Raw genomic sequence first — 57671 nt, 5'->3', positions numbered from 1 at the left:
CAAAAAAAGAATTTGGATTGTTAATGTATTTTATCAGCAATGCCAACAAGGTGATCTCCAAAGTTGCGCTGGCTGAGCATATTTCAGGAGAGATGACTGCAGTCTTTGACAGCTATGATTTTGTATACGCTCACATTAAAAATTTAAAAAGAAAACTTACTGATGCCCAGTATGGAAATTATCTTAGAACAATATATGGAACTGGTTATAAATGGGAAATATGAGTAAACTGCTCAATTATTCGTTGAATAAAATTATCCTTTGTGCCGGGATTGTGCTGGTCTGCAGCATTCCTATTTATTATTTTGCACTTAGCCATCTTTGGCAATATGAGCTGGCTGAGCATCACGTAAGGGTTACACCCGAAGCCGACCGGGAAGACAGCTTTTTGATTATCGGAGCTGTAACATTGTTAAGCGCTTTTTTTTTCATTGTGCTCTTAGGCGCATTGATTCTTTTGAATAGGCGGCTATCCAGGCGTATGTGGCAACCATTTTATGAAAGCCTGGAACAAATAAAATCTTTTGATCTGGATAAGCACAGTAATACGACATTTCAGAGAACAGGGATCATGGAGTTCGATGAAATGAATGCCAGCCTGCAGAAACTGCTTTCCGCCAACCTGGCCGTTTATAATCAGCAAAAAGAGTTTGCAGATAATGCCTCCCATGAATTACAAACTCCCCTTGCTATTGTACAGTCAAAGCTGGATTTGCTATTGCAAAGCAAACAACTAAATGATGATCAGTTTCAATTGATCGAAGAGGCCCATGCAGCGCTATCAAGGGCCAACCGCATAAATAAAAACCTGTTGCTGCTCACCAAGATTGAAAATAGTCAGTTCTCCGAAAGGCAAACTATTGATTTGTCCGGAGTACTGGAAGACCTGCTGGTGCAGTTCGCACCATTCTTTGAGGAAAAGAAGCTGCAGGTGCACGCGGACATAAAAACACCGGTAACCATAGAAGGCAATAGGATTTTAATAGAAATATTATTGGGTAATTTATTGACAAATGTAGTCAGGCACAGTATTTCACCCGGAAAAATCATGGTATCCTTGTCGCAGGCACAATTCTCTATTGCTAATCCTGGAAAAGAATCGCTTCAGGCAGATCAGTTATTCAAGCGATTCGCTACCGCGTCTTCCGCAACCCCTGGTACTGGCCTGGGGCTGGCTTTGGTTAAGCAGATCAGCATTCGCTACCAATGGAAAGTACATTATCAATTCCAGGAGAATAGCCATATCTTTCAAATTCTCTTCTAACAAGAACAGCCCCTCTTTTATTCAGCTTGTACCATATTTATGAGATGATCGTCTCTCTGTTATTTTGAAACGGCTGCCAGTACTTCCCCCAAGCTGCGTATTTTATTCATTCAATCCGCTCTTTTTTGAGGGGATAAAAACTTTTTAGAAAAACCTCTATTGAGGTTTGGATTATTCAATGATTTAGTTTTATATTTACTATAGAAATTCAGAATAAATTCAGTTTTAATTCAGAGTTTCTTCAACATCTGATGCTTTTGGCATCCTTTGTTGGCCTTATCATAAATATTTTTGCCTGACTATTCAGGCAATTTTTTTTGCCAAAAAAGCCCCGGGCCGATTCATGTTTCTCTGCACCTGATAAAAGGTGGGATTTTTATTTTTGTTGCAATGCCTGATGAAATACAGCTCACGGCCATATATGTCGCGCCGGATACCCGGAAACACAGGCGATCCGGGTTGGATACAATTATGGGTGGCGTAATTGTGGCGGGAAGCCGTTGGTGCTATTGTTATTGAGTGAACTGCATTTCACTGAGATTTTTATACAGACCGTTATTTACATTTACCAGTTCCTTGTGCGTACCTTCTTCCACGATAGCGCCTTTATCGAGAACAATGATTTTATCTGCCTGACGGATGGTAGCGAGGCGATGCGCGATCACAATAGATGTACGTCCTTCCATGAGTTTGTTGAGGGCGTCCTGTACAAGTTTCTCTGATTCGGCGTMCAGTGCGGAAGTGGCTTCATCTAGGATGAGAATGCGGGGGGCTTTCAGTACAGCACGTGCGATGGCAATGCGTTGGCGTTGCCCACCGGAAAGCTGGATACCTCTTTCACCAACAATTGTTTGCAGGCCGAGCGGAAAGCGTTGAATAAATTCCCAGGCGTTCGCTTTTTTTGCGGCAGCGGTTAGTTCCTCTTCGGTGGTATCCGGGCGGCCGTAAGCGATATTCTCACCGATGGTACCGCCAAACAGAAACACGTCTTGTGGTACTACTGCCATTTGGGAGCGTAGTGCAGAAAGTGGGATAGACCTGTTTGCACGGTTGTCGAATATAATGTTGCCGCCTACCGGATCATAGAGACGGAGCAGGAGGGAAACGACTGTACTTTTACCTGCGCCACTGGGCCCTACCAGGGCTATTTTCTGGTTGGCCGCGATATCAAATGACATATCCTGAAGTACGGGGGAGTTTTCGCGGGAAGGGTAGTGGAAAGTAATATTTTCGAAGGAGATATTGCCATGCAGCAGATGCTCCGGTGCGATCACTTCAACCGGGCTAAGTGGTTCTGCCGGCTCATCAAGTATCTGCAACAGGTTTTCGGTGGCCCCCAGACTTTTTTGAAGCTGCGTATATATTTCAGCAAGTCCACCTATGGAGCTGCCGATGAGTACAGAGTATAATACAAAGGAGAAGAGTTTACCCGGGTCTACACCAATAGCAGCGCCTCTCCAGATGACGGCGATGAGAGCACCAAATATGCCCATGATGATAAAGGAGGAAAAAGCTGCTTTGTATTTACCGCTTTTCATGCCGATAGCTGCCGCTTCGTTGGTGCGATCCCGATAGCGTTTCATTTCAAAGAATTCGCTGGCAAAAGCTTTTACGCTGAAAATTCCCTGCAGCGTTTCTTCCACTACGGTATTGGAGGAGGCTATCTGATCCTGCACATCTTTAGCGAAGTGACGAATAAAGCGTCCGAAGATAACGGTGATAATCACCATAACAGGGAGAATCGCCAGCATAAATATGGTCAGCTGCACAGAGGTCGTCATCAGCAGGGTAAGCCCGCCAATAATAATGATCAACTGCCGTAAAAATTCAGCCAGGGTAGTTGTAAACGTTTCCTGGAGTAGTGTGATATCTGAAGATATCCTGCTGCTCAGTTCTCCTACACGCCTGGTGAGGAAGAAATTCATAGGGAGTTGGATCAGGTGATTATAAATGGTTTGCCGCAGTGTAGATAGTGTTTTTTCAGAAACGTTCACAAAAAGTACGGTTCGGAAGAAAGAAAATATTGCCTGCAATGTGAGGACACCTAATAACTGAAGTCCAATGGCATTGATCGCATTGATGAGATGACCTGTTTTGCTGATATCAATGAGGTTACCTAACATTTTGGGAATAGCAAGGCTGGCAACGCTCGATAGCAGCAGGAATAACATGCCGGTGCCGAATTCAAACCAGTGCGGACGGAGGTATTTAAGTAATCGTGATGCCTGTTTCATGGCAGATGGCTGCGCCTTTTTAGCAGAATTGCTTTGGTCGAGGGTTTTCATTTTTATGCTGGGAGTTTTTTCAACAATAAGGATTATCTGTTTATGGAGCGGGATCATTATATACTACCGGCCATTTTCCATTGCCCGTTTGAATGCTTCCCATGCTGGTGGTGTATTGGATTTTGCGGGTTTAAAATAAATTTGTGGTGTGTAATTCAACGTTATAAATCCAATATAGTTGTTGTAACATCCGGCTGGGTAATCAAAGGGTGCAGTGGCATCTAATGAAACAAATATATCGGATTTTGTTATTGGTTGTACGTTTTTTCCGATGAAGCGTGTTAACTTCTTATTAAGTGGTATATATATACGGTTGTTTTATGCAGTTGGGCGTATGGCCCTAAATGCTTGCTGGTAAAGCGTTTTATTTGTTGTTGTGTTATGGAAATCGAATGTATATATTGTCGTTCCATTTTTCTTACATGAGTATTTTATTTTGTTGAATTAAATTTTTCTACTAAATTCGACTAAGTGATAAGGCCAATAGAAGAAATAATTGTACGAAAAATGACAACCTTAGTGCTAATGAGCCCTCGAAAAATGATAACCCTGAGTTAACGATCCGCTCAAATTTGATAACTATGTAAAGTTACTATACCATCAGAAAAACTCTTACTACTACATTGAAGTAGTATTGTTAGCCAAATTTTCAATTCAGTCAGGTTAGGTAAGCTTTCAATTTAATTAATGTGGAATTTATGGAGCCACTTAAGCGACAGCTATATCTTTCCGGGAAAATTTATGCTACGTTGATATCCGCGAATCCAGCAATTGATAGGTAAAATAGAACCATGTCACGCTTGTAAATGAGCACTTCCATCATTGCTATGGATGATTTTTTATTTAGATCCTTAGAAAATCCTAAAAATGAGCGCTCTCATCACTGGTTGGTACGTCATATACACGAGACCACGACATGAAAAAAAAGTTGCACTTCAGTTATCCGATTTTAACATTGCATATGTTTTGCCGACTACAAGAATTTTACGTGTATGGAAAGACAGGAAAAAATATGTTGATGCACCACTTTTCCCCTCTTACGTATTTGTTTACCTGGAGGACTTAGAAACCTATTACAAGATATTGACACTTGAAGGCGTGTTGTATTATGTGAGAGCTGGGAAAGATGTCGCGAAAGTAAATGAGAATGTTATTCATAATATTTGTCTCATCACCAGGGAGGTGAGTGATACAGATATTGAAATATCAGACGACTATTTCCTTCCCGGCAAGCAAGTGATGATCAACGATGGTGTACTCTGTGGCCTGACAGGTGAAATAGTTGAAGTGCGGGGAGAACAGAAAATGTTGGTGAGAATGAGCATGCTCCAGAAGAACATACTTGTCACAATACCCTGTCAATACCTGGCTGGTATTTCAACCTGACAGATTTTTTGCCAGTGTTTTTAATTCAAACGATAGTAAATAAAGAAAATCCGAAATTAAATCTTTATGCCATTCGCATAAAGAAAATCCGGCATCATTCATTTCAATGCCGGGTAAATCAACCTGTAACATACTGAGTATTTTATGATAATGGCACAGCAAGAGAAAAGCTCTCGGTCTGGATGAAGCAACTTTTCATAAAGTACTGACTATTTACTACTCATTATTTACCGCCTGTGCGTAATAAATAATGTTAGCAGCGATAGCTTATTTGATACCGATATATATTATCCGGTACATGGGAAAGCAATTTTATATAGCACCGCGTATTGATGAATAAATGTTTTACTAATGGAGAAAATAAACCTTTTTTGTTTGCCATTTGCAGGTGGAAGCAGGTATTCATACAGGTTATATGAAGATAACATACCAGCTTTCATCAATATAGTTCCGTTGGAATACCCTGGCAGGGGAACAAGAATGAGAGAACCGCTGATGGAAGATATTGATGAATTATTACAGGACCTGTATATCCAGGTAAAAGATAAACTGGATCAGGCGGAATATGCTATTTATGGCCATAGCATGGGAGGACTTATGTCCTGTCTGCTCGCCAGAAGAGTTATAGAGAACGGGCGTAAGCCTCCGCTCCACCTGTTTGTAACTGGTACTACAGGACCATCTGCTGCTTCAAGGACAGCAAAAAAAAGACACCTGTTAGGCAAGGAAGCTTTTATAGAAGAAGTCAGAAATCTCAACGGCAGTCCGGATGAAATTTTACAAAACGATGAGCTGTTAAACTACATTGAACCAATTCTGAGAGCAGATTTCAAAGTAACAGAAAATTATATCTATGCCTCTGCCGATTCATTGGATATTCCAATTACAGTGATCACCGGCACCCGGGAAGACATGAAGCTGGAAGATATTCATTTGTGGCAGAAAGAAACCAGAGCAACCGTCGACTTCAGGCGTATGCCCGGACATCATTTCTTTATATATAAATACCCCTTCGAAATAATACAGATCATTGCTAAAAAATTACTTGTTCATTCCAAATCATAATCTTTATGAGTGACAAAAAAGTATATTTGAAACCTAACGTAGTATTGGAACCCTTATTTGACAGATGGTATGCATGGAGCCACCTGATTTCGCCGGCAACAGCGGCTATGAATACGGTAGGAAGACACCTTACCATCATGGATTCCTACCTGGATGATCCTAATATTCATGCAGAAGCAGTGCTCAATCCGAAAATGAAGGGAGGCCCGTTTATGGACCTTGGTGGCGGTCGTGTAGAAGAAGTGGAAACATTGAAAGCTACTATTCTGAAACGGCAGGAAAAGACCATACAGTTTGCAAAGGCTGTAAAGGAACTCGATAAAATACTGGTTGCCGAAGCCAAGGGTTTTGGGCTGGAAGGGCTGTATGATAAAGTGCCGGAGATCCTGAAGGGATACGTGGAACTCTATTATGACCGTAACAACAATGCAGACTTCCGCTTCTTTGAATCACTGTTGTATAAAAGTGACTTCTATAATGAAAGTGCACAAAGTGTGGCGCTGTGGCTTACCAACAATGATCATCGCCCATTCTGTCTCAGTACCCCACGCCTCGATGAGGCTGATGTGCTGCATCTGGCGCTCCCATTTGCCCACTCTGCTATTGATCACCTGTCTGCTATGAAGAGAAGGGCGCGTCCGCTGTCCGAAATAAAAAGTATCATGGGGATCACCGCAGATCAGGAAGCTTTATTCGAAACCTTTTTCACGGAAACACCACCGCCACCTTATAAAAAATATACCGGTGACAAGATACGCATGCGCTACTTTGGTCATGCCTGTATCCTCGTGGAAACAAAAGATGTAAGTATTCTTGTGGATCCGCTGATCAGTTATTATGGTTATGATACAGACATAGAACATTTCTCTGATGCAGATCTTCCGGATGTAATCGACTATGTGCTCATCACACATAACCACCAGGATCACATCCTGTTTGAGACCCTGCTGCCGTTGCGCCACAAGATCAGGAATCTGATCGTACCGCGTACCTGCAGTGGTAAAATGGAAGATCCGGATCTGAAACAGATGTTTAATAATATTGGCTTCCGTAATGTGTTTGCCATGGATGAAATGGAAACCATCGAATTTACTGACAGCACCATTACCGCGTTGCCATTTACCGGTGAACACAGTGATCTGAACATCCTTACAAAATCCTGTTACCTGGTGCAGATCAGTGGTTTCAAATTATTGTTCCTGGCAGATTCCCGGATTGTGGAGTCGGCATTGTACAAACATATTCATGCGCAAATTGGTGATGTGGATGTATTATTCCTTGGTATGGAATGCGATGGTGCACCACTTACATGGCTCTATGGCCCATTGATCACCAAAAAGCTTACCAGGGATCAGGATGGCAGCCGCAGGCTCGCCGGATCTGATTGTGCAAAAGGCATGGCGCTTATTAATATTTTTAATCCTAAGGAAGCATATGTGTATGCCATGGGCATGGAACCCTGGCTGGAATTCATCAGTAGCATCAAATATACAGATGAATCAAATCCTATTATTCAATCAAACAAACTGGTAGAACTCTGCCAGGCCAAAGGTATTATTGCTGAACGTCTCTACGGGGAGAAGGAACTGTTATACGACAGAAAAGAAGAACTTGTAGGCTAACAGCAATAGTTCCCGTTTTCCCCGATTGATTCTTCCTGACATTACTGACGCATTTTTCCGCCCGTGTATAAATGCGATAGACCTGTTCTGTATCCGATACCGGATACGGAATAGGCATCGTATTTTCTGAACCTCAACCTCCTCTAATACTAAATACAAACTGAAAATATGAGCAAGAAACGTATCCCTGAAACAGTAACGGAACTATTGGTAAGGCTAATGGATATAAAAGATAAAGGCGTTACTTTTATTACTTCCGGCAGCAGGGAGGAATTCCTCTCTTATCATGAACTCTATACTACTGCCATATGCTGGTTATCATATCTGCAGGAGAAAGGTGTGCAACCCGGTGATGAGCTTGTATTACAGGTAGAAGACAATAAAACCTTTCTCGGTATTTTCTGGGCTTGTATTTTGGGGGGCATTATACCAGTGCCTGTTGCGGTTAATTTTCAGGGAGAAAATGCACATAAGCTTTTTAAGATCAGGGAGTACCTGAACAATCCTTATTTGTTTATTGCCCGTAACCATTTTGATAAACTGACCGCTGACCCGGCGGGTAAGGAAAACAGTGAACGTTTCAACAAAGTGTTTTTTACAGAGGACCTGCAACTGGCAGGAGGTGAAGGAACATTGTTTCCTGCCACTCCCGATACCATTGCTTTTCTGCAATTTTCTTCCGGCTCCACCGGCGAACCCAAAGGGGTGGTACTTAAACACAGTAATCTCACAGATAATATTTTTTCGGCACTCTCAGCACATGGTGTAACTAATAAAGACAGCCACCTTAGCTGGATGCCGCTTACCCATGATATGGGTTTAATTGGTTTTCACCTGTATCCGTTGGGTGCCGGCGTGAACCATTTCATCATGCCAACAGACCTGTTTATCAGACATCCGTTGTTATGGTGGCAGAAGGTATCAGATCATCGTGTCACCATCACCTGCTCTCCTAATTTTGGCTACCGGTATTACCTCAACCAGTTTACACCAGATAAGGTGAAGGATTTTGATCTTTCACTTGTACGTGTGGTCTTTAATGGGGCAGAGCCTATATCTGCAGAGTTGTGCCGGGAATTCCTGACAACGTTGGCACCATATAAGCTGCACCCGGATGCGCTGCACCCGGTGTATGGCATGGCGGAGGCAACACTGGAAATCACCTTTCCCCGTTTCTCTCCCAGGGTGCAATCAGTAGGTATCCCCAGAAATTATCTGACTATCGGGCGTTGTGTTACGGCAAAGGGAGTAATACAGCCACGACAGGCTAAAGGCGTTGTGGAGGTAGTGAATGTAGGCACATTACTGGATGGCATGGAGATTAAGATCACCAATGAAAAGGGAACAGCCCTGCAGGGAGGATTTGTAGGCGTGATCTGGATCCGTGGTAAAAGTGTAACAGGCCGGTATTACAATAATGAAGCTGCTACGAGTGCCATCATCAAAAAGGATGGCTGGCTCAATACCGGGGATACCGGTTTTATGCTGGACAACTGTTTGTATGTAACAGGTAGGGTAAAGGATATCATTATCATAAATGGTATGAACATTTACCCGCATGATATTGAACAGTCGGTTGAAATCCTGGATGGCATTGAAACCGGTAAGGTAGTAGCATGTGGAATCCCGGATGAAGAGAATGGATCTGAATTTATTGTGATGTTTGTGCTGCACAAATCTTCCATCGAGAAGTTTCTACCACAGGCAAAAATGATCAAGCGTTTTGTTGCTTCCAATCTCGGCCTGGAGGTAAAACATGTACTACCTGTACGAAAGATACCTAAAACTACCAGTGGGAAAATAAAGCGTTACCTTTTTGTAGAGGACTATCGCAAAGGGCTATACGAAGACGCCATTGCAGAATTGGCCGCCGCGGAAGAAGCGGTGGTAGTGCAACCAACAGCTGAGTTATTGCCCGCCTCACCGGCGAAGGAAACAACTGTTCCGGCAGACGCACAGGTAGCAGCAGATATTCGTGCATGGTTGCAGCAATGGTTACAACGCCGTCTGCGGCTTACGTCTGAAGAACTGGCTACCGGCAGCACTTTCAGGGAATACGGACTTACTTCCATGCTGGCCGTTTCGCTGGCCAAGGACCTTGAAACATTTCTCGCTGTACCGGTAGACAATACAGTTGTTTTTAACTTCCCTACCATTGAAGCATTGGTGGCTCATTTTTCCGGAAGGGAAGGTGTAACGCCACAGCCTTACACCGCAGTTTACAGTGGCCCGCAACAGGGCAGCAAGCCGGTAGATAACCGCATCGCTATTGTGGGTATGGGATGCCGGTTCCCGGGAGGGGCAAATAATCCGGAAGCATTCTGGAAGCTGCTGGCAGCTGGTGGCAATGCCATCAGCATTGTGCCCGAAGACCGCTGGGATGCCAACGCGTATTATGACAGGGACGAAGATGCACCAGGAAAAATGTATACCCGTCACGGTGGTTTTATTGATCAGCCGGGGGCATTTGATCCGCTATTCTTCGGCATCTCACGGAAAGAAGCATGTGGAATGGATCCGCAGCAGCGTTTGCTGCTGGAAGTATGCTGGGAAGCTTTGGAACATTCGGGTATGCCGCCATCCGGATTAAGAGGCAGCAATACAGGTGTCTTTATTGGGATGGGTTCAGATGATTACCAGTATATTATCAATAAGCAACTGGACAACACTTATTTTGAAGATGCGCTTACGGGCCTGGGAGTGGAGCGGAGCATCGCCGCAGGCAGGATTGCCTACCTGCTGGATTTTCATGGCCCCGTGCTGCAAATGGATACCGCCTGCTCTTCTTCATTGCTGGGTGTACACCAGGCATGCGCCAGCCTGCTACAGGGAGAATGTTCTATGGCACTGGCAGGTGGTGTAAACCTGATGCTCTCTCCTGATACCACGGTTAAATTATGCCGGATCAAAGCACTATCACCTGATGGTCTTTGCAAAACATTTGATGATAACGCGAACGGCTATGTGAGAGGAGAAGGAGCAGGTATCATTGTACTGAAAAGACTGGCGGACGCCATCACAGACAATGATAATATTCTGGCTGTTATCAAAGGATCTGCAGTAAATCATGATGGCCTGAGCAACGGGCTTACGGCTCCTAACGGCCTGGCACAGCAACAGTTAATAAGCAAGGCGCTGCACCAGGCAGGTATTGCGCCAGCCTCTGTACAATACGTGGAAACACATGGAACAGGCACCCCGCTGGGTGACCCGGTGGAGGTACAGGCGCTGCATGCAGTGTATGGAAATGACAGGGAAGCCTCGCAACCGCTGATGATCGGTGCGGTGAAAACCAACATCGGCCACCTCGAAGCAGCTGCGGGCATCGCTGGCCTGATAAAAGCAGTACTCTGTCTGCAACATAAACAGATTCCTGCGAGTCTGCACTTTAATACGCCCAATCATCTCATCCCCTGGCAGGACATCCCCGTACAGGTAGTGAACAACCTTACTCCCTGGAATACGACAGGTGCCAGCAGGTATGCTGCTGTTAGTTCATTCGGCCTGAGTGGTACCAATGTACACATGATCCTGGAAGAACAGCCATCGTTTGTTCCGGTAGCCCGGGATACAACAGCGTTGCTGCCATCCTTCCCGGTATTGTTATCAGCCAAAACTTTGCCTGCGCTGAAGGCGGCGGCCATACAATATATTCAGCTGTTCCGTGAAACAAAGGCGTTGCTGCCGGATATAGCGTATAGTACCGCTATTTCACGTGATGCGTTACAACATCGTATAGCCTTTGCCGTAAGAACACCTGAGGAGGCGCTGCCCTTGTTGGAATCCTTCGTAAATGAAGGTGAAAGTGAAGGGCTGGTGCAGGGTAATAGCCGGCCGGAACCTGGGAGGATCGTATGGTTGTTTACAGGAGGCGGCTCTCAGTATTGGGGCATGGGCAGGGAATTATATGAACATAATCCGGTATTCCGCAGCGTGATCGATCATTGCGATGTTTTCCTGGAAAGCAAATGGGGCTTTAGTCTGACCCACCTGTTATACAGGATTGACCAGGAGGAGGGTAACAGGATATTACTGGAAATGACCTATTTCCAGCCGGCATTATTTGCCGTTTCCTGTGCATTGGCCGCTATGTGGAAATCGTGGGGTATCATACCGGATATTGTAGCCGGACATAGTGTAGGTGAATATGCGGCGGCTTGTGTGGCCGGTGTATTCAGCCTGGAGGACGGTCTTACACTGGTAACAGAAAGATCCCGTCTTATGCAGGCGGTGGAGGAACCTGGCGCTATGGCCACTGTATTCAGCACACCAGCTGTGGTAGCGGAAGCTATCCGGCCATATGGCAATGAGCTTTCTATTGCAGCCATCAATGGACCACTACTGACTGTTATCTCAGGCCGAAAAGAGGCCGTAAGAGCAGCACTCCGTGCATTGGAGCAGGATGGCATCGAGGGCAGGGAGCTGCACATCTCACATGCTTCCCACTCACCACTGATGCAACCGGTATTGCCTGTCTTCAGAAAAACGGCTGCAAACATTACCTATCATAAACCCTTACTACACCTGGTTTCCAACGTTACCGGCCAGGTGATCACAGACGAGATTACTCATGCCGATTACTGGTGTAACCACATCGTAATGCCGGTACAGTTTTCTGCCAGCCTGGAAACGATCCGCGCTATGGAGGGGAGCATTATAATGGAGCTGGGACCACAATCGCATCTCCTGTCGATGGTGCACCTCACCGAAGCATATGATGCACATGACCTGCTGCCGTCTATGCGTCGTGAACACAGCTCCTGGACCGTTACCCTGCAAAGCCTCATGGCGTTGCATGTAAAGGGTGTACCTGTAAAATGGGAAGCATTTTACGAACATCATGTTTATACACGCGTGGCATTGCCGCTTTATCCGTTCCAGCGTTCGCATTACTGGGTAGGTGCAGGTGCCCCGCTGCCATCGGTAACTGCAGTATCTCCTGATAACAAACCGGCGCCGGTGTCCCGTGCAGCCGGTGGTCATGCGGAGATACTGGCATTTCTCAGCAGTGCAGTGGCAAAGGCGCTGAAGATGCAACCTGCAGAGATAGACGTGCATACTAACCTGTTATTGCTGGGGGCAGACTCCCTGGTATTAAGCGGTATGTTACGTACCATAGAAAAGCACTATGGCCTTAAGCTCGCCATCAAGGAATTGTTTGGTAAACTATCCACCCTGTCACATGTAGCTGAATATATTGGCGCTCATGCAGTCAGCCTGCCACCGGCAATGCCTGTATCCATACATGATATTGCTATAGGGAAAATGCCACTGCAGGAACTCACCGATGCAACAGGTGGGGCTGCCGGTGCTGATGAGCTGGATCCTTTTCTCATCATGCAACGCCAGTTCGATATCATGGCGCAACAGTTCCAGTGGTTATCACAACATTACAGGAATGGCAGGGGAGGTACATTACCGGAAACACCATTGCCGCAAAAACAGGAACCTTTACATCCTGTGCCGCCAAAGGATCCGGTGTACCGTATACCAACCAACGGTCATACTGCAAATGCTGTCAGGGAAATAATGGCAACAGATACGCTGGCAGAGAAGCTGCCAGTATACAGCAATACGCCTCTTACCTTATCCTTCAGCCAGGAACGCCTCTGGCTCATAGACCAGCTGGAAGGCAGTGTGCAGTACAATGAACGCGCCGTTTACCGGCTGAAGGGCGCGCTGGATACCGCCGCTCTTTCTGCTACCCTGCAGCATATCGTAAACAGACATGAAGTGATCAGGACGGTGATAGAAGAGGTAGACGGAAAAGCATCTCCGCGTTTGCTGAAGAAAGACAGCTGGCAGCTGGATATCATTGAAGATTATTCCTTGCTGAGAGATACCGCTGCGCTGGAAACATGCATCTCCGGATTAATTCACCGGCCTTTTGACCTGTCTTCAGAACATCTGCTGCGGGCGCACGTGATACGGCTGTCTGCTACAGAACAGGTATTGGTGTTGATCATGCATCATATTGCCATGGATGGCTGGTCCGTTAATATTCTCTTCAATGAAATGATAGAAGGATATGCCGCCTTTACAGAGGGCCGCCGGCCACACCTTGCGCCATTGCCCATGCAATACCGCGATTATGCCCATTGGCAGCGTGAATACCTGGCAGGTCCGCTGCTTACACAGGAGTTGGATTATTGGAAAAACAGGCTTTCCGGCGCCATGCAGTTAAACCTTCCGGTGGATTTTGCACGCCCCGCTTTCCAGAGTACACGCGGTACCAAACAGCTTTTCCGTATTAATAAAGCGCTTACCGGCCAGTTGCGTCAGCTATCAGCACAACAGGGTGCTACGTTGTTCATGACGCTGGTGGCAGCCTTTAAAGTGCTATTATATCGTTATACCGGGCAGGAAGATATCAGTGTGGGTACTTCCATTGCCGGTAGAACAAGAGAGGATGTGGAAGGCCTCATAGGCCTGTTTATCAATACTCTGGTATTGCGCAGCAGCCTGGGCAGTGATCCCGCTTTCACCACCTTTCTGCAACAGGTGAAGCAAACCACGCTGGATGCTTATGATCACCAGGAAGTGCCGTTTGAAAAAGTGGTGGAAGCAGTGGAAAAAGAAAGGGATATCAGCCGTACACCAGTATTCCAGGCCATGTTTGAACTATTCAATACGGCTACACAGCCATGCCTGAGCTTTGGTGAGGTGGCCGTGGAAAGAAAAAATCCACCGCATCAGACCACCCTGTTTGATATCAGTTTCTGTTTCCGGGAAGATGAAGAAGGCCTGGATGGTTATGTGGAATATTGCACAGACCTCTTCAACGATGTTACCATCACCAGGATGATCAGCCATTACGAACAGCTGCTCCGGCTGATTACACAGGCGCCCGCTTCCAGGATCACGTCGCTGCGTATGTTACCCGCCGAAGAAGAACAACAATTGCTTTCAGCATTTAATAGTAACGTGGTCGCCTATCCGCATACCAGCAACCTGGTAGCGTTGTTCAGCGGTCATGCGGTAAAAACACCGGATGCCACCGCATTGGTATTTGAAAATACACGTATCACTTATCGCGAACTGGATCAACGTTCCAACCAGCTGGCTGCCTGGCTGCGCAGCAAAGGTGTTACCAGGGATACGTTGGTTCCCTTGTGTATAGAACGTTCTCCTGCAATGGTGATTGCCGTATTGGGTATTATGAAGGCAGGCGGTGCATACGTGCCGGTTGACCCGACCTACCCGGCAGAAAGGATCACCTACATGCTGCAGGATACCAGCGCCCAAATACTCGTAACCAGTGATGCCTGTCTGCAAAAGACAGGGAGGTTGCCAGGTATGGATATCATCTCACTGGATGGTGACAGCAGTATCATTGCCCGGCAGTCTGTAGCAGCAATAGATCAGGAGATAGCTCCGGGTGATCTTGCCTACGTGATCTATACTTCCGGTTCCACCGGCCAGCCAAAGGGAGTAATGATAGAACATGCCGGCATGCTCAATCATCTCTATGCTAAAATTAATGACTTACGTATCACCGATACTTCCGTGATTGCCTATACAGCTGCGTTTACCTTTGATATTTCTGTATGGCAGATGTTTGCGGCACTGTTATGCGGCGGTACTACCATCATCTATACGGATACGCTGATTTTAAACCCGGCGGCGCTGATGACAGACGTAGACAGGAGCGGAGTTACTATCCTTGAACTGGTGCCTTCCTACCTGGGAGTAGTATTACAGGAAAATGTACCGGTGGCGCTGACTTCGCTGGAGTTCCTGCTGGTAACAGGAGAAACTGTCAGCAGGCATTTGCTGGCACAGTGGTTTAAACGCTACGCTAATATTCCTGTTGTAAATGCTTACGGCCCCACAGAAGCATCTGATGATATCTGTCATTACATCATGCATGAAACACCGGCACATAATAGTGTGCCTCTTGGTTCGCCTGTGCAGAACCTGCAGTTGTATGTAGTGGACCAGCAGATGCAGCTATGCCCCGTGGGCGTGCCTGGTGAGATCTGTGTTTCTGGTATCGGGGTAGCCAGGGGATACCTTAACCGTGCTGCACTTACAGCAGAGAAATTTATCAATAACCCATTCCCTGCAGGTGGCCGTCTTTACAAAACCGGTGATCTTGGCAGGTGGCTTCCTGATGGTAACATAGAATACCTGGGACGTATAGACGAACAGGTGAAGATCCGTGGTTACCGTATAGAGTTGGGTGAAATAGAAAGTGCACTGCAGCAGTATGCCGGTGTAAGCCAGGCTGTAGTAGCTGTGAAAACAGATGATAATGGTAACAAGGTGCTCATCGGATATATTGTACCCGATGCAGCTTTCAATGAGGCGGGCGCACTTGTTTACCTGAAAGATATCCTTCCGGAATACATGGTGCCGGCATTGCTGATCACTATTCCGAATATTCCGCTGACAGCCAATGGCAAAATAGACCGGCGTGCCTTGCCCGATCCCGACACATCCGCACTCTCCACTACCGAATATGTGGCACCACGCAACGAAACAGAGTTGGTGCTGGCCGGTATGTGGCAGGAGTTGCTGGACATACCACGGGTAGGCATATACGATAATTTCTTCCGTTTGGGAGGGCATTCATTGCTCGGCATGCGTATGATTTCCGGTCTGCGTAAAAAGCTGGAGGTAGAAATTGTACTGAAGTCCGTGTTCCAATATCCAACGATTGCGGAACTCGCATTACACCTGCGTGAACAACAGCGTGGAGAACTGCTGCCGGCGGTAGAAGCGCTGGAAAGGCCGGCACGTATACCATTATCGTATAGCCAGGAACGTTTGTGGTTCATTGATCAGCTGGAAGGCAGTGTGCAATACCACATGCCAGGTGTATTCAAACTTACAGGTGTTCCTGATATCGTGTTGCTGGAACGTTGCCTGCAGGCAGTTATCAACCGCCATGAAGTACTGCGCTCTGTGATCCTGCAGGAGCAGGAACATCCTTACCAGGTAGTGCAGGAAAAGGATGGTTGGAAACTGACGGTGGTGGATGATGATACACTTAAAACAGATCCTGCTGCACTCGAAGCATTTATTACCTCGCTGGTGTTCAAACCCTTTGACCTGGCGAAGGATCATATGATCCGGGCCCAACTGATCCGGCTGGCAGACGATGAACATATCATTGTGTTCACGATCCACCATATTGTAGGAGACGCCTGGACATTACCCATTCTGATCAGGGAAATATCAGACCTCTACACCAGTGATATAGAAGCACGTATTGCGGCCATGCCGCCATTGCCTATCCAGTATGCGGACTACGCCATCTGGCAGCGTACCTATATTGCAGGTGCGGTATTGAACCGACACCTGTCTTACTGGGAAGAAAAATTATCGGGGCTGGAATCATTGAACCTGCCTACCGACTTTACGCGTCCGGCAATACAAAGTATTCGTGGCGCCAAGAAGACATTCCGCCTGAGCCGCCCGTTGCGCGACCAATGGCAGGTACTGGCAGATCAGCAGCAAACGACATTGTTCATGGCGCTGCTCTCTGCCTTTAAAGTATTACTATACCGTTACAGCAGGCAGGAAGATATTTGTGTGGGTACTTCCGTTGCGGGGAGAACACGGGAGGAAACAGAAGGCCTCATCGGCTTCTTTGTAAATACACTTGCGCTGCGCAGTGACCTCGGTAGTGCACCTTCCTTTATATCGCTGCTCCAGCAGGTAAAACAAACCACGCTGGATGCATATGAGCACCAGGAAGTTCCGTTTGAAAAAGTAGTGGAAGTGGTAGAGAAGGACAGGGATATGAGCCGCACCTCCATTTTCCAGGTGATGTTTGAACTGTTCAACACACCACAGGCGCCGGACCTCAGCCTTGCTAACCTGCATCTTTCCCAGCTTCCGGTAGAACATATCACTACCCTGTTTGACCTTAGCTTTTGTTTTGAAGAAGATGAAAATGGACTGAACGGGTATGTAGAATATTGTGTGGACCTGTTTACAGAAGATACTATTGTGCGGATGATCGCGCATTATGAACAGCTGTTATGGTCTATCCTGCAGGCACCTGCAAAGCCACTGAGTGCTTTCTCTATGTTAAGCAGGGAAGAAGAACAGCAGTTGCTGGTGACCTTCAATGATAACAACGTTGATTATCCAAAGGATAAAACATTGCTCAGCCTTTTCCATGAGCAGGCGTTGCGTACACCGGATGCGACAGCCATCTTGTTCGGGAATACCCGTGTTTCTTATCGGGAACTTGATGAGCGGTCCAACCAGCTGGCACACTATTTTTACAGCAAAGGTATCCGTGATGAAGCGCTGGTGCCCGTTTGTATAGAGCGGTCGCCGGAAATGCTCGTGGCCATTTTAGCAGTGATGAAAGCTGGTGGTGCGTATGTACCGGTAGATCCTGCCTACCCGGCAGAAAGGATTGCCTATATGCTGGAAGACTGCGGTGCAAAGGTGCTGGTAACGAGTACGTATACACGTGAACGGTTGCAACTGCCCGAACAGGTAGAGGTGCTGGAAACCAATGGTACCGCTGTACTGGCAGCAGCGCTGCCGGCTACACCGCCGGAGGTGGCTGTTACACCAGCCAGCCTGGCCTACCTCATTTATACTTCCGGTTCTACCGGCAGGCCCAAAGGGGTGATGATTGAACACGGCGGTATGCTTAATCACCTCTATGCAAAGATCAATGACCTTAAAATGGACGCTTCTACCGTGCTTGCCTATACGGCGTCCTATACTTTCGATATTTCTGTATGGCAGATGTTCGCTGCACTAATACATGGCGGACATTGTGTTATTTACGGCGAAGATCTCATCCTTGATCCATCTAACCTGATACGTGCGGTAGACAGGGATCGGGTGACCATACTGGAGCTCGTACCTTCTTATCTCTTCACCGTATTACAGGAAGAAACAGGGGTATCGCTCAGCCACCTGCAATACTTGCTGGTAACGGGTGAGGTGATCCATCAGCATGTGCTGGCGCAATGGTTCCGCCATCCGTTATTTGGTCGTATTCCGGTAGTTAACGCCTATGGCCCTACAGAGGCTTCCGATGATATCTGTCATTACCTGATGAATGAAACACCGGCGCGTATCAATGTACCGCTCGGTAAGCCAGTACAGAACCTGCGCATCTATATCCTGGATCATTCGTTGCAACTATGCCCGGTAGGCGTAGTGGGCGAAATATGTGTATCAGGAATAGGTGTAGGCCGCGGTTATCTCGGGCAACCTGCTTTGACAGCAGAGCGTTTTATCAAAGATCATTTCAGCGCAGATCCCACTGCACGCATCTACCGCACAGGTGATCTCGGCCGCTGGCTGCCTGATGGGAATATTGAATGCCTCGGCAGGATAGACGACCAGGTAAAGGTGCGTGGTTACAGGATTGAACTCGGTGAAATAGAAAATGTACTACAGCAGAGTGAACTGGTAAACCTGGCAGTGGTACTGGTGAAAACAGATGGTAATTCCAAGAGTCTTGCCAGCTACTATGTACCCGATCAGCAGGCGTTGAGACGTACAGAACAAACCCTTTACCTGAAACAGGCAGAGGACTGGCATGAGCTGTGGGAAGCAGAATATAATACTACACAGGAAGAAGGGATATCACCGGATGAGTTTAACCTCACCGGATGGAATGACACCTTCACCGGTAAGGCTATCCCGGAAGAAGATATGCAGAAGTGGCTGGATGATATTGTGCGGGTGATCTTATCTGAAAAACCCAAACAGGTATTGGAGATAGGATGTGGTGCCGGGTTGATCTATTACCAGCTGGCGCCGCATATCAGCAAGTATACCGGTGCAGATTTTTCCAGCGTATCCGTGGGACAGATCCGCAGCAGGATCAGCAGGGGAGAAAGGGAGTTCCCGGAAACCGTGCTGAAAGTAGCTGCCGCGCATGAAGTAAAACTGGACGAGGGGGAATGGGTGGACCTTGTGGTGATCAACTCCGTGGTACAATATTTCCCTGGCGAACAATACCTGAGTGGAGTACTGGCTAACAGTATCGGCTATATGAAAAATGGTGGACGTATCGTGATAGGAGATGTGAGAGACCATCGTTTGCTGAAAGCGCTGAAAAGCCGGTTGTCGTTGGGTAAGTTCCAGGAGAGGGCCGGCAAGCGGGAGTTTGCATGGGGAGTGGATATGGAAATGCTGAAAGAAGAAGAACTGTGTTTCTCACCGGAATATTTTTATAACCTGAAAGATATTTATCCGCAGATCACACATGTGGATATCCAGCTCAAACAAGGTGGTTACATTAATGAACTAACGCTGTACCGTTATACCGTAGTGATCTATGTAGGCATTGAAAAGCCGGTGGCTACACCGCCATGGCAATCGTGGGATACTTTAACAGATCTGCAGCCGGTAATCGCACAACTGCGTGCGCGCGTTCCCGTTATAGCGCTGAAGGATATGCCTAACCCACGCCTGTGGAAGGAAATTCAGCTTGAACGTGGCCTGAAGGAGCCAGCCGTGATTACCGTACGTGACCTTGCCGGTTATATTGAACATCCCGACAGCCAGGCAGTGGCTATCAATGACCTGTTGCAGGTAGCTGAAGACAACGGATACTATTTCCGTTACCAGCTCGATGAAAATCCATTTAAGGTAAACCTGCTGCTGGAGCAGGTGCCACAGGATGCTTTTGTTACCGGGGTATATGCAGATGGAGATCATGCGCCATTTGCACCTACCACCAACATCCCTTTGTATGGCGATGTGTGTGAACAGCTGGAACAGGAGATCCGCAGCAGCCTGTTGAAAAGGCTGCCGGAGTATATGGTGCCATCTATATTTGTACCGCTTCAATATCTCCCTTTAACAGCCAACGGTAAAATAGACCGTAAGTTCCTCAGTCACCGCGAAGACCTGCATCGCAAAAGTATGATCAATTACCAGGCACCAGTAACGGACCTGGAGATGCAGCTGGCTGCCATCTGGCAGGTGCTGCTGGGAGCTGATCGTATAGGCGTGCACGATAACTTCTTTGAATCCGGCGGGCACTCTTTGCTGGCTACCAGGGTGGTATCTGCTATCCGTAAGGATATGCAGGTGGAACTGACCGTGAAGGATTTCTTCCTTTATCCAACTATTGCACGGCTGGCAGTGTATATCCGCGAAAAAGCCAGCGGGCCGGTATTGCCACCGATAAAAACAGGACTAAGGACCAGCGAAATACCTTTGTCTTTTGGACAGGAGCGCCTCTGGTTTATTGACAGCCTGGAAGGCAGTGCGCATTATCACCTGCCCGCTGTATTCCGCCTGAAAGGAAACCTGAATTTAACCGCTTTGTCTGATGCACTCCGCACAATTGTAAACAGGCATGAAGCACTCCGCACCGTGATCCTGCAAACAGCCACTAACGCCTGCCAGCAGATAATGACGACAGATGGCTGGCAACTGCAGATCATGGATGAGCCACTGCTCCGGGAGGATGCGGACGCGCTGCAAACCACTATCACATCACTCATTGCCGCACCATTCAATCTCTCGGCAGATTATATGATACGCGCTACCGTTATCACACAGGCTGACGGTGAATACCTGTTAGTAGTAGTGATGCACCACATTGCCTCCGATGGATGGACAGTAGGGATCATTGTCCGGGAACTGGAAGAATTGTATGCAGCGTATAGTGGTAACCGTGAGCCACAACTCAGCACATTGCCGGTACAATATGCAGACTATGCTATCTGGCAACGTAAACATCTGTCCGGAGAAATATTTACCCGGCAGCTGCAATACTGGAAAAATAAACTCGAAGGGGTAACTGCCCTTAACATACCAACAGATTTTGCACGTCCGAATATTCAGAGCATCCGCGGTGCTACCAAGTACTTCAGGCTGGAACCTGCACTCATAGCACCGTTGCAGGCATTGTCGCTGGAACAGGGTACTACGTTGTTTATGACCCTGCTCACCGCACTTAAAGTATTGCTGTATCGCTACAGCGGACAGGATGATATCTGTGTCGGTACACCTATCGCAGGTAGAACACAACAGGAAACGGAAGGGCTGGCAGGCTTTTTTGTAAATACATTGGCGCTGCGCAGTGACCTCAGTAATAACCCGCCGTTTACCACCTTCCTGCAGCAAGTGAAACAAACCATGTTGGGCGCCTACGACAACCAGGATATTCCATTTGAAAGAGTAGTAGAAGTAGTGGGCAGGGAAAGGGATATGAGCAGAAGCCCATTGTTCCAGGTGGTATTCGCCTACCAGAATACTCCTGATGCAGGAGATATGAGCCTGGGTGATGTAACAGTTATCCCACAGCAGGTAGAAAATACTACTGCCAAATTTGACCTCACTTTTATCCTGCAGGAAAATGCAGATGGCATTGTTGCCGACCTGGAATATTGTGTGGACCTGTTTGAAGCAGCTACCATAGAAAGGTTGATCAGTCATTTCCGCCAGTTGTTGTTGTCGGTAGTACATACGCCAACAGCACAGATAGGCGCCCTGCGCATACTGCCGGCCGCCGAAGAGCAACAATTGCTGGTTAATTTCAACAGCAGCATCACCGGTTACCCGCGCGATAAAAATATCATAGACCTGTTCACCAGGCAGGTAGTACAAACACCAGATGCAATTGCCCTGGTATTTGAAGATGCTTCAGTTACTTATCGTGAGCTGGACGAACGTTCTTCTCAACTGGCACACTACCTTATCAGTAAAGGTGTACAGGCAGAAACGCTTGTGCCCATTTGTATAGAAAGGTCGCTGGAAATGATCACCGGTATCATTGGTATTCTGAAGGCAGGTGGTGTATATGTGCCTATGGACCCGGACTACCCGGCAGAACGTATTGACTACATGCTGGAAGATACCCGGGCTGCTATCATTGTAACCAGTAATGCCAGTGCAAACCGCTTCACTACTGCCCTGGATATCATCCGCCTGGATGGCGATGCTGATGTCATCAGCAGTTATCCATCTACAACGCCTGATATCGCAGTGCGTCCGGAGCAACTGGCCTATGTGATTTATACCTCCGGTTCTACCGGCAAGCCCAAAGGGGTAATGATCGAACACAGGAATGTAGTACGCCTGTTTGAAACAGATATTCCGTTGTATGATTTTAACGCTGCAGATGTTTGGACGATGTTCCATTCGTTCTGTTTCGACTTCTCAGTATGGGAAATGTATGGTGCTTTATTTTACGGGGGCCGTGTGGTCATCGTACCCAAACATATTGCACAGGATACTGTCGCCTTTGGTGAGCTGATCCTGGCGCAGGGTGTAACAATACTAAACCAGACGCCTTCTGCATTTTATGTATTACAGGATCACCTTACTGCCCGTAGTGCTACAGTGCCGGTACGGTATGTGATCTTCGGTGGGGAAGCGCTGAATCCTGCACGTGTAAAACCCTGGCTGCAGCAATACACTGATAGCCGCTTGATCAACATGTATGGTATTACTGAAACCACCGTGCATGTTACTTACCAGGAACTCACATTGGGTATGGTAAGCAGCAGCAGTGTGATCGGTAAGGCGATTCCGACACTGAGTCTGTATGTGCTGGATCCTTACCAGCAGCCGGTACCAGTGGGCATTGCCGGTGAAATGTATGTAGGGGGAGATGGTTTGGCCAGAGGTTATTTAAACCGTCCTGAACTGACGGCTGCACGTTTCATCAAGGATCCTTTCAGCAAACATGCGGACGACCGGCTTTATCGTACCGGTGATCTCGGCAGATGGCTTCCCGATGGTACACTCGAATACCTGGGTCGCATAGATGACCAGGTGAAGATCCGCGGTTTCCGTATTGAGCTGGGTGAGATAGAAAACACACTACAGGAATCCGGCCTGGTAAGCCAGGCGGTAGTACTGGTAAAGGGTGAGGGCGATAAGAAACGGCTCATCGGCTATGTAGTGCCGCAGGATGAATTTGACAAGGAAGGCATTACCGCCTGGCTGCGTTCCAAACTACCGGACTACATGGTGCCTGCATTGCTGGTGCCGCTGGAAAAGCTACCGCTTACCTCCAATGGTAAAACGGATAAAAAGGCATTGCCGGATCCAGATGCCGCTGAACTCCTTTCCAATACCTATGTGGCCCCGCGCAATGAAACAGAAGAAGCGCTGGCCAACATCTGGAAGGAATTGCTGGGAGTAGAACGTGTAGGCATTCACGATAGTTTCTTTGAACTGGGAGGCGATTCTATCATTACCATACAGGCAGTAAGTCGTGCCAAACGCGCCGGTTACGAATTACATCCGCGTGATCTGTTCATCCATCAAACAATTGCTGCCCTGTCACCACTGTTGTTGTCTGCAAAAACTCAGACAGCCATCGGCGAGCAGGGATTGTTGAGCGGCAGCAGTGGTTTACTACCGGTACAGCAATGGTATTTTGATACAGTTGGAACCAATACATCGCATTATAATCAACATACGCTCTTAAATATATCCAAAGAAGTTCCCGCTTCCACATTATCTGCCATCATAGAACAGTTAACTACTTACCACGATGCCCTGCGCTTTACCTACACCCATAACGGGGACGGATGGCAACAGGAATATGGTAGTGTGCAGGGAACCCTGGCAACGGTGGATCTGCAGCAGGTAGCATCCAGTCAGCTGGATAACCAGCTGGTACAATACGCAGATCATTATCATAAAAGCCACGACCTGCAACGTGGTGAACTGTTCCGCGCGGTATTGTTCCTCACGCCGGCTGCCGAAAAAGACAACCGGCTCCTGGTAACCATACACCATCTTGCAGTAGATGGGGTTTCCTGGCGTATCCTGCTGGAAGACCTGGAACAATTACTCAGCAGTAAAACTAGGTTGTTAACAGCACCCAAGGGTAGCTCTTACCGGCAGTGGCATGAAACGCTGGTACAATACAGTCAACGCCGCCAGGTAAAAGCAGAGGAGGAGTACTGGCGCCAGGTAACCAATCATGAACTACCGTTACGGGTAGTAACAGCGTATACCGATGGACTAACTAAATCGGATATACGAAGTTTTGAAAACCGGTTAGATGCGGTGTCTACGCGGCAGCTGCTGCAGGATGTATCACGTGCCTATCATACAGAAATCAATGACCTTCTGCTGGCAGCACTGGCACTTACCTTGTCGGCATGGAATGATACCGCTAAAGTATTGATCGGCCTGGAAGGCCATGGTCGTGAAGATATTGCACCTGGCATAGATCTTAGTCGTACGGTGGGCTGGTTTACCAGTATATACCCCGTATTGCTGGAAGTAAAGGATCCTCGTCATACCGGTCATGTGCTGAAAGCAGTGAAGGAACAATTGCGACAGGTGCCCGGTAAGGGACTGGGTTATGGTGTGCTGAAATATATAGCAGCAGCACCATCCCTGCAAGGCAAAGATCCATGGGAAATCCTCTTCAACTATCTTGGGCAGACTGATAATGCAATTGCCGGTAAATATGTAAGTCTGGCTACAGGACCTTCCGGTGAAGATACCGGAGCGGCGTGTCCAGTCAATGAAAAACTGGCAGTGAACAGCATCATCCGTGACGGGCAGTTGATCCTCCAATGGGATTACAGTACCAGGCACTTTGATGAGGCAACGGTCAATAAACTTGCCAGCGATTACCTGGTGCACCTGCAACAGCTGATCAGCCATTGTATGGATACTGCACCGGTGTTCACGCCGTCTGATTATGGCTTGGGTGATGTGGTTAGCATCGGACAATTGGACGAATTCCTTGATGAATATTATAACGGTGCGCCAAGACGTGGCCAGGTAGCAGGCATTTATCCGCTCAGTGGTTTGCAGGAAGGTATGTTGTTCCACGGTATGTATGATCGTAACGGTGGCGCCTATATTGAACAGTTCTCCTGTGAATTGACAGGCTTGCAGGAAGAAGCTTTCCTGCAAAGCTGGGCACACCTGATCAGCACCCACAGCATATTACGCAGCGCCTTTTATACCGGTCCTTTCTCTGTGCCGGTGCAATGTGTATATCACAAAGTACAACTGCCGGTCACAATACATGACTACAGGCATTATACTCCGGAAGAACAAGCGCAGGCAATTCAGGAACTGGATGCAGCAGACCGCAGCCAGGGATTTGACTTTTCCGCGGCACCGCTCATGCGGATGGTACTCATCCGTTTGGATGAAACGCGTTACCGCCTGCTTTGGACCTTCCACCATATTTTAATAGACGGATGGTCATTGCCCCTGCTGATGGAGTCACTGTTACGCACCTACGAATTGCTGGCAGCAGGAAAAGCGCTGCCACCGGTGAAAGAAGACCGTTATGGAGACTATATCAGTTACCTGCAGCATCGTGACAGGGAAACGGAAGAAAACTACTGGCGCAATTATCTGCATACGGTAGAAGAACCCACCTTGCTGCCTTTCATCAGTGCAGTGACAGACAGGACCAGGGCAGGTGGCGCCGTAATGGCGGAGAAGCTGCTGCTGGACACCGCCACTACACAGCTGATTACACAATTTGTACAACAGTCCAGGATCACCGTCAATACCCTGATGCAGGGCGTGTGGGCGTTCCTGTTACATTATTATACCGGACGTGAACAGGTAGTCTTTGGTACTACCGTATCCGGCAGGCCGGAAGATCTGGCAGGCGTGGAAGAACGGGTTGGAATGTACATCAATACGATCCCACTGGTGACTACCATCAACAAGGAACAGGCAGTAACAGCGTGGCTGCAATCATTGCAGGCAACGCAACTGCAGAGCCGCGAACACCAGCATACGCCGTTGCATGAAATACAGCGGTGGATAGGTGTACGGGGCGATCTGTTCGACAGCCTGCTGGTATTTGAAAATTTCCCGGTTAGTAAGGTGCTGGCAGCGCAGCCATGGCAACTGCAGGTAGAAAATCCTGTTGTACGTGAGCAAACCAACTATCCACTCGATATAGTGATTGTAGCGGCAGCGGAAATAGATATACAATTCAGCTATAATACACGGCTGCTGGATCAGGTATATGTGCAGTCCATTGCGGCGCATTTTAAACAGGTATTGCTGCAGATTGTTAGCAAAGCGGCGCAGCATATCAACGATGTTGAAATGTTGGCTCCGGGAGAATACCAGCAGTTGCTGGAAATATTTAACAACACTGTCCATGATTACCCGCAGGATAAAACGGTAATAGATCTGTTTGTGGCACAAGCGGCACTTACGCCTGATGCTATAGCGGTAGTGCACGATGGCAGGGAGCTTACCTTCCGTGAACTGGATGAACGTTCCAACCAGGTGGCGCATTACCTTATCAGCCGCGGCGTGGAAAGCGAAACGTTGGTACCGTTGTGTATAGAACGGTCACCCGAAATGCTCATCGGCATGCTGGGTATACTGAAGGCCGGTGGCGCCTATGTGCCAATTGATCCGGAATATCCGCTGGAACGTATCAGTTACATGATACAGGATACAGCGGCAACGGTGATCGTCAGCAGCAGTGCCTCCAGGAAAAGGGTATTACCGGATGCTGGTCAGGCGCTTGTTATATCGCTGGATGAAGCCAGCGGAATAATAGACAATTATGCCACCACACGGGTAGCCGTGCCAACAACACCAGACCAGCTGGCCTATGTGATCTATACTTCGGGATCTACCGGTAAACCCAAAGGGGTGATGATAGAACATGGAAATTTGTTTGCCTTTATATGCTGGTGCCAGCGTGAGTTTGAAGCAGACAAGTTTGATATGGTGTATGCAACAACTTCCATGTGTTTCGACCTTTCGATTTTTGAATTGTTTTATCCACTGACAATTGGTAAACGGATAAGGATAGTGCAGAACGGGTTGGCGATTGAAAAGTACCTGGCAGATGATACTGCTGTACTGTTGAATACCGTGCCTAGTGTAATCCAGGCGTTATTAAACAGCCAGGCAGATCTGTCACCGGTTACGGTGCTGAATATGGCCGGTGAGCCGATTCCTGCAGAAGTACAGCGTAGCAGGGTACTGGAGCAAATGATAGTGCGGAACCTGTATGGACCTACAGAAGATACAACTTACAGTACCGTGTGCAGGTTAACACCAGGACAGGCATCTGCATCTATTGGTCGTCCGGTGGATAATTCACATGTCTATATCCTGGGGCCAGGCAATAAATTAATGCCGGCAGGTATTGCTGGTGAGATCTGTATCGGTGGCGCTGGTGTAACGCGTGGTTACCTTAACCGTCCTGATCTGACTGCGGAGAAATTTGTGGCAGATCCTTTCCATTCGCAACCTGGCAGCAGGATGTACCGCACAGGGGACCTGGGCAGGTGGTTACCGGATGGTACTATTGAATACCTGGGCAGGATAGATACACAGGTGAAGATCCGCGGTTATCGCATAGAACTGGGAGAAATAGAAAATGTATTGCAGGATTGTGAACTGGTAGATAAAGCAGTGGTAACAGCCGTAGTGGAGAAGAACAGTCCTCATCAGCACAGGCGGCTTGTAGCCTATATCGTACCGGCTGGTGTTTTCAATAAGGAAGGTATCCTGGCCTATGTGCAGCAAAAGCTGCCCGATTATATGGTGCCTGTCGTAATGGTACCGCTGGAAGTTTTGCCGATGACTGCCAATGGCAAGATAGACAGAAAAGCATTGCCGGACCCGGATTTGGGTGCGGTACGTGCAGACGCCTATGTAGCTCCTGGAAATGAAACAGAACAGGTGCTCGCTGGTATCTGGCAGGAATTGCTGGGTATCTCACGGGTAGGCATACACGATAATTTCTTTGAATTGGGTGGCGACTCCATTGTTACTATACAGGTGGTGAGCCGCGTAAGACGTGCCGGCTATGAACTGCAACCGCGTGATATCTTCATGCATCAGACGATCAGCCGCCTGGCCGCACTGATAGCAGGTGAGCGCAGCACACTGGCCACCGGGGAACAGGGTATCCTGACAGGCAGCAGCGGATTGTTGCCGATTCAACAGCGGTATTTTGATATGACCGGTCTTACAGATGCACGCTTTAACCAGCGTATGTTGCTGTCGGTAGATAAGCAGTTATCTGCAGATACCATTCTTACCGCCATCCGCACATTACTGCAATATCATGATGCCTTACGGTTTGTATACACCTATGGTGAACATGGCTGGCAACAGCAGTTTGGCACGCAGGAAGGCGCATTAACCGTTGTGGATTTGCAGCAACAGGCAACACCTTCATGGAGCACTGAACTGGAAACATACGGTAACAGCAGTCATGAATACCTGGATATTGAACAGGGTATCCTGCTGCATGCAACACTTTTCCTGACACCAGGTGATGTAGCTGACAACAGGTTGCTCATCGTCATCCATCACCTCGCCGTAGATGGTGTTTCGTGGAGAATATTACTGGACGACCTGGATGTATTGTTGAAAAAAGGACCTGCAGCCACTTCCGGCATGCTGGGTCTGAAAGGCAGCTCCTACCGCCAGTGGTATACCGCATTGGGAGACTATGGGCACCGCCGCCGGTTGCTCAGCCAGGAAGCCTACTGGAAAAAAGTAGCAGCAGGTTATATACCGCTGCGTACGGAAAAACAATACGAAGGAAAAGTGACGGTATCGGATACCGGTTACTGCGAAGTAAAACTGGATACGCTGCAAACACAACAGCTGTTGCAGGAAGTTCCGCGCGCCTACCATACAGAAATCAACGATATTCTTTTAAGTGCCCTGGCACTCACGCTTTCGGCGTGGAACGATGCCGCAACCGTAGTGATAGGATTGGAAGGACATGGTCGTGAAGACATCGCTGCTGGTATAGATACCAGTCATACGGTAGGCTGGTTCACCACCCTGTATCCTGTATTGCTGGAAGTACCGGCAGAGAGGGAAACAGGCGCTGTACTGAAAGCAGTGAAGGAACAGCTGCGGCAGGTGCCTGATAAGGGAATTGGTTACGGTATATTGAAATACATTGGCAAGGCCGCATACCTGCAGGGCAGGGAACCCTGGAATGTAGTGTTCAACTATCTCGGCCAGGCAGATAATGTAGTGAAGGAACAGGGCTATTTAAAAATGGCAACAGAACCTTCGGGTTCCGGTATTGCTGCAGATTTTATATTGACAGATAAACTGACTGTTGACAGTATCATCCAGGGAGGTGAGCTGGTGATTCAGTGGCGTTACAGCAATCTGCATTTTAATGAGGCGCTTATTGCACAGCTGTCAGCAGATTATGTGGCGCACTTACAAACACTGATCGGTCACTGCCTGAGTCTGGGAGCTCCGGTGTTTACACCATCGGACTATGGATTGGGGGCAATAGTCACCAGCCAGGAACTGGACGCATTCCTCGACACTGACTTCAACGGCGCACCACGCCGCGGCCAGGTAGAGAGCATGTATCGCCTGAGCGGATTACAGGAAGGCATGTTGTTCCATAGCCTGTATGACGAAGCGGGGAGTACTTATATAGAACAGTTCAGTTGTGAGCTGAAAGAGTTGCATACAACCGCATTCAGAGAAAGTTGGGAGCAGGTGATACATCAGCATACCATCCTGCGAAGTGCTTTTTATTATGATGCTTTCTCAGTACCGGTACAATGCGTATACCGCGATATTATACTGCCATTTGAAATACTGGATTATCGCCATCTGGCGCCGGATGCGCAGGCCGCAGCCGTAGAGGAATTTGCATTGCGGGATAACCGCCAGGCTTTTGACTTTGGTGCTGCACCGCTGATGCGCTTTACCCTGCTCCGTTTACAGGATAATGTGTACCGGTTGTTCTGGACATCGCATCATATTCTGCTTGATGGCTGGTCTATGCCGGTACTGATGGAGGAACTACTGACGGCCTATGAGCTGCTGACAGCTGGTGATCCGGTACCTGCCGCCGCAGTGGACGATTACGAAGCATATATCCGTTACCTGGACCAGCGCGACCTGGAACAGGAAGAACAATACTGGCGCAGTGCACTCGAAGGAGTGGAGGAAGGTTGCTTGCTACCATTTATAGATGCTACTGCCATCCGTACAAAGGGAGCAGGTACCTATATGGAAATGCAGCATGTGCTGGATGCCGGAGTTACCGCGCGTCTGGCCGCCTATGCGCAGCAACATCATATTACCCCGAGCACATTAATGGAAGGCGTATGGGCGTACCTGTTATACCGCTATACCGGCAGACAGGATGTTATTTACGGTGTTACGGTATCCGGTCGTCCGGAAGATCTGCCGGGTGTGGAATCAAGGGTAGGATTGTATATTAATACACTGCCGCTGCACACACGCCTGGAAGCAGGATTGCACATTACAGAATGGCTGGAGGCAATACAACAAAGCCAACTGCAAAGTCGTGAATACCAATATGCGCGACTGAGTGATATCCAGCAGTGGTCCGGTGTTGCCGGCGACCTGTTTGACAGTTCTATCACTTTCCAGAATTTCCCGGTAAGCGAGGTATTATCCTCCCGGACCTGGCAGTTGCAGGTAGGGGATGTGCAGGTGCACCCGCATACCAACTATCCGCTCACTATCATTATTAGTATCGGTAAGGAAACCAATCTGTTATTTACATATAACAGCCACCTGCTGCCAGCATTGCATATCGGAAAAATCATGCGGCATTTTGAACAGGTACTGCTGCAGGTATTGGACCATGAGCATGTTACTATTGGTGAGCTGGACCTGCTCACCGGTGCAGAGCGTAAGGAGTTACTGCTCGCAGCCAATAAGGGCCGGGTGGATTATCCGGAAGAAAAGACTTTTGTGGACCTGTTCCAGGCGCAGGCAGCTGCTACGCCGCAGGCTACTGCACTGGTATTTGAAAATAACACACTCACCTACGATGAACTAAACGAACGGACCAACCAGCTGGCACACTATCTCCGTAAAAAGGGAGTAAAAGCAGGTACACTGGTACCGTTATGTATAGAACGTTCCCTCGACATGATTGTGGGGATGCTGGGAATCCTGAAGGCCGGTGGTGCCTATGTCCCATTGGAACCCGATTTTCCGGCAGAAAGAATTAAATACATGCTGGAAGATACCGGCGCAGCAATAGTAGTGAGCAGCCAGATTGCCAGCGGCGTATTACCCGCCGACAGTGGCCTGCAGATCATCCTGCTGGATGATGATCTGGACCGTATCAGTGCTTACCCGGTAACGGTGCCGGATACACTGCCATCGCCCGAGCATCTGTTGTATGTTATTTATACGTCCGGTAGTACCGGTACGCCTAAAGGGGTGATGATCACTCACCGCAACCTGGCCGATTACCTGGCAGGCCTGCAGGCACATCTGCCGGTGGCAGAATGCCGTTCCTTCGGCCTGTTGTCCAGCATCGCCACGGATCTTGGTAACACGGTACTGTTCACGGCGCTTGTGCATGGTGCAGCCCTGCACCTGTTTGCAAAGACTACTATCAACGATGCGGAAAGTATCCGCCGTTATTTCAGAGAACATCCTATTGACGTGATCAAAATTGTACCATCGCACTGGAAAGCGCTGTCTGATACAGATCACCTGTTGCTGCCGCAAAAGCTGCTCATCTTCGGTGGGGAAGCATTAGGCGCAGGGGTAGTAGACAGTATCCGTGCAGCTGCCACTTCCTGCACGATAGTAAATCACTACGGCCCAACGGAAACGACTATTGGAAAACTGCTGCATGTGGTACAGCCGGGCACTATCTACAACCAGGTAGTACCGGTAGGCCAGCCGTTCTCCAATACCCGCATTTATATTGTGGACAGCGAAGGAAAACTCTGCCCGGCAGGGGTTCCGGGAGAACTTTACATTGGTGGTGATGGTGTGGCCGCAGGTTATCTGCATAATGAAACATTAACGGCCAGCCGTTTTATCGTTGATCCGTTTGCACCGGACAGTGAAGAAAAAGTATACCGCACAGGAGATAAAGTAAAATATCTGCCGGATGGAAATATTGTTTTCCTCGGAAGAGTGGACGACCAGGTGAAGATCCGCGGCTACCGCGTAGAACCTGGTGAGATCAGCCAGGTATTAAGTGCTTGTCCGCTTGTTAAACAGGCAGTGGTGATAGCACGTCCGGATAACAGCGGTACCAACCGTCTCACCGGCTATGTGATCCCACAGGAAGAATATGATCAGGATGGTATCATCGCTTACCTGCGTGAACTGTTACCTGACTATATGGTACCTGCCGCGCTGGTACAACTGGATCATTTCCCACTCATGGCCAATGGTAAAATAGATCGCAGGGCATTACCTGATCCTGATGTAACCCTCACCAGGGAAACAGGAGGAGTGCCACAAACAGCCATAGAAAAAACACTGGCTGCTATCTGGTCGCTATTGCTGGAAGTGGAACAGCCGGGTGTTCATGATGATTTCTTTGCGTTGGGAGGTCACTCCCTGCTGGCGATACGGGTCATCTCCGCCATCAGGAAACAACTGGGTGTGGAAGTAGCTATCGGTGATATATTCGAATATCCGACTATCGCTTTGCTGGCTGCCAGGTTACAGGGTCAACAGGATACCAGCCGTGTACCATTGCTTGTTGCTGCGGAACGGCCTGCGCATATCCCGCTGTCCTATAGCCAGGAAAGGTTATGGTTCATTGACCAGCTGGAAGGTACATTGCAATATCATATTCCCGTGGTACTCCAGTTAAAAGGGAACTTACGCAGTGATGCCCTCGAGTATGCCCTGCAAACAATAGTAAACCGTCACGAGGCCCTGCGTACCGTTATCCGGGAAACAGAAGGTCAGCCTTATCAGTTGGTACTGGAGAAAAACGGATGGCAGCTGGAAGTAGCAGATGATACGGAATGGAAAGCAGCGCATGTTTCGTTACAAACCTATATAAGACAGCTGATCATTACCCCATTTGATCTGGCAGCAGATTATATGCTGCGGGCACAGCTGATCAGCACAGGGGATCAAGCATATATCCTCGTGGTAACACTGCATCATATTGCCTCTGATGGCTGGTCTTCCGCCATCCTGGTAAATGAACTGATGGCATTGTATGATGCTTTTGTATCAGGCAGGGAGGCCGTATTACCAACGCTGTCTGTCCAGTATGCGGACTATGCCATCTGGCAGCGCGCTTATCTTTCCGGGGATGTACTGGAAAATAAACTGGGCTACTGGAAGGACAAACTAACGGGTGTGGCTACACTGGAATTGCCGGTAGATCATACACGCCCCGTCATTCAAAGTACCCGCGGTGCATCGGCGCACTTCAGCATCGATCCTGCGCTTTCTGCACAACTGCATGCCCTGTCGCAGCAGGAAGGTACCACCCTGTTTATGACATTGCTGGCAGCCTTTAAGGTGCTGCTGTTCCGCTACACTCACCAGCCTGATATCTGCGTGGGTACACCAGTGGCCGGCAGAACACAACAGGAAGCAGAAGGGCTGATCGGGTTCTTTGTAAATACCCTCGCTCTGCGGAGTGACCTGGGCAACAATCCATCTTTTACCGCCTTCCTGCAACAGGTAAAACAAACCATGTTAGGTGCGTATGAAAACCAGGATGTTCCGTTTGAAAAAGTGGTGGAAACGGTGGTGAGAGACCGCGATATGAGCCGCAGTCCATTATTCCAGGTAGTATTCGGATTCCAGAATGCACCGGAAGCTGGTGAGCTGCACCTGGCTGATATAACGGTGACACCTGAACTTTCCGGTCAGGGTACTACGAAATTTGATCTCACTTTCATGCTACAGGAAAGTCCGGAAGGTATCCAGGCAGACGTAGAATATTGTGTTGACCTTTTCAATCATGATACGATTGAACGCATGCTCACGCATTTTGAGCAATTGCTTCGCGCAGTGGTACAAACACCTGCGGCGCAAATAGGCGCCCTGTCTATATTGCCGTCTGCTGAGGAAGAACAACTGCTGCTGCATTTCAATGACAGTCTCACCGGTTACCCGCGTGATAAAAATATCATAGACCTGTTTACCCGTCAGGCCGTGCAAACACCGGATGCTATTGCGGTGGTGTTTGAAGGCACTTCACTTACCTACCGGGAGCTGGATGAACGTTCATCGCAGCTGGCCCATTACCTCATCAGCAAAGGCGTAGCCGCAGAAACATTTGTACCGGTTTGTATAGAAAGGTCATTGGAAATGATCATTGCCATCCTCGGTATACTGAAGGCCGGTGGGGTGTATGTACCGATGGACCCGGATTACCCGGCAGAACGTATCGACTACATGCTGAAAGATACGGATGCTACTATTGTTGTGAGCAGCAATGCCAGTGCAGACTGCTTTACTGCTGCCCTGGATATTATCCGCCTGGATGGCGATGCCACCATCATCAGCGGTTATCCGTCTGAAGCACCTGGTATTACAGTCCGTCCGGAGCAACTGGCTTATGTGATCTACACATCCGGATCTACCGGCAAACCGAAAGGGGTGATGATAGAGCACCGGAATGTGGTGCGGTTATTTGAAACAGATACACCGCTGTATGATTTTAATGCAGCAGATGTATGGACCATGTTCCATTCCTTCTGTTTCGACTTCTCGGTATGGGAAATGTACGGTGCATTGTTCTATGGCGGCCGTGTGGTAATAGTGCCCAGACATATTGCGCAGGATGCTGCAGCATTCGGGGAACTGGTCATCAAACAGGGAGTAACGATACTGAACCAGACACCATCCGCATTTTATGTGCTGCAGGATTATCTGACAGCGAATGCAGCTACGGTGCCGGTACGGTACGTCATCTTCGGTGGCGAAGCACTGAACCCTGCACGGGTGAAACCGTGGCTGCAACAATATCCCGGCAGCAGGCTTATCAATATGTATGGCATTACCGAAACCACGGTGCATGTTACCTACCAGGAACTGGAACTCGCAGCAATAACCAGCAGCAGTGTAATCGGAAAAGCTATTCCGACACTGAGTCTGTATGTACTGGATCCTTACCAGCAGACGGCTCCCATCGGTATTACCGGAGAACTATATGTAGGAGGAGATGGATTGGCCAGAGGTTATTTAAACCGTCCTGAACTCACGGCTGCACGTTTTGTACAGGATCCATTCAGCAAAAATGCAGGCGACCGCCTTTACAGAACGGGTGATCTTGGCAGATGGCTGCCGGATGGCACCATCGAATACCTGGGCCGCATAGATGACCAGGTAAAGATCCGCGGCTTCCGTATTGAATTGGGTGAGATAGAAAGTGTATTGCAGGAATCCGGGCTGGTAAGCCAGGCGGTAGTGTTGGCGAGAGGAGAGGATGGAGACCGCAAAAGGCTGATCGGTTATGTAGTGCCACAAGGTGAGTTTAACAAAGAAGGAATCAATGCATGGCTTCACGCCAAACTACCGGATTATATGGTGCCCGCATTGCTGGTGCACCTTGAAAAAATGCCGCTTACATCCAATGGTAAAACAGACCGTAAGGCGTTGCCTGATCCGGATGCAGGCGCCTTGTTCCAGAATGATTATGTAGCGCCAAGAAATGATATGGAGCAGGCGCTCGCAGATATCTGGAAAGAACTGCTTGGAGTAGAACGAGTAGGCATTCACGATAACTTCTTTGAATTGGGAGGACATTCTCTCATGGCTATCCGGCTGATGGCTGCATTGCGTAACCAACAAGGGGTGAATGTTCCCGTAAGCAAGCTGTTTGAGTGCAAGGATATAGCGCAGTTAAGTGCCTATATCGCCTCTGCAGCTGCAAGCACAGAACTGGAAGCCAATGGGGAATATGAAGTCTTTGAGCTATAAAAAACGGCATTGTTTCAGTTCCCGAATATCATCTTTCAAACAAGCGTATATGATAGATACTAATTTTGAAAAAGCATTTGAAGTAGTTGACAAGGCCAGGAAACAAGGGATCATATTGTTCCTGGAGAATGAAAAGATCAAATTCAAAGTTCCCCGTTCTGAAACTATCAGCAGCGACCTGTTGGCGGAAATAAAGACCTACCGGGAACAGATACGCGTGATGCTGGTAAACAATGAGCTGTATGCGCAGCGTAACAACATAGGTGAAAGGATCACTTCCAACAGGCCCGATGGGATTACCAGCATACCCTTGTCATATAGCCAGGAACGCCTGTGGTTTATAGATCGCATGGGCAGCAGTATTAACTATCATATCTCTGCTGCATTAAAACTGGAAGGTTCGTTGGACAAGGTAGCGCTGGAATATGCCCTGCGCACCATTGTGAATCGTCATGAAATATTACGCACGGTTATAGTGGAAGAAGATGGTAAGGCTTCCCAGCATGTAATGGATAAAGATCGTTGGGAACTATCAATAGTTAGTTATCCTGATAATGAATCAATATCGCCTGCATTTATAAAATCTCTGATAGATCTTCCTTTTGATCTTGCACATGATCATATGCTGCGGGCACACCTGGTGGTGAAAGGTCCGAAGGAGCACCTGTTGGTGATGGTGATGCACCACATTGCCTCCGACGGCTGGTCCGTTGGCATCACGGTGAAGGAGCTGGCCGAACTGTACGCTGCCTATACGGAAGGGCGTACATCCCATCTGCCGGCAATGGATATCCAGTATGCTGATTATGCCATCTGGCAGCGTAAATATATATCCGGTGATATATCGGATAAACAGCTGGCTTACTGGAAAGAAAAAATGGAAGGGGTGGCTACACTGCAGTTGCCACTTGATTTTGTACGTCCGGCTGTACAAAGTACGCATGGCGCCAGTTATAACATCAGCATCAGCAGGGAGCTTACTGCAGCATTGAAAGTGTTATCCCTTCAGCAGGATGTTACGCTGTATATGACGTTGCTGGCAGCCTTCAATGTATTGTTGTATCACTATAGCGGACAGGAAGATATTTGCGTTGGTAGCCCTACGGCTGGCAGGACTATGCAGGAAGTGGAAACACTTATCGGATTTTTTGTGAATACCCTTGCCCTGCGAAATAACCTCTCAGGCAACCCATCCTTTACGGCTTTGTTGCAGAACGTGAAGCAAACGATGATGGGTGCATATGATCACCAGGATCTACCCTTTGAAAAAGTGGTGGAAACAGTGGTGAAGGAGCGTGATATCAGCCGCAGTCCATTGTTCCAGGTAGCATTTTCCCTGCAGAACATGCCCGATGCACCAGAGCTGCGGTTGGGCGACCTGCAGATGGTGCAGGTAGATACCAGTGATACCACTGCGAAATTTGACCTTACCTTTTTCCTGCAGGAAAGTAATGACGGTATTGCCGGTAAGATTGAATATAGTGTGGACCTGTTTGGAGAGCCCACTATTGCAAGGATGGCGCAGCATTTCGAACAGTTGTTGCGGGCAATCGTATCTGCTCCGGAAACAAAGATAGGATTCCTGTCTATTTTAAGTGATGCGGAAAGGAACCAGTTACTAAAAGATTTTAATGATACTGCCGTAGATTACCCGGCAGATAAATCCATTACTGAACTCTTTGTTTTGCAGGTGGCACGTACACCGGCTGCCACCGCTGTAACATTTGGTGACGGGCAGCTAACCTATGCTGAACTGGATGTACAGGCGGGACGGCTGGCGGTATACCTGCAACAACAGGGCGTAACCAGTGGTACACTGGTACCGGTTTGTATGAACCGGTCGCTTGATATGATGGTAGGTATTCTGGCTATCCTGAAAGCTGGTGGCGCTTATGTACCGGTAGATCCCGGATATCCGCGCGAACGTATTGCCTATATGCTGGAGGATATCAACTGCTCACTGGCATTAACCACTACTGCTTACCAGGCGTTATTTGAGGACGCCGCACCGCATGCCGCACTCATTTACATGGACCAGTTACCGGAACTGCCCACAGGCAGCCTGCAGGTAACCACTCATGCAGAGAGCCTGGCATATGTTATTTACACCTCCGGTTCTACCGGCAAACCCAAAGGGGTGGTAGTTACCCATCGTAACGTTACCAGCCTGGTAAAAGGCACCAACTATATCACCCTCACACCGGCAGACCGTATTCTTTCTGCCGGCTCGCTGGCATTTGATGCGGTTACATTTGAATATTGGGGAATGCTGCTCAATGGCGGTACACTTATCCTCAGCGCGGAAAACAGTCTGCTGGATCCGGCGCTGCTGAAGAAGGAGCTGCATGGCCGGCAGGTAACAAAATTATTTATTACCACCAGTTGGTTTAATCAGCTGGTAGATACAGATATTACCGTTTTTGAAAAGCTGTCGGCCATCCTTACCGGTGGAGAAAAGCTGTCCGAAAAACATCTGGAACGGTTCAGGCAAACCTATCCGGATATTGACATCAGTAACATCTACGGCCCAACGGAGAATACTACCTTTTCTCTCAGTTACCTGATCAGCAAACATGGACTGACAGCTAATACGCCTATCGGTACACCATTAAATAACCGCACGGCTTATGTGCTCAGTACAACCCGCAGCCTGGTGCCTGTGGGAGTGGCCGGAGAGCTGTATGTAGGCGGCGATGGTGTGGCGCAGGGTTATCTTAACCAGCCTGTACTTACAGCAGAAAGATTTATTCCTCATCCTTTCAGTAATATTCCCGGAGATCGCCTGTATAAAACCGGCGATATTGTGCGTTGGACACCGGATGGTTTTATTGAATACCTGGGTCGCGTAGACGAACAGGTGAAGATCCGTGGCTTCCGTGTAGAGCTGGGGGAAATTGAAAGTACCCTACTACAAAGCGAACTCGTAGCCAATGCCGTGGTGGTGGCATTATCGGATAATACCGGCCAGCATAGCCACAAACGACTGGTAGCCTATATTATACCAAATGGCGTCTTTAACCGGGAAGGCATCATCATTTTCCTGAAACAGAAACTGCCGGAATATATGATACCGGCTGTACTGGTGGAGATGGATAAATTTCCGGTGACCACCAATGGAAAGATCGATAAAAAAGTATTGCCCGATCCGGGAGCAGCTAACCGGGAAGATACAGTATATGCTGCCCCACGCAGCGCTACAGAAGAAGGCCTTGCAGGCATCTGGCAGGAACTTCTGGGTGTATCACGGATAAGCATATACGATAATTTCTTTGAGCTGGGAGGAGATTCTATCATCACTATACAGGTCGTTAGCCGCGCCAAACGCGCCGGCTTTGATCTGCAACCCAGAGACCTGTTCCTGCACCAGACCATTGCATCGCTCGCTGCATTGCTGTCGTCCCGCAATACTACGACAACAACAGGAGAACAGGGGATACTGACCGGTAACAGCGGCCTGCTGCCTATCCAGCAATGGTATTTTGAAACCGGTGCTTCCGGCAACGCTCATTTTAACCAGAGTGTGCTGATGTCGGTGAGCAAACAAACAGATAACCTGGTGCTGGCAGCAGCCGTAAAGCAACTGTCTGTTTACCATGACGCATTACGTTTTACCTATGAGGTTACTGCTGATGGTATCATGCAGGTATACAGTACCCACGAAAGTGAACTGGAAACAGTAGACCTGCAACACCTGGATGCTGCAGACCTGGCCACCTTCCTGCCTGCACAGGCAGATAAATTCCACCGGCAGATGGATATCCGCGCCGGCATATTATTTCGCCCGGTATTGTTTCTTACACCGGCTACGGAAACGCATAACCGTTTATTGCTGGTAGTGCATCACCTGGCTGTAGATGGCGTTTCCTGGCGTATCCTGCTGCAGGATCTTGAATTAATCCTGAAGGAGAGTCAGTCCGGAAAATCAGCAACGGCTATACTGGGACCTAAAACAACTTCTTATCGCCAGTGGTATGACGGGCTGGTGGCTTACAGCCATCGTAACAGGCTACTGCACCAGCAATCATACTGGGAACAAATCGTGCAACGTTATACACCGCTGCCTGCCGCCAAATCATACAATGGTATTGTTACAGTAGCAGATACGGGTTATGTGGTGGTGACACTCGACAGCCTGCGTACGCAACAACTGCTTCGTGATGTACCACGTGTATATCACACTGAAATCAACGATGTATTGTTATGCGCACTGGCAGCTACACTGTCTGCATGGACCAATCGACCGGATGTGCTGATAGGCCTTGAAGGACATGGCCGGGAAGATATCATCCCCGGTACAGATACCAGCCGTTCAGTAGGCTGGTTCACCAGCATGTATCCGGTACTGCTGCAGGTAGCTGCGGGAAAACAACCGGGTTCGCTGCTGAAGGATGTGAAGGAGCAGTTGCGCCGTGTACCCGATAAAGGTATTGGTTTTGGCGTATTGAAATATATCAGCAAAATACCTGCATTGCAGGGCAAAGATGCCTGGGACATCATCTTCAACTACCTCGGACAAACGGATCATGTAGTGCGTGAAAGCGGTGACCTGTCTGTAGCGCCGGAAGCATCCGGTGCTGGCCTGGGTGATGATTTTCCGGTGAGGGAAAAAATATCCGTGAACAGTATCATCCAGGATGGTGAGCTGGTATTGAAATGGGGGTATAGTACCCTGCATTTTGATGCTGCAGACATCAGCACATTGGCGGATAATTATCTCACACAGCTGGAAAGCCTGATATCCCATTGTATGGAACAGGCTACCTTACCGGCTGTTTATACACCTGCTGATTATAACCTGGGCGCAGAAATAACCAATGAAGAACTGGATGCGTTCCTGGACAGTGATTATAAAGGAGCATCCCTGCGCGGCCAGATCAGTGGCCTGTACCGGCTTACCGGTCTGCAGGAGGGCATGCTGTTCCATAGCCTGTTTGATACACAGGGTGGTACTTATGTAGAGCAGTTTAGCTGTGAGCTCTCAGGTGTACAGGAAGACCTGTTTCGCCATAGCTGGGATCACCTGCTGCAACTGCACAGTATTCTGCGCAGCGGATTTTATCACGAAACTTTCAGTATCCCAGTGCAGTGTGTGTACCAGACCGTGCAGATGCCGTTGACAGTATATGACTACCGCGCAATGGATGAAAGCACACAGGCACAAGCTGTAAAGGACTTTGAAAAAACAGACGGTCATCATGGCTTTGATCTGAAAGTGGCGCCGTTGATGCGTATCAGCCTGCTGCACCTGAAAGGTGATACGTACAGGATGGTGTGGACTTTCCATCATATCCTGTTTGATGGATGGTCATTGCCGGTAATGGTGGAAGCATTGCTGGATACCTATGAAAGGCTGGTGACTGGTAAACCTCTTGCTATTGCCGGAGAAGACCGCTATGAAGATTATATCCGCTACCAGGAAAGGATGGATAAAGAGCTGGAAGAACAATACTGGCGTCGCTATCTGGCCGGGTTATCGGAAGGCAGTCTGTTGCCGTTTATTGGTACTACCGATAAACTTACAAAGGGCGGCGGTAATTTCAGGGAAACCACTTTCCGGCTGGACAGTGTAGTAACAGAAAACCTGACACGTTTTGCCCAGCAAAACCATATAACGCAGAACACCTTAATGCAGGGCGTGTGGGCGTACCTGTTATACCGCTATTCAGGTCACCGTGATGTGGTATACGGCACCACTGTTTCCGGACGTCCGGAAGACCTTCCCGGTGTGGAAAAAAGAGTAGGTCTTTACATCAATACCTTACCGTTGTATACGGTCATAGATCCTGCGCAGGAAATCACCGTCTGGCTGCAGTTACTTCAGAACGGACAGCAGCAGAGCCGTGAACATCAGTATGTAGGACTGAATGAAATACAACGCTGGACAAATATTTCAGGGGAGCTGTTCGACAGTACCATCACTTTCCAGAACTACCCGGTAAGCGAAGTCGTAAATGCACAAACCTGGCAGCTGCAGGTGAGCGAAGTGGAAACACATCCGCACACCAATTATCCGTTGACCATCATCATTGGTATCTCTGATGATACCCGGCTGATCTTTACCTACAATAACGACCTGTTGTCTGATTATTTTATAGAGATGATAGCCCGGCATTTTCAACAGGTAATAACGCAGCTGATCTCCAATCAGGCTGTTTATATCCGCGATATTGAACCCCTTGGTGCAATAGAACAACAACAACTTGAAAATCGTACAGCCGTTGATGTTACCGGTTATTATTTCCTGGAGATGTTTGAACGGCAGGCGAAGGAAAATCCAACTGCGGTTGCACTTGTTTTTGAAGAAGAAAAACTTTCCTATAGAGCGCTTAATAAACGGGCGTCCCAGCTGGCAGGATACCTGCAGGAGAGGGGCGTCACTACGGGCTCCCTGGTACCGCTTTGTATGGAACGCGGCCCCGATATTATCATTGGGATGCTGGGGATACTGAAGGCTGGCGGCGCTTATGTGCCTATTGAGCCAGACTTCCCGGCAGAACGTATAAAGTATATGCTGGAAGATACAGCTGCTGCAGTTGTTGTTAGTAGCAGCAGCTGCCGCGATCTGCTCCCTGCAACCGGCTTAACGGTCGTATCACTGGATGATGACCGTGATGAGATCAACCGCAGCACAGCAGCGGCTTCCTTGCCGGTAACACCTGAGCAGCTGTTGTATGTGATCTATACTTCTGGTAGTACCGGTACGCCCAAAGGAGTGATGGTGACCCATCACAACATGGCCGATTATATGGCAGGCCTGCAGGCACATCTGCCTTTGCAGCAATGCCGTTCCTATGGTTTGTTATCCAGCATCGCCACCGACCTGGGTAATACCGTGTTGTTCCCGGCACTGGCCACGGGCGCTACTTTACATTTGTTCTCCAAAAATGCGATCAATGATGCAGATGCGCTGCATCATTACTTTGAACAGCATGCAGTGGACTGCATCAAGATTGTGCCCTCTCACTGGAAGGCATTGTCTGATCAGGATCGTTTACTGTTGCCTGGTAAGTTGCTGGTTTTTGGCGGTGAAGCGCTGGAGGCTGCCGTGATAGACAGTATCCGGGCATCAGGCAGTACCTGCACCGTAGTAAATCACTATGGTCCAACAGAAACAACAGTAGGTAAGTTATTGCACGTGGTATCACGTGAACGTATATACGATAGCGTAATACCCGTAGGAAAGCCGTTTTCCAATACCCGTATTTATGTGTTGAATGATGCCGGGCAACGTTGCCCGGTGGGCGTTCCCGGCGAACTATATATAGGCGGTGAAGGAGTAGCAGCAGGTTATCTGAACAATGCAGACCTGACTGCTGGCCGCTTTATCAACGATCCTTATTTTCCTTCAGATGGTGTAAGACTGTATCGCACGGGGGATCTCGTAAAATATCTGCCCGATGGTAATATCGTATTTATGGGTCGTGTGGACGACCAGGTGAAGATCCGTGGCTATCGCGTAGAGCCGGGAGAGATTAGCCGCGTGCTGTCGTCCTGCGAGGGGGTGAGCCAGGGAGTTGTGATTGCCCGTGAAGATAAAACCGGCAGCAAACGGCTGATCGGTTATGTAATAGCCGCAGACTTTGACCGGGACAGTATCCTGGAATACCTGCGCAGCCGCCTGCCGGAATACATGGTACCAGCGGCATTGATACCGCTGGAGCATTTCCCTTTATTACCCAATGGAAAGATTGACCGGAAAGGATTACCTGATCCGGAAATAGTAGTGACCCCAGAAAAGGCCTTGCCTGTTACTGCGTTGGAAAAAACACTGGCCGCTATCTGGTCCAACCTGCTGGAGATAGAAGACATCGGGGTGCACGATGACTTCTTTGCATTGGGAGGACACTCTCTGCTGGCTATCCGCGTGATCTCTGCGATCAGGAAACAACTGGGCCTGGTAATATCTATCGGTGATGTTTTTGATTTCCCTACCATCGCCAGCCTTGCTGCACAGCTGTTGCAACAAACAGCACCGGCAGCAACACCAGAACTGCAGCGTATCGAAAGACCTGCACATATTCCATTATCGTATAGTCAGGAACGTTTGTGGTTTATTGACCAGCTGGAAGGTAGTTTAACTTATCATATTCCTACCGTATTGCGGTTGAAGGGGCACCTCAACAGGGAAGCACTGGCTGCTGCATTTCAGGCTATTGTGAACCGACATGAAGTGTTGCGTACGGTGATAGCAGAAGAAGACGGTGTGGCTTATCAGCAGGTACTGGAAAAAGATCAATGGCAGTTGCAGATAACAGATGAATCCCTGTACCGGGAAAATGAAGCAGTCCTGCAACAGTATCTGCAGCAGCTCATCAATATGCCGTTTGATCTGTGCAGCGCGCATATGCTCCGTGTACACCTGGTGGTAGCAGGTCCGGCAGAACATATCCTGTTGGTAGTATTACATCATATAGCCTCTGATGGATGGTCCACCGGTATTATGGTCCGTGAGCTGGCAGAACTGTACCGTGCCTTTTCAGCGGGACACGCTCCTGTATTGCCCGCGCTGGATATACAATATGCAGACTATGCGATCTGGCAGCGTAATTATTTGTCAGGCGCCGTAATGGATGAAAAAATTTCTTATTGGAAAAATAAACTGACAAATGTACCGGCATTGAACCTGCCCACAGATTTTCCGCGGCCACCGGTGCAAAGTACAAAGGGAGCTATCAGCACCTTCTATCTCGACAGGGAGTTGACGGCAGCACTACAAGCATTATCCCGCGAGGAAGGCGTTACCCTGTTTATGACGTTGCTGGCAACCTTCAAAGTGTTGCTGTACCGTTATACCGGCCAGCAGGACATTTGTGTGGGCACTTCCATTGCAGGCAGAACGCGGCAGGAAATAGAAGGGCTGATCGGATTCTTCATCAATACGCTCGCCCTGCGCAGTGACCTCGGAAATAACATTTCATTTACAGCATTGCTGCAGCAAATAAAACAAACAACACTCGGTGCCTATGAACATCAGGAAGTGCCTTTTGAAAAGGTTGTGGAAACAGTGGTGAAAGACCGTGATGTAAGCAGAACACCGTTATTCCAGGTGGCCTTCGCCTTACAGAGTATTCCTGACATTCCGGAACTGCAGTTGGGAGATATTGTACTGGATAAAGACCGTTTTGTTTATACAACCGCCAAGTTCGATCTCACTTTTACGGTGCAGGAAACAGCAGAAGGAATGACGGTCTTCATAGAATATGTAACAGACTTGTTTACTCCTGCAACCATCAGCAGGATGGCAGGACATTACGAACAGTTACTGCGCGCTGTTACGGCAAACCGTCAACAGCCGGCCGGTCAGCTGCGTATGTTGTTGCCGGAAGAAGAACAACAGCTGCTGTTCACATTTAATGATAACAAAGCAGATTATCCGCAGGATAAAACGATCATCGACCTGTTTGAGGCACATGTATTACAAACACCGGAAGCGCCGGTATTGATATGGAAGAACGCGGTGCTCACTTACCGCGAACTGGATGAACAGTCCTCCCGGCTTGCACATTATCTGGCAACACAGGGCGTTACCGCGGAAATGCTGGTGCCGGTATGTATGGAACGTTCCTTTGATATGGTTATTGCCATATTAGGTATCCTGAAGGCCGGTGCCGCGTACGTGCCGGTGGACCCTGATTATCCGCAGCAGCGCATGGAGTTTATGCTGACGGATACCGGTGCTGTACTGTTGCTGACAGATAAAGCCTCTTTATCCCGTTTGCCGCAGCTGCCAGGTATCCGTATCATCGTGATGGAGGATATCCATGAGATGTTGCGCAGCTATGTGGTTGCAACACCTGTGGTAAAACCGCTACCGGAGCACCTTGCCTATGTAATCTATACTTCCGGTTCCACTGGTAAACCCAAGGGAGTCATGATAGAACACCGTGGTGTGGTGAACCTGGCACAGGGGCATGCAGTTGCCTTGCGTATATCAGCCGCAACGCGTACCCTGCAGTTTGCATCCTTTGGTTTTGATGCTTCCTGTTATGAAATATTCAACACCATACTGAATGGTGGTCTGATCGTATTGCCGCAACAGGAAGACCTGTTGTCTTCTGAAAAATTTGCAGCACTGGTATCAGCGCAAGCAGTAACAATGGTGGTATTACCTCCTTCTTACCTGCATATGGTCAGAGATGTATTGGGCCCTGTAAAAACGGTGTTATCTGTAGGAGAAGCCCTGAACCGTGAAGATGCCGCCTATGTAAAGGCTGAGGGGAGAAGACTGTTGAATGCTTATGGCCCTACAGAGAATACGGTGTGCACGACTATGACTGACCATCCGCTGCGTGATCATGGCGTAACCGTTATAGGAGGCCCCATCACCAACGTACAGGTATATATCCTGTCACCGGATCTTGCATTGTGCCCTGTTGGCGTAGCGGGTGAGATATGTGCGGGCGGTGCCGGTCTGTCAAGAGGGTATTTAAACCGATCTGCACTTACCGCAGAAAGGTTCATCACCAATCCTTTCAGCACTGCATGGGGCGGACGTTTGTACCGTACCGGAGATCTGGGCCGGTGGTTGCCGGATGGCACAATCGAATACCTGGGCCGTATAGATGACCAGGTAAAGATCCGCGGGTATAGGATAGAGTTGGGAGAAATAGAAAAAGTATTACAGGACTGTGGACTGGTTGCGCAGGCAGTGGTGCTGGCGAAGGAGGGAGCACAGGGAGATAAGGCGGTTAAAAGACTGGTCGCCTATATAGTGCCGCAAGGATCATTTGACAGGGAAGGAATCCTGACTTATTTACGGCAGCAATTGCCGGAATACATGGTCCCATCGGTGCTGATAGCCATGGCTGTATTTCCGCTGACACCCAGCGGAAAATATGACCGGAAGGCATTGCCGGAGCCGGAAGGAAATGCTGACGGGCAGGAATATGTAGCACCACGTACTGCAACAGAATACGCTGTCGCGGCTATCTGGCAGGACCTGTTACAGGTGCCGCAGGTAGGCATCTATGATAATTTCTTTGGATTGGGTGGACACTCACTGATGGCGATGCGCCTCATGTCTGCCCTGCGTAATAAACTGCATGTAGAGTTGTCCATGAAAATACTGTTCCTGCATCCTACGCTGGTGGCTTTTGCAGCACAGGTAGCAGCAGGCAACAGGAAAGCTTTATTGCCGGCTATTGAAGCCACCGTACGGCCAGACAACATCCCATTATCGTATAGCCAGGAACGTTTGTGGTTCATTGATCAGCTGGAAGGCAGCGTGCATTACCATATACCAACTGTTCTCCGGTTAAAGGGCACACTGAACACCGCTGCCCTCACGCAGGCGCTTGCGGCAGTTGTAAACCGGCACGAAGTGCTGCGTACTGTATTTGAAGAACAGGAGGGTAATATATACCAGGTGGTAATGGACAAAGATGGCTGGCAGCTGGAAATACGCCAGCACTCCGGCGAAGCTGGTCTCGAAGAAGAGATACGCACGCTGGTTAATCAGCCATTTGATCTTGCAAGAGATTATATGCTTCGCGCGCACTTGCTGGTATTGGACGTTACCGAATACATACTGGTGCTCACTGTACATCATATCGCGGCAGACGGCTGGTCAGCCGGTATCATCATCCGGGAGCTGATGGCCGGCTACCATGCGGCATTAGAACATAGTGTGGCTACTTTACCTGCACTGGATATCCAATATGCTGACTATGCCATCTGGGAAAGAACATACCTCTCTGGTGCTGTGTTGGAACAGCAACTGCAATACTGGAAAAATAAACTGGCAGATACAGCTATCCTGAACCTGCCGCTGGACCATGCCCGCCCCGCTATACAGAGTACCCGTGGTGGATTGCGTTCATTCCTGTTTGATCAGCAGCTGCTGGCGAAACTGCAGTCACTGTCAAAACAGGAAGGTGTTACGCTTTACATGACATTGCTATCGGCATTCAAGGTATTGCTATACCGCTACAGCAACCAGCATGATATCTGTGTAGGCACCTCTATCGCCAGCAGAACAAGACAGGAAACAGAAGGACTGGTAGGTTTCTTTATCAATACACTCGCACTACGCAGCACCCTGGAAGGCAATCCTTCTTTTACCACCCTGTTACAGCAGGTAAAAGAAACCACGCTGAGTGCCTATGAACACCAGGAAGTGCCATTTGAAAAAGTAGTAGAACAGGTAGTAACGGAAAGAGATGTAAGCAGAACACCCCTTTTCCAGGTAATGTTTGAAATGCAGAATACGCCCGATACTCCCGAGTTGCAGCTGGGGGAAGTAACGTTGCTGCCAGAAGGCAATGTGGTACACCATGCGAAGTTTGACCTTAACCTGTCGCTGCAGGAAGTGCCTGATGGGTTGCAGCTCACAGCAGGCTATTGTGCTGATCTGTTTGAAGATGCTACCATCGATCGGATGATAGGTCATTACGAACAACTCCTGAAAGCATTGGCAGAAAGGCCTTCACAAAAAATAGATCACCTGCCGCTGCTCACCACAAAAGAAGAAGACCAGTTACTGCATGGCTTCAATCATAAAACAGTTGCATACCCGCATACAGAAACATTGGTCACCCTGTTTGCCCGGCAGGCGAAAGCTACGCCGGCTGCTACTGCACTGATACTGGGAGATGCAATCATGAGTTATGAAGAACTTGATCAGCGCAGTACACTGCTGGGGCAGTTCCTCGTAGCCCATGGTGTAATTGCTGATACCCTGGTGCCGGTATGTGTAACACGGTCCATGGAAATGGTTATAGCCCTGCTGGGCATTATGAAAGCCGGAGGTGCTTATGTACCTGTTGACCCCGAATACCCGGAAGAAAGGATCAGGTATATGTTGCAGGACAGCAGCGCCAAACTGGTAGTAGCAGACAGCTACGGCAAAGAGAAGCTTCCTGCATTGCCGGGCGTGGACATCATAACAACAGATACTTACCAGAGAACCTTCTCGGATGCCACAAGTATGCAGACGGTAACACCTGCTCCGCATGATCTTTCGTATGTGATCTATACTTCTGGTTCTACGGGTTTACCCAAAGGGGTGATGGTAGAACATGGCGGTATGCTTAATCATTTGTTTGCCAAAATAAATGACCTGCAGATCAGCGATAAAAGTATGGTGGCATTCAACGCTGCCTATACTTTTGACATTTCAGTATGGCAGATATTTGCTGCCCTGCTTTGCGGTGGTACTACCATTATTTACCCGGAAGAAGTGATACTGCATCCCGCAGCCATGATGGAAGCGGTAGACAGGCAGCAGGTTACTATTCTGGAGTTAGTGCCTTCCTATCTTGCCGCTGTATTGGATGAAAATATTCCTGTTAACCTCTCTGGTCTGAAATACCTGATGGTAACCGGGGAAGCCATCAGCCGGCATACACTTGAACAATGGTTCAGCAGGTATAAACATATTCCTGTGGTCAATGCTTATGGTCCTACAGAAGCATCGGATGATATATGCCATTATATCATGCATAACGTACCCGGCTATACGAATGTGCCGCTCGGTGCGCCTGTACAGAACCTGCACATTTATATCCTGGATAAGGAAAAGCAACTATGCCCGGTAGGCGTACCCGGAGAAATTTGTGTATCAGGAGTTGGCGTGACAAGAGGATATCTCAATCGTCCGGATCTCACTGCCCGACAGTTTATCAACGATCCTTTTGTGGCATCGCGTGGCAGAATGTATCGTACCGGCGACCTGGGCAGATGGCTGCCCGATGGTAATGTGGAATACCTGGGACGTATGGATGAACAGGTGAAAATCCGAGGTTACCGCATTGAACTGGGTGAAATAGAAAGCGTGTTGCTGCAGTCGGGACGGATAACAGAAACCGTAGTGATTGCACATGCAGGCATGAACCATATTAAACGTCTCGTAGCTTATATAGTACCTAAAGGAACCTTTGATAAAACAGCTATCCTCAATTATCTGAAAGAAAAACTGCCGGAATACATGGTACCGTCACTGCTGGTGGAGCTGGACCGGATACCACTCACCGCCAATGGTAAAACGGACAGGAAAGCATTGCCGGATCCCGGTGAAAATGCCCAGCTGCTCAATGAATATGTGGCCCCACGTAATGAAACAGAACAGGCACTCGTCGTCATCTGGTGTGAACTATTGGGCCTGGAACGTATAGGCGTTCACGATAATTTCTTCGAATTGGGCGGCCACTCCCTGCAGGTAATGCGATTGATAGCGATGATCAGGAAAACACTCCAGGTAAAGGTGTCCGTAAGGGATTTCTTTATGCTGGCCACTATAGAATCGCTTGCTAAATATATCCGTGTAAACCAGTCACAGGCAACTATCGCGGCAGAGGATCTGCAAACAATCAGACTCTGATATATGCCGCTGATTTCTTTCATGTTAAAAATTGTAAAATGACCAGCTTTAACTTAACTGATATAGTAGATCTACTGGAAAAAGCAAATGATATAGGTATTCAGATTTCATTTGATGACAATGAACTGATTGTGCAAACGCATAGGGAACATATTATTGACGCCACTTTTCTCCATGAGCTGAAAAATAACAAGGAATACCTGATAGAATATTTCAGGAAGCATCATAATGCTCCGGAAGCAGTCACCGGGAAAACGATAAGTGCTGCGGACCGCAACGGGATGACCCACATTCCTCTTTCCTTCAGCCAGGAAAGGTTATGGTTCATTGATCAGCTGGAAGGCAGTGTGCAATACCATCAGCCTATGGTCATGCGGGTAAAGGGTGTACTCAGTCGCCCCGCCCTTGTACATGCACTGCAGCAGATCGTAAATCGCCATGAAATTTTACGCACCGTTATCACGCAGGAGAATGGAAAAGCTTTCCAGCAGGTAGGTGAAAAAAACCGCTGGCAGCTGGAGCTGATAGATGAACTACTTTATAAAGATGATGCGGCAGCCCTTCAATCCTATATCAGGGCATTGATAGCACAGCCTTTTGATCTCTCCCGTGATCATATGCTGCGGGCACACCTGATCGCACAACATCATGATGAATATGTACTGGTGATCAACGTTCATCATATTGCTTCCGATGGCTGGTCAACCGGTATTATCATCCGGGAACTGATGGAACTCTACAGTGCTTCCGTGGAAGAGCGTTCCGTTAACCTACCGTTATTGCCCCTGCAATATGCAGACTATGCTATCTGGCAGCGCCAGCACCTCTCAGGAGATGCTTTGAAAAATGAACTGGATTACTGGAAAAATAAACTAAGCGGCACCGCTGTACTCAACCTGCCATTGGATTATCCGCGTCCTGCTATCCACAGTGCCCGTGGAGCCACCTGTCCCATACGTTTCAACGCTGCACTCACTGCCGGTTTACAGGCGCTGTCGAGACAACAGGATACCACCCTGTTCATGACGTTGCTGGCCGTCTTTAAGGTATTGCTATATCGCTATAGTGCCCAGGATGATATTTGTGTGGGCAGTCCTACTGCCGGTCGTACCCGGCAGGAGCTGGAAGGGCTGATTGGTTTCTTCGTCAATACCCTGGCATTGCGCAGTGACCTGAGTGATAACCCCACTTTTACCGCATTACTGCAACAGGTAAAAGATACTACGCTCAGTGCCTATGACCATCAGGAAGTGCCTTTTGAGAGGATAGTGGAAGCTGTGGTGAAACAACGTGATCTGAGCGTGAATCCCCTGTTCCAGGTGATGTTCATGCTACAGAATATGCCCGCTGAAGCTAATGAGGGACTGGATGCTGTTTCCTTTTCCCAGGAAAAGGTAGATAATACGACTACGATGTTTGACCTGGTTTTCTCCCTGGAGGAATCAGGTGGCGCGCTGGCAGGATCTGTATCCTATTGCACGGACCTGTTTGACGAAAGTACCATACAACGGATGATAGCACATTATGAAAGACTGCTACAGGCCGTGGTGGCATCGCCCGCTACACAGATAGATGCATTGCCCATCCTCGGCGAGGCAGAAGCAAAGCAACTGTTACTTACTTTTAATAAAGCCGGTTTGGCGCCACTGGAATATAAAACGGCGATAGATCTCATTGCTGCGCAGGTGGCACTTACCCCGGATGCCATCGCGCTGGTGGTGGATAATGTTTCGCTGAGTTTCCGGGAAGTAGACGAGCGCTCCAACCAGCTGGCGCACTACCTCATCACCAAAGGTATTGTAAAGGAATCGCTGGTACCGGTGTGTATAGAGCGTTGTCCGGACATGATCATTGCTATGCTGGGTATCCTGAAAGCCGGCGGCGCCTATGTGCCGGTAGACCCGGAATATCCGCAGGAAAGGATCCGCTATATGATAACGGATACGGCTGCACGAATTATTATCAGCAGCAGTACTGCCAGGCAACAGTTGACGTTGACAGAACAGGACGCGGAAGTGATATCGCTGGATGAAGATGCCGCCCTTATCAGCAGTCACCCGGTTACACCATTGACTAAGTTACCTGCGCCGGAACAGCTGGCCTATGTGATCTATACTTCAGGGTCTACCGGTAAGCCCAAAGGGGTAATGATAGAACACCGCAATATGTTTGCCTTCCTGACCTGGTGTCGTGATGAGTTTGCACATAATCATTTTGAAACTGTGTATGCCACCACTTCCATGTGTTTCGATTTGTCTGTATTTGAGATCTTCTACCCGTTAAGTATTGGTCGCCGTATCAGGATATTGCAAAATGGTCTGGCGATAGAAAAATACCTGCCACTGGATGAAGCAGTATTGGTGAACACGGTGCCGAGCGTGATCAGGGCGTTGCTGAACAATCAAACTGACCTGTCGCGCGTTACCGTTTTGAATATGGCCGGGGAACCCATCCCGGCAGAAGTACAGCGAAGTAATGCACTGGCGCATATGGTGGTGCGTAACCTGTATGGCCCTACGGAGGATACTACTTACAGTACCGTGTATACATTAACGCCGGGACAGGCTTCTGCTTCCATTGGCCGCCCTATAGATTATTCGCATATCTATATTCTGGGTCGTGGAGATCAGTTGCTGCCTGTGGGCATCGCCGGAGAGATCTGTATTGGCGGCGCCGGCGTAACGCGCGGGTACCATAACCGTCCTGAACTGACAGCAGAAAAGTATGTAGCAGACCCTTTCAGTCCGCAACCCGGCAGCAGGATGTACCGTACCGGCGATCTCGGTCGCTGGCTGAGTGATGGCACCATTGAGTACATGGGCCGTATTGACGCACAGGTGAAAGTGCGGGGCTACCGCATAGAACCCGGAGAAATAGAAAATGTGCTGCGTAGTTGTCCGCTGGTGAAGGAAGCAGCCGTACTCGCAAAAGATGATAATAGTGGTCTCCATAAACGGCTGGTGGGATATATAGTGCCTGCCGGCCTTTTCGACAGGGAGGGCATTACGTCCTTTCTGAAGCAACAACTGCCGGACTATATGGTGCCTGCATTATTGTTGTCATTAGATAAACTACCACTCACAGCTAATGGTAAAATAGACAGGAAAGCATTACCGGACCCGGATGCAGAAGCTTTGCTGACGCATGAATATATAGCACCACGTAATGAGGTGGAGCAGGTGCTGGCTGACATCTGGCAGGAACTGCTGGGGGTATCACGGGTAGGCATATACGATAATTTCTTTGAACTGGGAGGTGACTCTATTGTTACTATCCAGGTAGTGAGCCGTGCTAAACGCAGCGGTTATGAACTGCAGCCGCGCGACCTGTTCCTGCACCAGACAGTCGCATCACTGGCAGCATGGCTGGCTTCCCGCAAAAGCAGCGAAGTCACCGGAGAGCAGGGACTGCTTACCGGTAGCAGCGGCCTGTTGCCTATTCAGCAATGGTACTTTACCACCGCCGGCGAGGTAACCATTCCTTTCAACCAGAGTATTTTATTAGCTGTTGATAAAAGTATCAGTGCACAGGTCTTGTCTGCTGCTATAGAACGGCTGGTCGAATACCATGACGCCTTGCGCTTTACCTATCAACGTTCCGGTAATAGCTGGGAACAGGCATACGGCGGTACGGCAGGGAAGCTGGAAACAGTAGACCTCAGCAATATTACTACGCAAGCCCTGGCAGGCGAAATTACCCGCCATGCCGGTGATTTCCAGCAAAGCCTGCAAATAGAGAAGGGGCAGGTTATCCGGACGGTATTATTCCGTACACCTGGTACAGAAAAACATCACCGCCTCCTGATCATTATCCATCACCTGGCCGTGGATGGCGTTTCCTGGCGCATATTGCTGGAAGATCTTGATTTGTTGCTGAAAGGGGATCCTGTTGCAGAAGCAACCACGATACTTGGACATAAAAGCAGTTCCTACCGCCAATGGTATACAGCCCTGGAGCAGTATGGCCGCCGCCGCAGGGTGCTTGGCCAGCAGGAATACTGGCAGCAGGTTGTTGCCGGTTATGAGCCGTTGCGCACAGATAAAAAATATGATGGTCAACTGACCGTGGCAGATACGGCCTCCGTTGCTGTGAAGCTGGACAAGGCACAAACACAACGGCTGTTGCAGGAAGTGCCGCGTGCATACCATACCGTTATTAACGATGTGCTGTTATGTGCCCTGGCGCGTACCCTTGCTGCCTGGAGCAGTGCAGGGGGTGTAGTGGTGGGCCTGGAAGGTCACGGTCGTGAAGATATTATTTCTGGTATCGACACCAGTCGTACGGTGGGCTGGTTTACAGCGTTATATCCTGTATGGCTACACGTAAATGCCGGCAGTACGCCTGGCGCATCTCTCAAAACTATAAAGGAACAATTGCGGCAGGTGCCGGACAAGGGGCTGGGTTACGGTGTACTGAAATATATCAATCAAGTGGAATCCTTGCAGGGAAAGGATCCCTGGGATATCATCTTTAACTACCTGGGACAGTCAGATAATGCTGTAAAACAGGATGGCATTATCACCGGTGCCCCGGAATCATCGGGAGCTGATACCGGTGCTGCCTATCCGTTGTTGCACAAGCTGGCGCTCACCGGCATGGTACAGAATGGCGAACTACTATTGCAATGGGAATACAGCACCCGTCACTACGACGAAGCAGGTATTACTGAACTGGCAAATATCTATCTCGCACAACTGGAGCTGGTGATAGATCATTGTGTGGAACAGGCACTCCGGGAGCCCGTATTCACGCCCGCAGATTATGGGTTGAGTACAGAAATAACAAATGAAGAACTCGACGAATTCCTGGATAGCTCCCGTAATGGCCTGCCCCTGCGCAGCCAGATCAGTGGCCTGTACCGGCTTACCGGTCTCCAGGAAGGCATGTTGTTTCATACCCTGTACGATATGCAGGGCGGCACCTATGTAGAGCAGTTCAGTTGCGAAGTGAGCGGTTTACAGGAAGACCTTTTCCGCCAAAGCTGGGAATATCTGCTCAGCCAGCATAGCATCCTGAGAAGCGGTTTTTACCATGATGTATTCAGCGTACCGGTACAATGCGTATACAGACAGGTAACAGTACCTATGCAGGTAACCGATTTTCGTGGAATGGATAAGGCAGCACAGGCTGCTGCAGTAAAGGCATTTGAAACAGCAGACAACCTGCAGGGCTTTGATCTGAAAGCAGCGCCGCTGATGCGTATCAGTTTACTCCGGCTCAGTGAGGATACCTACAAGATGGTATGGACCTCTCATCATATTCTTTTTGATGGTTGGTCATTACCGGTAATGGTGGAAGAACTGCTCAGCACCTATGAAGCACTGGTAACAGGCAGCCCGGTGCCTGCTGCAACGGAAGACCGCTTCGAAGATTATATCCGCTACCAGGAAAGACTGGATAAGGAAGCGGAAGAACATTACTGGCGTAATTACCTGCAGGGACTGGAAGAAGGGAGTCTCCTGCCTTTTACTGCCACTACCACCAGGCTTACAAAAGGTGGTGGTAATTTCAGAGAGCGGGTATTCCGATTGGATGCCGCTACTACTACGCGTCTTACACAGTTTGCACAACAACACCATATAACACAGAATACGCTGATGCAAGGCGTGTGGGCGTACCTGTTATACCGTTATTCCGGTCACCGCGATGTTGCTTACGGTATCACCGTTTCCGGCCGTCCGCAGGACCTGCCGGGCATGGAAAGCAAAGTAGGCCTCTTTATCAACACGCTGCCTTTATATACCGTTATTGATCCTGCAAGTGACATAACCGGCTGGCTGCAAACAATACAGAACAGCCAGTTGCAGAGCCGCGAATACCAATACACCGGCCTCAATTCCATCCAGAGATGGATCAATGTGGCAGGCGAATTGTTCGACAGCACCATCACTTTCCAGAATTACCCGGTAAGTGAAGTTGTAAATGCACAAACCTGGCATCTGCAGGTGAGCGAAGTAGAAACACATCCGCACACCAACTACCCACTGACCATTATCATGGGCGTAGCAGCAGAAACACACCTGATCTTCACATTTAACAATGACCTGTTATCTGATTATTTTATAGAGATGATAGCCGGACATTTTGAACAGGTGATCTGGCAGATCATTCATCAAAAGGCTGTCTTGATTGGGGACATCGAACTGCTTTCTCCGGCAGAACAACAACAACTGGAAAATCGTACAGCCGTTGATGTTACCGGTCATTATTTCCTGGAGATGTTTGAACAGCAGGCGAAGGAAAATCCGAATGCGGTTGCACTTGTTTTTGAAGAAGAAAAACTTTCTTATACCGCGCTTAATAAACGGGCATCCCGCTTGGCAGGATACCTGCAGGAGAAGGGCGTCACTACCGGCAGCCTGGTACCGCTTTGTATAGAACGGGGTCCTGATATGATCATTGGTATGCTGGGGATATTGAAAGCTGGTGGCGCTTATGTGCCTATTGAGCCAGACTTCCCGGCAGAACGTATAAAATATATGCTGGAAGATACGGCCGCTACTGTTGTTGTTAGCAGCAGCAGTTGCCGCGATCTGCTCCCTGCAACAGGCTTAACGGTTGTATCATTGGATGACGACCGTGATGAGATCAACCGCAGCACAGCAGCGGCTTCCTTGCCGGTAATACCGGAGCAATTACTGTATGTGATCTATACCTCCGGTAGTACGGGCACACCCAAGGGTGTGATGGTGACCCATCACAACATGGCCGATTATATGGCAGGCCTGCAGGCACATCTGCCTTTGCAGCAATGCCGTTCTTATGGTTTGTTATCCAGCATCGCTACCGACCTGGGTAATACCGTGTTGTTCCCGGCGCTGGCTACGGGCGCCACTTTACATTTGTTTTCCAAAAATGCGATCAATGATGCAGACGCACTGCATCATTACTTTGAACAGCATGCGGTGGACTGCATCAAGATTGTGCCCTCTCACTGGAAGGCATTGTCTGATCAGGATCGTTTACTGTTGCCTGGTAAGCTGCTGGTTTTTGGCGGTGAAGCGCTGGAGGCTGCCGTGATAGACAGTATCCGGGCATCAGGCAGTACCTGCACCGTAGTAAATCACTATGGTCCAACAGAAACAACAGTAGGTAAGTTATTGCAATGGTCCAACAGAAACAACAGTAGGTAAGTTATTGCA

General features: G+C 48.6%; 10 protein-coding genes (1 of these 10 running past the window's edge). 8 read left to right on the top strand and 2 right to left on the bottom strand.

The window, feature by feature from the left end; all coding sequences use genetic code 11:
* Both AC1DCV_RS04670 and AC1DCV_RS04665 read left to right on the top strand, forming a co-directional pair.
* On the top strand, positions 1 to 224 hold the final stretch of the coding sequence (locus tag AC1DCV_RS04670) for a response regulator transcription factor (protein WP_477022083.1). 451 nt of this gene lie to the left of the window's left edge; 224 of the gene's 675 nt are visible here — the last part of the coding sequence; its start codon lies off the left edge, out of view; the stop codon is at positions 222 to 224.
* Positions 221 to 1264, top strand: coding sequence for a sensor histidine kinase (locus AC1DCV_RS04665; RefSeq protein ID WP_477022082.1), 1044 nt, complete (start codon positions 221 to 223; stop codon positions 1262 to 1264). Before AC1DCV_RS04670 ends, AC1DCV_RS04665 begins: the two co-directional genes overlap by 4 nt.
* Before the next feature lie 512 nt (positions 1265 to 1776).
* Here the strand turns inward: AC1DCV_RS04665 and AC1DCV_RS04660 are convergent.
* Complete coding sequence (locus AC1DCV_RS04660; protein ID WP_477022081.1) at positions 1777 to 3549, bottom strand: ABC transporter ATP-binding protein; 1773 nt, start codon at positions 3547 to 3549, stop codon at positions 1777 to 1779.
* Positions 3550 to 4416: 867 nt separating this feature from the next.
* Between AC1DCV_RS04660 and nusG the strand changes: the two genes are divergently transcribed.
* The gene (nusG, locus tag AC1DCV_RS04655) at positions 4417 to 4935 is read left to right on the top strand and encodes a transcription termination/antitermination protein NusG (protein WP_477022080.1); all 519 of its coding nucleotides are present in this window, start codon (positions 4417 to 4419) and stop codon (positions 4933 to 4935) included.
* On the opposite strand, the gene AC1DCV_RS04650 is transcribed toward nusG, so the two are convergent.
* Positions 4927 to 5067, bottom strand: coding sequence for a hypothetical protein (locus tag AC1DCV_RS04650; protein WP_477022079.1), 141 nt, complete (start codon positions 5065 to 5067; stop codon positions 4927 to 4929). The genes nusG and AC1DCV_RS04650 overlap by 9 nt on opposite strands.
* A gap of 219 nt (positions 5068 to 5286) precedes the next feature.
* On the opposite strand from AC1DCV_RS04650, the gene AC1DCV_RS04645 reads away from it, so the two are divergent.
* The 5 genes from AC1DCV_RS04645 (at position 5287) to AC1DCV_RS04625 (ending at position 57662) form a co-directional block, all read left to right on the top strand.
* Entirely contained in the window at positions 5287 to 6000 is a 714-nt protein-coding gene (locus AC1DCV_RS04645) for a thioesterase II family protein (RefSeq protein WP_477022078.1), read from the top strand.
* A 5-nt stretch (positions 6001 to 6005) separates the two neighbouring features.
* On the top strand, positions 6006 to 7622 hold the full coding sequence (locus tag AC1DCV_RS04640) for an MBL fold metallo-hydrolase (RefSeq protein ID WP_477022077.1): 1617 nt from the start codon (positions 6006 to 6008) through the stop codon (positions 7620 to 7622).
* Between the two features lie 168 nt (positions 7623 to 7790).
* The gene (locus tag AC1DCV_RS04635; protein WP_477022076.1) at positions 7791 to 36212 is read left to right on the top strand and encodes a non-ribosomal peptide synthase/polyketide synthase; all 28422 of its coding nucleotides are present in this window, start codon (positions 7791 to 7793) and stop codon (positions 36210 to 36212) included.
* A 49-nt stretch (positions 36213 to 36261) separates the two neighbouring features.
* Complete coding sequence (locus tag AC1DCV_RS04630) at positions 36262 to 50529, top strand: non-ribosomal peptide synthetase (RefSeq protein WP_477022075.1); 14268 nt, start codon at positions 36262 to 36264, stop codon at positions 50527 to 50529.
* Positions 50530 to 50567: 38 nt separating this feature from the next.
* On the top strand, positions 50568 to 57662 hold the full coding sequence (locus tag AC1DCV_RS04625; RefSeq protein WP_477022074.1) for an amino acid adenylation domain-containing protein: 7095 nt from the start codon (positions 50568 to 50570) through the stop codon (positions 57660 to 57662).
* The last annotated feature ends 9 nt before the right edge of the window (positions 57663 to 57671 follow it).

The sequence above is a fragment of the Chitinophaga sp. 10T418 genome (genome assembly GCF_056394125.1).
Note: the sequence above shows the minus strand (reverse complement) of the source record. Positions and strands in the feature narration are given on the sequence as shown.

Bases quoted from the DNA above. Each gene is read 5' to 3' on its own strand.
- AC1DCV_RS04665 (WP_477022082.1), top strand. From the start codon at position 221: ATGAGTAAACTGCTCAATTATTCGTTGAATAAAATTATCCTTTGTGCC.
- nusG (WP_477022080.1), top strand. From the start codon at position 4,417: ATGAGCGCTCTCATCACTGGTTGGTACGTCATATACACGAGACCACGA.
- AC1DCV_RS04650 (WP_477022079.1), bottom strand. From the start codon at position 5,067: ATGTTACAGGTTGATTTACCCGGCATTGAAATGAATGATGCCGGATTT.
- AC1DCV_RS04645 (WP_477022078.1), top strand. From the start codon at position 5,287: ATGGAGAAAATAAACCTTTTTTGTTTGCCATTTGCAGGTGGAAGCAGG.
- AC1DCV_RS04640 (WP_477022077.1), top strand. From the start codon at position 6,006: ATGAGTGACAAAAAAGTATATTTGAAACCTAACGTAGTATTGGAACCC.
- AC1DCV_RS04635 (WP_477022076.1), top strand. From the start codon at position 7,791: ATGAGCAAGAAACGTATCCCTGAAACAGTAACGGAACTATTGGTAAGG.
- AC1DCV_RS04630 (WP_477022075.1), top strand. From the start codon at position 36,262: ATGATAGATACTAATTTTGAAAAAGCATTTGAAGTAGTTGACAAGGCC.
- AC1DCV_RS04625 (WP_477022074.1), top strand. From the start codon at position 50,568: ATGACCAGCTTTAACTTAACTGATATAGTAGATCTACTGGAAAAAGCA.